This is a genomic window from Streptococcus sp. zg-86 (assembly GCF_017639855.1).
In the GTDB taxonomy this organism is placed as follows: Bacteria; Bacillota; Bacilli; order Lactobacillales; family Streptococcaceae; genus Streptococcus; species Streptococcus zhangguiae.
The window spans coordinates 1,973,187-2,030,721 of the sequence record NZ_CP072115.1 but is presented as its reverse complement, the minus strand read 5'-3'; the positions used below and the strand labels follow the sequence as shown (position 1 = coordinate 2,030,721).

55 protein-coding genes, 1 tRNA gene and 2 other RNA genes (2 of these 58 only partly in view) are annotated in these 57,535 nt (G+C 41.2%); 48 read left to right on the top strand and 10 right to left on the bottom strand.

What is annotated here, in order from left to right:
- A protein-coding gene (argS, locus tag J5M87_RS09500; RefSeq protein ID WP_154607613.1) for an arginine--tRNA ligase crosses the window boundary here: on the bottom strand, positions 1–1,559 show its 5' portion. 130 nt of this gene lie to the left of the window's left edge; the window shows 1,559 of its 1,689 coding nt (coding positions 1–1,559); it begins with the start codon at positions 1,557–1,559; the stop codon falls past the left edge of the window.
- 112 nt (positions 1,560–1,671) lie between these two features.
- On the opposite strand from argS, the gene argR reads away from it, so the two are divergent.
- Positions 1,672–2,112, top strand: coding sequence for an arginine repressor (gene argR / locus J5M87_RS09495; protein ID WP_160463116.1), 441 nt, complete (start codon positions 1,672–1,674; stop codon positions 2,110–2,112).
- 10 nt (positions 2,113–2,122) lie between these two features.
- Positions 2,123–4,654, top strand: coding sequence for a DNA mismatch repair protein MutS (gene mutS / locus J5M87_RS09490; protein WP_154607612.1), 2,532 nt, complete (start codon positions 2,123–2,125; stop codon positions 4,652–4,654).
- Between the two features lie 377 nt (positions 4,655–5,031).
- Here the strand turns inward: mutS and J5M87_RS09485 are convergent, their stop codons facing one another.
- On the bottom strand, positions 5,032–5,532 hold the full coding sequence (locus tag J5M87_RS09485; RefSeq protein ID WP_154607611.1) for a hypothetical protein: 501 nt from the start codon (positions 5,530–5,532) through the stop codon (positions 5,032–5,034).
- A 167-nt stretch (positions 5,533–5,699) separates the two neighbouring features.
- On the opposite strand from J5M87_RS09485, the gene J5M87_RS09480 reads away from it, so the two are divergent.
- The 24 genes from J5M87_RS09480 (at position 5,700) to glf (ending at position 26,854) form a co-directional block, all read left to right on the top strand.
- Positions 5,700–6,143: a LytTR family DNA-binding domain-containing protein gene (locus J5M87_RS09480; protein ID WP_154607610.1), complete on the top strand. Its 444-nt coding sequence runs from the start codon at positions 5,700–5,702 to the stop codon at positions 6,141–6,143.
- Complete coding sequence (locus J5M87_RS09475; RefSeq protein WP_154607609.1) at positions 6,140–6,586, top strand: DUF3021 domain-containing protein; 447 nt, start codon at positions 6,140–6,142, stop codon at positions 6,584–6,586. The genes J5M87_RS09480 and J5M87_RS09475 overlap by 4 nt, the downstream gene beginning before the upstream one ends.
- Positions 6,587–6,647: 61 nt before the next feature.
- A complete protein-coding gene (locus J5M87_RS09470) occupies positions 6,648–6,857 on the top strand; it encodes a hypothetical protein (RefSeq protein WP_154607608.1) in 210 nt (69 codons plus the stop codon).
- A gap of 529 nt (positions 6,858–7,386) precedes the next feature.
- Entirely contained in the window at positions 7,387–9,315 is a 1,929-nt protein-coding gene (mutL, locus tag J5M87_RS09465) for a DNA mismatch repair endonuclease MutL (protein WP_154607607.1), read from the top strand.
- A 13-nt stretch (positions 9,316–9,328) separates the two neighbouring features.
- Positions 9,329–9,919, top strand: a complete 591-nt coding sequence (ruvA, locus tag J5M87_RS09460; RefSeq protein WP_154607606.1) for a Holliday junction branch migration protein RuvA — start codon at positions 9,329–9,331, stop codon at positions 9,917–9,919.
- 11 nt (positions 9,920–9,930) lie between these two features.
- Positions 9,931–10,497: a DNA-3-methyladenine glycosylase I gene (locus tag J5M87_RS09455; RefSeq protein ID WP_154607605.1), complete on the top strand. Its 567-nt coding sequence runs from the start codon at positions 9,931–9,933 to the stop codon at positions 10,495–10,497.
- Positions 10,490–11,077 (top strand): GNAT family N-acetyltransferase, encoded by a 588-nt coding sequence (locus J5M87_RS09450; RefSeq protein WP_154607604.1) that lies wholly within the window; start codon positions 10,490–10,492, stop codon positions 11,075–11,077. The genes J5M87_RS09455 and J5M87_RS09450 overlap by 8 nt, the downstream gene beginning before the upstream one ends.
- An 86-nt stretch (positions 11,078–11,163) precedes the next feature.
- Positions 11,164–11,565, top strand: coding sequence for a helix-turn-helix transcriptional regulator (locus J5M87_RS09445; protein ID WP_202120285.1), 402 nt, complete (start codon positions 11,164–11,166; stop codon positions 11,563–11,565).
- Positions 11,538–12,209, top strand: a complete 672-nt coding sequence (locus J5M87_RS09440) for a CPBP family intramembrane glutamic endopeptidase (protein ID WP_154607603.1) — start codon at positions 11,538–11,540, stop codon at positions 12,207–12,209. Before J5M87_RS09445 ends, J5M87_RS09440 begins: the two co-directional genes overlap by 28 nt.
- Before the next feature lie 73 nt (positions 12,210–12,282).
- On the top strand, positions 12,283–13,485 hold the full coding sequence (locus tag J5M87_RS09435; RefSeq protein WP_154607602.1) for a competence/damage-inducible protein A: 1,203 nt from the start codon (positions 12,283–12,285) through the stop codon (positions 13,483–13,485).
- A gap of 34 nt (positions 13,486–13,519) precedes the next feature.
- On the top strand, positions 13,520–14,686 hold the full coding sequence (recA, locus tag J5M87_RS09430; protein ID WP_154607601.1) for a recombinase RecA: 1,167 nt from the start codon (positions 13,520–13,522) through the stop codon (positions 14,684–14,686).
- Between the two features lie 275 nt (positions 14,687–14,961).
- Positions 14,962–15,360 carry a transcriptional regulator Spx gene (spx, locus tag J5M87_RS09425; protein ID WP_154607600.1) on the top strand — a complete coding sequence of 133 codons (399 nt, stop codon included), beginning with the start codon at positions 14,962–14,964 and terminating at the stop codon, positions 15,358–15,360.
- 174 nt (positions 15,361–15,534) lie between these two features.
- Positions 15,535–15,801: an IreB family regulatory phosphoprotein gene (locus J5M87_RS09420; protein ID WP_075099514.1), complete on the top strand. Its 267-nt coding sequence runs from the start codon at positions 15,535–15,537 to the stop codon at positions 15,799–15,801.
- Positions 15,801–16,220: a Holliday junction resolvase RuvX gene (gene ruvX / locus J5M87_RS09415; RefSeq protein WP_154607599.1), complete on the top strand. Its 420-nt coding sequence runs from the start codon at positions 15,801–15,803 to the stop codon at positions 16,218–16,220. The genes J5M87_RS09420 and ruvX overlap by 1 nt, the downstream gene beginning before the upstream one ends.
- A gap of 10 nt (positions 16,221–16,230) precedes the next feature.
- The gene (locus J5M87_RS09410; protein ID WP_154607598.1) at positions 16,231–16,542 is read left to right on the top strand and encodes a DUF1292 domain-containing protein; all 312 of its coding nucleotides are present in this window, start codon (positions 16,231–16,233) and stop codon (positions 16,540–16,542) included.
- A gap of 383 nt (positions 16,543–16,925) precedes the next feature.
- Positions 16,926–17,855 carry a helix-turn-helix domain-containing protein gene (locus J5M87_RS09405; protein ID WP_154607597.1) on the top strand — a complete coding sequence of 310 codons (930 nt, stop codon included), beginning with the start codon at positions 16,926–16,928 and terminating at the stop codon, positions 17,853–17,855.
- A 502-nt stretch (positions 17,856–18,357) separates the two neighbouring features.
- A complete protein-coding gene (locus J5M87_RS09400) occupies positions 18,358–19,605 on the top strand; it encodes a bifunctional folylpolyglutamate synthase/dihydrofolate synthase (protein ID WP_154607596.1) in 1,248 nt (415 codons plus the stop codon).
- Between the two features lie 196 nt (positions 19,606–19,801).
- Positions 19,802–21,343 (top strand): quinol oxidase, encoded by a 1,542-nt coding sequence (locus tag J5M87_RS09395; protein ID WP_154607595.1) that lies wholly within the window; start codon positions 19,802–19,804, stop codon positions 21,341–21,343.
- Positions 21,344–21,622: 279 nt separating this feature from the next.
- Positions 21,623–23,833, top strand: a complete 2,211-nt coding sequence (gene nrdD, locus J5M87_RS09390) for an anaerobic ribonucleoside-triphosphate reductase (RefSeq protein ID WP_154607594.1) — start codon at positions 21,623–21,625, stop codon at positions 23,831–23,833.
- Positions 23,811–23,951, top strand: coding sequence for a hypothetical protein (locus J5M87_RS09385; RefSeq protein WP_181351436.1), 141 nt, complete (start codon positions 23,811–23,813; stop codon positions 23,949–23,951). The genes nrdD and J5M87_RS09385 overlap by 23 nt, the downstream gene beginning before the upstream one ends.
- A gap of 125 nt (positions 23,952–24,076) precedes the next feature.
- Entirely contained in the window at positions 24,077–24,580 is a 504-nt protein-coding gene (locus J5M87_RS09380; protein ID WP_154607593.1) for a GNAT family N-acetyltransferase, read from the top strand.
- A 3-nt stretch (positions 24,581–24,583) separates the two neighbouring features.
- Complete coding sequence (locus J5M87_RS09375) at positions 24,584–25,093, top strand: GNAT family N-acetyltransferase (protein WP_154607592.1); 510 nt, start codon at positions 24,584–24,586, stop codon at positions 25,091–25,093.
- Entirely contained in the window at positions 25,090–25,686 is a 597-nt protein-coding gene (gene nrdG, locus J5M87_RS09370) for an anaerobic ribonucleoside-triphosphate reductase activating protein (RefSeq protein WP_067087275.1), read from the top strand. Before J5M87_RS09375 ends, nrdG begins: the two co-directional genes overlap by 4 nt.
- A 61-nt stretch (positions 25,687–25,747) precedes the next feature.
- On the top strand, positions 25,748–26,854 hold the full coding sequence (gene glf / locus J5M87_RS09365) for a UDP-galactopyranose mutase (protein WP_154607591.1): 1,107 nt from the start codon (positions 25,748–25,750) through the stop codon (positions 26,852–26,854).
- A 253-nt stretch (positions 26,855–27,107) separates the two neighbouring features.
- Here the strand turns inward: glf and J5M87_RS09360 are convergent.
- The 3 genes from J5M87_RS09360 to J5M87_RS09350 all read right to left on the bottom strand — a co-directional run bounded on the left by J5M87_RS09360 (position 27,108) and on the right by J5M87_RS09350 (position 28,769).
- A tRNA-Lys gene (locus J5M87_RS09360) sits at positions 27,108–27,180 on the bottom strand.
- Positions 27,181–27,185: 5 nt separating this feature from the next.
- Positions 27,186–27,381, bottom strand: a non-coding RNA gene (ssrS, locus tag J5M87_RS09355) — 6S RNA.
- A gap of 101 nt (positions 27,382–27,482) precedes the next feature.
- Entirely contained in the window at positions 27,483–28,769 is a 1,287-nt protein-coding gene (locus J5M87_RS09350) for a replication-associated recombination protein A (RefSeq protein WP_154607590.1), read from the bottom strand.
- Positions 28,770–28,856: 87 nt separating this feature from the next.
- On the opposite strand from J5M87_RS09350, the gene J5M87_RS09345 reads away from it, so the two are divergent.
- From J5M87_RS09345 to dtd, 5 genes are all read left to right on the top strand, one after another.
- Complete coding sequence (locus J5M87_RS09345; protein ID WP_154607589.1) at positions 28,857–29,327, top strand: DUF3013 family protein; 471 nt, start codon at positions 28,857–28,859, stop codon at positions 29,325–29,327.
- A gap of 30 nt (positions 29,328–29,357) precedes the next feature.
- Complete coding sequence (prmA, locus tag J5M87_RS09340; protein WP_154607588.1) at positions 29,358–30,302, top strand: 50S ribosomal protein L11 methyltransferase; 945 nt, start codon at positions 29,358–29,360, stop codon at positions 30,300–30,302.
- Complete coding sequence (locus J5M87_RS09335; protein WP_154607587.1) at positions 30,303–31,046, top strand: 16S rRNA (uracil(1498)-N(3))-methyltransferase; 744 nt, start codon at positions 30,303–30,305, stop codon at positions 31,044–31,046.
- A gap of 153 nt (positions 31,047–31,199) precedes the next feature.
- Positions 31,200–33,401: a RelA/SpoT family protein gene (locus tag J5M87_RS09330; RefSeq protein WP_154607586.1), complete on the top strand. Its 2,202-nt coding sequence runs from the start codon at positions 31,200–31,202 to the stop codon at positions 33,399–33,401.
- An 8-nt stretch (positions 33,402–33,409) separates the two neighbouring features.
- A complete protein-coding gene (dtd, locus tag J5M87_RS09325; protein ID WP_154607585.1) occupies positions 33,410–33,853 on the top strand; it encodes a D-aminoacyl-tRNA deacylase in 444 nt (147 codons plus the stop codon).
- A gap of 609 nt (positions 33,854–34,462) precedes the next feature.
- Here the strand turns inward: dtd and J5M87_RS09320 are convergent.
- The 4 genes from J5M87_RS09320 to J5M87_RS09305 form a co-directional block, all read right to left on the bottom strand.
- Positions 34,463–35,110, bottom strand: a complete 648-nt coding sequence (locus J5M87_RS09320) for a metal-dependent transcriptional regulator (protein ID WP_154607584.1) — start codon at positions 35,108–35,110, stop codon at positions 34,463–34,465.
- Positions 35,111–35,600: 490 nt separating this feature from the next.
- Positions 35,601–36,530, bottom strand: coding sequence for a metal ABC transporter substrate-binding protein (locus J5M87_RS09315; protein WP_154607583.1), 930 nt, complete (start codon positions 36,528–36,530; stop codon positions 35,601–35,603).
- A gap of 10 nt (positions 36,531–36,540) precedes the next feature.
- On the bottom strand, positions 36,541–37,392 hold the full coding sequence (locus J5M87_RS09310; protein WP_154607582.1) for a metal ABC transporter permease: 852 nt from the start codon (positions 37,390–37,392) through the stop codon (positions 36,541–36,543).
- Positions 37,389–38,114: a metal ABC transporter ATP-binding protein gene (locus J5M87_RS09305; RefSeq protein WP_154607678.1), complete on the bottom strand. Its 726-nt coding sequence runs from the start codon at positions 38,112–38,114 to the stop codon at positions 37,389–37,391. The genes J5M87_RS09310 and J5M87_RS09305 overlap by 4 nt, the downstream gene beginning before the upstream one ends.
- 221 nt (positions 38,115–38,335) lie before the next feature.
- On the opposite strand from J5M87_RS09305, the gene J5M87_RS09300 reads away from it, so the two are divergent.
- Positions 38,336–40,228: a M13-type metalloendopeptidase gene (locus J5M87_RS09300; RefSeq protein ID WP_154607581.1), complete on the top strand. Its 1,893-nt coding sequence runs from the start codon at positions 38,336–38,338 to the stop codon at positions 40,226–40,228.
- 75 nt (positions 40,229–40,303) lie between these two features.
- Here the strand turns inward: J5M87_RS09300 and J5M87_RS09295 are convergent, their stop codons facing one another.
- Entirely contained in the window at positions 40,304–40,648 is a 345-nt protein-coding gene (locus J5M87_RS09295) for a hypothetical protein (RefSeq protein WP_154607580.1), read from the bottom strand.
- 268 nt (positions 40,649–40,916) lie between these two features.
- Between J5M87_RS09295 and leuS the strand changes: the two genes are divergently transcribed.
- From leuS to ulaG, 16 genes are all read left to right on the top strand, one after another.
- A complete protein-coding gene (gene leuS / locus J5M87_RS09290) occupies positions 40,917–43,418 on the top strand; it encodes a leucine--tRNA ligase (RefSeq protein WP_154607579.1) in 2,502 nt (833 codons plus the stop codon).
- A 424-nt stretch (positions 43,419–43,842) separates the two neighbouring features.
- Positions 43,843–44,982 carry a trans-sulfuration enzyme family protein gene (locus J5M87_RS09285; protein ID WP_154607578.1) on the top strand — a complete coding sequence of 380 codons (1,140 nt, stop codon included), beginning with the start codon at positions 43,843–43,845 and terminating at the stop codon, positions 44,980–44,982.
- A 12-nt stretch (positions 44,983–44,994) separates the two neighbouring features.
- Positions 44,995–45,801 carry an amino acid ABC transporter substrate-binding protein gene (locus J5M87_RS09280; RefSeq protein WP_154607577.1) on the top strand — a complete coding sequence of 269 codons (807 nt, stop codon included), beginning with the start codon at positions 44,995–44,997 and terminating at the stop codon, positions 45,799–45,801.
- 9 nt (positions 45,802–45,810) lie between these two features.
- Positions 45,811–46,470: an amino acid ABC transporter permease gene (locus tag J5M87_RS09275; protein ID WP_154607576.1), complete on the top strand. Its 660-nt coding sequence runs from the start codon at positions 45,811–45,813 to the stop codon at positions 46,468–46,470.
- 13 nt (positions 46,471–46,483) lie between these two features.
- Positions 46,484–47,215: an amino acid ABC transporter ATP-binding protein gene (locus J5M87_RS09270; protein ID WP_154607575.1), complete on the top strand. Its 732-nt coding sequence runs from the start codon at positions 46,484–46,486 to the stop codon at positions 47,213–47,215.
- 49 nt (positions 47,216–47,264) lie between these two features.
- The gene (tadA, locus tag J5M87_RS09265; RefSeq protein WP_154607574.1) at positions 47,265–47,792 is read left to right on the top strand and encodes a tRNA adenosine(34) deaminase TadA; all 528 of its coding nucleotides are present in this window, start codon (positions 47,265–47,267) and stop codon (positions 47,790–47,792) included.
- 31 nt (positions 47,793–47,823) lie between these two features.
- Positions 47,824–47,921: signal recognition particle sRNA small type (gene ffs, locus J5M87_RS09260), an RNA gene on the top strand.
- Between the two features lie 142 nt (positions 47,922–48,063).
- Positions 48,064–49,413 carry a glucose-6-phosphate isomerase gene (locus tag J5M87_RS09255; protein WP_154607573.1) on the top strand — a complete coding sequence of 450 codons (1,350 nt, stop codon included), beginning with the start codon at positions 48,064–48,066 and terminating at the stop codon, positions 49,411–49,413.
- Between the two features lie 362 nt (positions 49,414–49,775).
- On the top strand, positions 49,776–51,227 hold the full coding sequence (locus J5M87_RS09250; RefSeq protein ID WP_154607572.1) for a PTS ascorbate transporter subunit IIC: 1,452 nt from the start codon (positions 49,776–49,778) through the stop codon (positions 51,225–51,227).
- A gap of 124 nt (positions 51,228–51,351) precedes the next feature.
- On the top strand, positions 51,352–51,630 hold the full coding sequence (locus J5M87_RS09245; RefSeq protein ID WP_154607571.1) for a PTS sugar transporter subunit IIB: 279 nt from the start codon (positions 51,352–51,354) through the stop codon (positions 51,628–51,630).
- A gap of 84 nt (positions 51,631–51,714) precedes the next feature.
- Positions 51,715–52,200 carry a PTS sugar transporter subunit IIA gene (locus J5M87_RS09240; RefSeq protein ID WP_154607570.1) on the top strand — a complete coding sequence of 162 codons (486 nt, stop codon included), beginning with the start codon at positions 51,715–51,717 and terminating at the stop codon, positions 52,198–52,200.
- 120 nt (positions 52,201–52,320) lie between these two features.
- Entirely contained in the window at positions 52,321–52,986 is a 666-nt protein-coding gene (locus tag J5M87_RS09235) for a 3-keto-L-gulonate-6-phosphate decarboxylase UlaD (RefSeq protein ID WP_154607569.1), read from the top strand.
- Between the two features lie 3 nt (positions 52,987–52,989).
- A complete protein-coding gene (locus tag J5M87_RS09230; protein ID WP_154607568.1) occupies positions 52,990–53,853 on the top strand; it encodes an L-ribulose-5-phosphate 3-epimerase in 864 nt (287 codons plus the stop codon).
- A gap of 1 nt (position 53,854) precedes the next feature.
- On the top strand, positions 53,855–54,571 hold the full coding sequence (locus J5M87_RS09225; RefSeq protein WP_154607567.1) for an L-ribulose-5-phosphate 4-epimerase: 717 nt from the start codon (positions 53,855–53,857) through the stop codon (positions 54,569–54,571).
- A 161-nt stretch (positions 54,572–54,732) separates the two neighbouring features.
- Positions 54,733–56,424: a BglG family transcription antiterminator gene (locus J5M87_RS09220; RefSeq protein ID WP_154607566.1), complete on the top strand. Its 1,692-nt coding sequence runs from the start codon at positions 54,733–54,735 to the stop codon at positions 56,422–56,424.
- Positions 56,425–56,981: 557 nt separating this feature from the next.
- Positions 56,982–57,535: the 5' portion of an L-ascorbate 6-phosphate lactonase gene (gene ulaG, locus J5M87_RS09215; protein WP_154607565.1), read on the top strand. Its footprint extends 538 nt past the window's final position; the window shows 554 of its 1,092 coding nt (coding positions 1–554); the start codon lies at positions 56,982–56,984; its stop codon lies off the right edge, out of view.

Sequence of the window (57,535 nt, the reverse complement as noted above, 5' to 3'; positions counted from 1 at the left end):
TATTTGTTAAAGGCTTGGGCAAGGTTGATAGCATATTTGGCAATCAAGGATGGGTCGTACTTGTCAGCAGCTTTTTCGATGACGTTGGCGAAGTTTTGGAGATGTTTGATAATCTCCCAGCTTTCTGCATCAGTCAATTGGTAATGGTTATCGTTTGTAGGTGTGAAGTTACCTTTGCGGAGAATGGATTGAATCCGTGCGTAGGCATATTGGACGTAAGGACCAGTTTCCCCTTCAAAGGATACCATTGCTTCCAAATCAAAGTCATAACCATTTTCGCGGTCTGTTTTGAGGTCGAAGAATTTGACAGCTCCTACACCAACAGCTTCTGCGACAGCTTCCTTGTCTTCCAAATCAGGATTTTTCGCTTCGATTTGACAAAGGGCACGAGAAACGGCTTCATCAAGAGTTGGTTCTAAGAGGATGATATTTCCCTTACGAGTAGACAGTTTTTTCTTGTCTCTTGTCACCAAACCAAAGGCGATGTGAAGCATATCATCACTCCAGTCAAGTCCCATTTCTTTGAGAACAGCTTTTAACTGCTTGAAGTGGTTGGCTTGTTCTTGCCCCACGACGTAAATATTTTTGACGAAGTTGTACTGTTCTTTGCGGTAAAGGGCTGTTGCAATATCACGAGTGATGTAGAGGGTTGCGCCGTCTGATTTCATAATCAGGGCTGGTGGGAGATTATAGTTTTCCAAATCAACAATCATGGCACCTTTTGATTCTTGCAGGAGGTTTTTCTCTTTGAGAATGTCAATTCCCTTGTCCATCTTATCGTTGTAGAATGCCTCACCTTGAATATAATCAAAGGTAATATTGAGCTTGTCATAGATACGGTTAAACTCAACTAGACTTTCATCACGGAACCATTGCCAGAGTTCAAGAGCTTCTGCATCTCCGTCTTCTAATTTTTTAAACCACTTCCGTCCTTCTTCGTCTAGTTCAGGATTTTCATCAGCTTCAGCATTGATACGGACATAGAGTTTGAGCAATTCTGAAATCGGATTGGCTTCGACAGCAGCCTTATCGCCCCATAGCTTGTAGGCCACGATTAAGAGACCAAACTGTTTTCCCCAGTCCCCCAAATGGTTGATACGAAGCGCCTTGTAGCCCATTTTTTCATAGATATTGGCAAGGGCATCTCCGATAACCGTAGAACGTAAGTGACCAACAGAGAAGGGCTTTGCGATGTTTGGACTAGACATGTCAATCGTGATGTTTTGTCCTTCACCACGTTTTTGTTGTCCATATTTCTCTTTTTCTTCTATGACCTGGGTCAAGGTTGCGTGTGAAATGACTGCTTTGTCTAAGAAAAAGTTGACATAAGGACCAGTTGCAACAATTTTTTCAAATCCCTCTGTATCCAATTTTTCCGCGATGTCCGCTGCGATAGCTTGAGGCGCTTTGCGCTCAACCTTGGCTAATGAAAAAGCAGGAAAAGCGATGTCTCCCATTTCAGATGATTTTGGTTTTTCTAATAGTGCGTAAATAGCTTCTAGATCGAGACTAGAAATGGTAGTTGCTAGTTTTTCAGCAACAAGCATTTTTTGATTCATAATAAACCTCCAGAGTTATTCATTCTATTTTAACATATTTCTGATGTTACGCATGAGAAAACAGCTAAAATTTGTTATACTATTCATACAATATACAGTTTGAGGTAGACGAGTGAATAAAATACAAAGACAAGAATTGATTCAAACTATGATTCGTGAAGAAAAGATTCGGACACAGGCAGAGATACAACAGGGCCTTGCTCGACATGGCATTTCTGTGACCCAGACCACCTTATCCCGTGATTTGCGTGAATTGGGTCTTGTTAAAATGCATGAAAATGGCAGTTCCTATTATGCCTTACCAATCCAACAAGAGGAAATGACCTTTACTCAATTATTGGCTAAATATGCCTATAAGGTGGAGCGTGCGAGTTTTATTTTGGTTTTGCATTCAGAATTGGGTGAAGCAGCCTTGATGGCCAATATTATTGATATTGAAAAACCGACTACGATTTTAGGAACCTTAGCAGGAGCCGATACTCTGCTGGTTATTTGTCGTGATGAAGTAGCGGCTAAGCAGGTAGAAGCTGAGATAAAATCGTACTTGGATTGAGAGGGATGAGATGGCAAAAGAAAAAATTTCACCCGGCATGCAACAGTATCTGGATATAAAAGCAAACTATCCAGATGCTTTTTTGCTATTTCGCATGGGGGATTTCTATGAATTATTTTATGATGATGCTGTAGAGGCAGCGCAGATTTTGGAATTAACTTTGACCAGTCGCAACCGCAATGCGGAAAATCCTATTCCGATGGCGGGCGTTCCCTATCATGCAGCTCAGCAGTACATTGATACTCTGGTTGATTTGGGACATAAGGTCGCAATTGCTGAACAGGTGGAAGACCCTAAGACTGCTGTTGGTGTCGTGAAACGTGAAGTTGTTCAGATTATTACACCTGGGACGGTTGTGGACTCGTCAAAAATCGGCTCTGAAAGTAACTTTTTGGTGGCAATCGATCGCCAAGGTGTGACCTATGCCTTGTCTTATATGGATGTGGCAACAGGGCAGTTTTTTGTGACCAGCCTAGATGATTTTATGACCTTGTGCGGTGAAATTCGTAACCTTCGTGCGCGTGAATTGGTCATTGGCTATTCTTTGTCGGAGGAAGAGGAGCAGGTTCTGACATCTCAAATGAATCTTCTCTTATCTCATGAGGATACAGTAGCAGATGATACGCAGTTGCTTGATCCATCTTTAATTGCAATTGAAAAAAATGTAGCTGGCAAACTCCTGAGCTATGTCTTACGGACACAGTTACGGGATTTGGTCCATTTGCAAAAGGTACAGCATTATGAAATCAAGGATTATTTGCAGATGGATTATGCAACCAAATCGAGTCTTGATCTGTTGGAAAATGCGCGAACAGGGAAGAAACACGGCAGTCTTTACTGGCTTTTGGATGAAACCAAAACTGCCATGGGCTTGCGTTTGCTGCGCTCATGGATTGACCGCCCCCTAATTGACCGTACAAAAATCGAATCGCGTCAACGTGTGGTGCAGGTTTTCTTGGATTATTTCTTTGAACGAAGCGATTTGGTCGAGAGTTTAAAAGGGGTTTATGATATTGAGCGCTTGGCTAGTCGGGTTTCCTTTGGTAAAACTCTACCGAAGGACTTGCTACAACTTTCTCAGACTTTGTCGAATGTGCCTGCAATCCGGATGATTTTAGAGCAGATAGATGAGCCTACTCTTACTCCCTTGATTTCAAGTTTAGATGCCATTCCTGAGCTTCATGCCTTGATTAGTGAAGCGATTGCCCCCGATGCCCAAGGGGCGATTACAGATGGAAATATTATCAAGACAGGGTTTGATGCTACCTTGGATCAATACCGTCTTGTCATGCGTGAAGGGACTGGCTGGATTGCTGAAATAGAAGCCAAGGAGCGAGCCAATTCAGGTATTAACAATCTAAAAATTGATTACAATAAAAAAGATGGCTACTATTTCCACGTAACCAATTCAAATTTGAATCATGTCCCAGACCATTTCTTCCGTAAGGCAACCTTGAAAAATTCAGAGCGCTATGGGACAGAAGAGTTGGCTAAGATTGAAGGACAAATGCTCGAGGCACGTGATAAATCGGCTCATCTGGAGTATGAGATTTTCATGCGGATTCGACAAGAAGTGGAAAAATACATCAGCCGCCTGCAACGGCTAGCGCGGACTATTGCGACGATTGATGTACTGCAATCCTTTGCTGTTGTGGCAGAAAACCAGCGCTATGTATGCCCTCAGTTTACGGATACGCGTCAATTAACCATTGAACAAGGGCGTCATGCTGTTGTTGAAAAAGTGATGGGCAAGCAGACCTATATTCCTAACTCCATTGTCCTTGATGAAGCGACCAATATGCAGTTGATTACAGGTCCGAATATGAGTGGTAAATCAACCTATATGCGCCAGCTAGGCATGATTGTCATCATGGCGCAAATGGGCTCCTATGTGCCAGCAGAGGTTGTTACCTTACCGATTTTTGATGCAATTTTTACCCGAATCGGAGCGGCAGATGATTTGGTTAGTGGCCAGTCAACCTTTATGGTCGAAATGATGGAAGCCAATAAAGCCATTCGTTTAGCGAGTGAACAGTCCTTGATTCTCTTTGATGAATTAGGGCGTGGAACGGCAACCTATGATGGAATGGCCTTGGCTCAATCGATTATCGAATACATTCATGATCGCATCGGAGCAAAGACCTTGTTTGCTACCCATTACCATGAATTGACAGAGTTGAGTGAAACCTTGGCACATTTAGAAAATGTCCATGTATCTACCTTAGAACACAATGGTCAAGTGACCTTCTTGCACAAGATTGCTTCAGGACCTGCTGATAAGTCTTATGGAATTCATGTGGCTAAAATTGCGGGTATGCCAGACGCTCTCTTGCAGCGGGCAGACACTATTTTACAATCCCTAGAAAATCAAACCCAGCTACCGCAGAGAGCAGAAGAAGTGTCTTTTCAACCTCCTGTCGGTCAAATGGACCTCTTTTCCGCCCCACATCCAGCACTAGAACAATTAGAGAAGTTAGACGTCTACACCATGACTCCGCTTGAAGCTATGAATGCCTTAGCTGAATTGAAGAAATTGGTATAAGGAGGCTGTGACAACAGTTCAACCCTAAATATAAAAAGCGAACAAAACTAGTTTTCTGATACTCAGAATCCTATACTGTTCGCTTTTTATGTTTAATTAAAGAATTGATGATAAAGAATTTCAAAAATCAAACTCTCTTTGTCCCAAACCTAACGGAAATTTTGAGATCTTAGAATCAACATTTAGCAGGAGGTTGCTTGCGCCTACACCATCTGATAAAGTATCGAAATTTTGATAGTAATAGAGTATTAGTCAACGAGTATAAAATATCATGTTAGCGACATAATCGAGTCCGATTAGGATTGCTTGGCTAATCATAATAGCACCGATGATGATAGAAGCTCAGATAATCAACGTGTCTCTTAGTTTCATAAGGCTTAATAGAGCTTAAATCGTCCGTTTTGATTGATTGAGCGGCGGTAAAGTTGTCTCTCTATCTTATGGAAGTGAGCATCGTCTAATTCCTTTTGGAGTTTTTTATTTGGGGAAGTCAGTCTTGAAAAGAGTGTGGCATTGTAGGCATATAGGAGAGTAGTAGATGGGAAGTCAGTTGAGGACCATACGCTCACACAGGCATCATCGGGAATTTTTGCCCTGAGTTGAGGGGAGGAAGTAGAAAAAACTTCCAAATAGTGGTTATGAATGGCATTGATTTGACGGAAAGAACCATTCGTGTAAAGTTCTACATAGATGGTTAAGCGGACGGTGATGGGTCCAAACTGGTCATCTCTGGTTAATCGGTGAAGATGAGTATGGTTTGAATGAGCAATGGTTGAGTTAGAAAAGTCAGGCTCATCTGCTTTTATGGATGTTGTTGAGATGTCCCTTGTAGCAAACACGCAAGCAATCACTAGAACTAGGGAAGATAATTTTTTCATATGACATTCCTCCTAAACCATTTTTCTTTAGTATACCATCTATTTCTATACAAAATCAAATTATTATATAGATAACAACCGAATAGGTATCTAAAATAACCACATGAGCAAAGGCTATTGAAATCTACTCACGAATACGGTTTAATAAAGACAGGAAAGGAGTCTATATGAAAGTCAGAGTAACTATCGATTCAGCTTTTACAGAGGATCAGGTCAAGATTGAAGCACGTTTTATGACATCGGAAATATCTGATTTGATTGCCTATGCCAAAGACCTAGACAAAGGGCAGACGAATCTAACGGTGAAAAAAGGAGAGGCAATTTATCTTCTTGAATGGAGTGAGATTGATACAATTTATGTAGAAAATCGTGTGCTTCAAGTCACAGCAAGGGAAACTTGCTACCAATCTTCTCTTCGATTGTATCAGGTCAAGGAAATCGTACCTGAATATTTTCTGCAAATCTCACAATCGGAAATCATCAATCTGCGACAGATAGAACACCTGCAATTGACCCCAAATGGATTGGTGAAAATTGTTTTAAAAAATAAGACTGTTACCTATTCCTCACGCCGCTATCTAAAACGTATCAAGGAGGCATTGAACTTATGAAACCCTATCTTTATTCTGCAAGTATTGGCATTACCATTGGCCTAAGTATCTCGCTGTTGATGTCCGCTATTTTTGGACACGGTACCTATCTGCCGCTCAATCCTGCATCTACCTTGGGGCAGTATTATCTGCAACATTTTAATTTGGTAGAAGTCATGCTGATTTCAGCCCTTATCTGGGCGACTATTGGTCTATTATTTCAAATTGTGGATCGAATTTTCAAGCAAGATTGGAGCTTGGTCAAGATGACGGTGGTGCATTTTCTTCTAACCGCAGTCGGCTTTACATTGCTCGGCTTACTAGCAGGCTGGTTTCCTCTTAATCTCACTTGGCTGCTGTTTTTTGAAATAATTTTTGTTATCATCTATGTTATCATTTTTTTCATCAATTACCATAATATGAAAAAGCAGGTGAGAGCTATTAACCAAGGTTTGAGGAAATAGTAGTTTGCAATTCTATTAAATAGATGCTATCATAAACATACTTTCACAAAAGGAGACGAATATGGATCAGAAAATCATGCGCTCTTTTCAAAAGTTATTTTATGTTTTGATTGCTGCGGGCTTAATCAGCGTTCTTGCCTTAGTAGTAGAGCTCATGAGAGCAGGGGTTGGCTATCGTTTGCTATTTCCTATTGTAGGGCTACTATTAGTAGGAATTTCCTTTGTATTTTGGCATCGTATCTACCAAAAAATCAAGGGAATACCGTGGTGAAAAAACGAATATATAAATGAGTCAAGGTTGGAATACAAATCCAGCCTTTTTTATCGGAATAATAGTGAATTGAATAAAGGTTAAGACATCGTTAAGTCGCTTTGATGAACGCTAGTTCTATCTGTAGCTCCTTGCCTTGTCTTATTCCTTCATAAGATACAAAGGACGTCAAGAGCAAAGTATACCCTTAGGGCATCCGTATCTGTAGAACGAGCAAGCTCGTAACAGCTACGGTAAGATAGGAGATTGACGATGTGTTCGATGAACACAAGGAAATCTATCTTTTTTACACAGCTCTTAGTCCGTGTTCAGTTCTCAATCCACTATAGTAGTAATAGGAGCTTGATGTAGTGATGGATACCCGATTCTGGCAAGTCTAGTCAGAAAAGTGGTGTTGATACCGGAACCCATAAACTAGAAGAGCGAAGTTTCTTTTTGCATGATTCGAGCTCTGTATCACGCCTCTCCATTCTCTCAAACGCTCGGTCTTTATGGTATAATAGGGACATTAGAAAGACGAGAAGATATTATGGCAACTATTATTGAATTACCAGAAGTCCTAGCCAATCAGATTGCAGCAGGAGAGGTCATTGAACGCCCAGCTAGCGTTGTCAAAGAATTGGTGGAAAATGCGATTGATGCAGGAGCTAGCCAGATTAGCGTCTGTATCGAAGAATCGGGACTGAAAAAAATTGAAATCAGTGACAATGGAGAGGGAATTGCACCAGATGAAGTATCCTTAGCTCTTCGCCGTCATGCAACTAGTAAAATCAAAAGCCAGTCTGATTTATTCCGTATTCGGACACTTGGTTTTCGTGGCGAGGCCTTACCTTCCATTGCTTCTGTCAGTCGGATTCGGATTGAAACAGCAACAGAAACGGCCCCTCATGGTCTGTTACTGGAAGCTGAAGCAGGTCAAATTACTAAAGAAGAAGTCCTTAGTCGTCCTATCGGTACACGGATTACGGTAGAAGATCTCTTCTACAATACGCCCGCTCGTCTCAAATATATCAAAAGTCAGCAAGCGGAATTGTCTCATATTGTGGATGTGATTAATCGCTTGAGCTTGGCTCATCCGGAAATTGCTTTTAGCTTAACGAACGAAGGGCGAGAATTGATTCAGACAGCTGGAACAGGAAATCTCCGCCAGGCTATTTCGGGTGTTTATGGCATTGCAACAGCAAAAAAAATGGTTAAAATCGCAGCAGAAGATTTGGATTTTGAGGTGACAGGCTATGTCTCATTACCAGAATTGACCCGAGCTAATCGCAATTATATCAGCATCTTTATCAATGGGCGCTATATCAAAAATTTCCTCCTCAATCGTGCTATTTTAGACGGTTATGGTAGTAAACTGATGGTAGGTCGTTTTCCACTTGCTGTGATTGCTATTCAGATTGATCCGTATCTAGCAGATGTCAATGTTCATCCGACCAAGCAGGAAGTGAGGATTTCAAAAGAAAAGGAATTGATGGCCCTCATTCGTGAAGCCATTGCAGCAGCACTCAAAGAGCAAGATTTGATTCCGGATGCCTTAGAAAATCTTGCCAAGTCTAGCACTAGGAAAGCGGTAAAAACAGAGCAAGTCACACTTCCCTTAAAAGAAAGCAACCTTTACTACGATACTGTTCGGCAAGATTTCTTTCTAAAACCAGAAACTGTTGCAGAAGAAATCAAAAAATTTGGGCCTGTCAAAAAAATTGACAGTGAACTTGACAAGTCTGTCAATATTAAATTTGCTCAGAGAGAGGAAGTTACTTCAGCTAATCCAGAGCATCCAAGTTTCGAAAGAAAAGAATTAGCCAAATTGGCTGATCGTTTGGAAAACGAAGAAACATCGACCTTTCCAGAGTTGGAATACTTTGGTCAAATGCACGGTACCTATCTCTTTGGACAGGGAAAATCAGGACTCTACATCATTGACCAGCACGCAGCTCAAGAGCGTGTTAAGTATGAAGAATACCGCGAGAGCATTGCTGATGTAGATGCTTCTTCTCAGCAACTATTAGTGCCCTACATATTTGATTTTCCAGCAAATGATGCCTTATCGCTCAAGCAAAAAACAGACTCTTTGCGTCAAGTTGGTGTCAATTTAGAGGAATATGGTGTCAACCAATTCATTTTACGTGAACATCCCATTTGGATGAAAGAAGACGAGATTGAGTCTGCTGTCTATGAGATGTGCGACATGCTCTTGCTCACGGATGAGGTATCTATCAAGCGGTATCGAGCAGAACTAGCGATTATGATGTCCTGTAAGCGATCAATCAAGGCTAATCATGCCTTAGATGACTATTCAGCTCGGCACTTATTGCGCCAATTAGCGACCTGTAAAAATCCCTATAATTGTCCGCATGGGCGACCTGTCTTGGTTCATTTTACAACGTCCGATATGGAAAAAATGTTCCGTCGCATTCAGGAAAATCATACCAGTCTTCGTGAACTAGGTAAATATTAGAGAGAAAGAGATTATGTACGATTATATCAAAGGAATTTTAACTAAAATAACAGCTAAATATATTGTGGTCGAAGTAGGTGGCATCGGTTTTATTCTTCAAGTTGCCAATCCCTATGCCTACTCAGGTGACATGAATCAGCAGGTGACGATTTACACTCATCAGGTTATTCGTGAGGATGCCCACCTCTTGTATGGTTTTCGGACAGAGGCTGAAAAATCAGTCTTTCTAAACCTAATTTCTGTATCAGGAATTGGCCCCACAACAGCTCTTGCGATTGTTGCAGTAGATGACAACGACGGTTTGGTGCGGGCGATTGAGCAGAAAAACATTACCTACTTGACTAAGTTTCCAAAGATTGGGAAAAAAACAGCCCAGCAAATGGTGCTTGATTTGGAAGGCAAGTTTGTCTTGTCAGAACAAGCTGAAGTGCCAAGTCTAGCTGTTGAGGAATCCGCCAATACTGCTCTTAATGAAGCCATGGAAGCAATGGAGGCCTTGGGTTACCGTCCAGCTGAATTGAAGAAAATCAAGAAATTCTTTGAAGGAACGACGGATACGGCTGAAAATTACATCAAGTCAGCCCTCAAAATGCTAATGAAGTAGGAGTAAAAACCATGAAACGATGCGGTTGGGTCAAGGAGAACAATCCGCTCTATATAGCCTATCACGATAACGAATGGGGACGACCTGTCAAAAATGAGCAATCCCTTTTTGAACTCTTATGTCTCGAAAGCTATCAAGCTGGTCTGTCATGGGAAACCATTCTCAATAAACGCTCAGCTTTTCAAAAAGCTTTTCATGGGTATGATGTGCAAGTCGTTGCGCAGATGTCAGACAGCGAATTGGAAAGTCTACTGCACAATCCAGCTATTATCCGCCACAGAGCCAAGATTTTTGCGACACGACAAAATGCGCGAGCCTTTCTCAAGGTTCAGGAGGAGTATGGTACTTTTGCAGACTATCTCTGGTCTTGGGTTAAGTTTACACCAATTGACAATCATGTAAAGGACTACCGAGAAGTACCGAATAAAACAAGTTTATCAGAGAAATTATCTAAGGACTTGAAAAAACGAGGTTTTACCTTTGTTGGTCCAGTCTGTGTCTATTCCTATCTTCAGGCAGCAGGTCTTGTCAATGATCATGAGCTGGATTGCTTTTGTAAAGGAAATTCTCATGAATGAAATAATTGTAAAACCCTTGGTAGCTTTTGCCCAGAACACCCACATTGAAACCGAGCGCTTGAAACTTCGTCCAATGGTAGTGACAGACTTGGAGGATTATCATGCTTTTACATCTGATGATGAACTTTTGAAGTATAATTACCATGCTCATAAGGATAAGCGGGAAAGTTTGGAAGGCCTTGTCATGTACAATATGGCAAGGCCCCTTGGTCGTTATGCAGTAGAGTTAAAAGAAAATCAACGGATGATTGGAAATATTTTCCTATATTTGAATGAGGAGCAAGATGTAGCAAGCATTGGCTATACCTTTCATGCAAATTATCCCCATCAAGGTTATGCTATCGAAGCTGCCCTAGCTTTGAAGGAATTATTCTGGCAAATTGCCGATTTGAAAACTTTAACCGCATCTTGCGATTCTCGAAATAGTGCCAGTGAAAAGGTAATGAAAAAATTAGGCATGCAGCTGGCTAGACGCCGTGAGGGAGCAAAGAATTTACGCGGAGAAATCGTGACCATGTTGGACTACGAGATTCAAAAGCCTGTAAATGAAGTGGAGATGTATTCCGATGGGGTCAGATAATACCGTTGTAAAAGCATTTTGACCTATCTTGTCAAAGGATTTGGTCTCGACAGTGTTCATGTGCTACTGTAAACTGAGGAGGAAATATGACAATAGGACAAGTGATAAAAGACAATCGTCTAAAACCAGGTCATTCACAGGAGTATCTCGCTACAAAACTAGGTGTCAGCCGCCAAACCATTTCCAATTGGGAAAATGAGCGAACCATTCCAGTAGCTGATTACTTGAAAGAATTGAGTCAACTTTACGGTTTCTCCTTTGATGCCGTGATAGGACTTGAAACGCCGAGCTACAATAAGAAAAAGTTAGTTTTAAAATATGGATTGCTAATCCTAATTCTTACTTTGTTGCTCTTAACAAGCGAGGATAGTACGGTCTTCTATGCCTATTTGACAGTCGGCGTCATTTTTATCCTTTTTCTAGTGGATATTTCAAAATTCATCAGGAAGAAGGTGGCTTTGTGGAAAGGCAAAGAAAATCAGCTGTAGTTTTTGCAATCTTGTATAGTGTGATGTTTTGGGGACGTTTGGGAGATTGGCTCTTGCCTGCAACGCTCAAAGCTCCTATTAAATTTGTGTTTTATACTGCTTTATGTATCCTAGGCATCTATGCTTATTGGGATAAATTAACCGAAAAATATAGCTGGCTGAAAAAGCATCCCTTAAAAGCGTTGGGTATCCTTCTTTTAGGCTATTTATTGATGGTGATAGTTCATCATCTCTTTGATTTTATCGAGGGTGGGGTACGTCAGCTATTTCATATACAGCAAGAACTGACCAATGATACAGGGATATATGCAGTAGTAAAACAGTATCCAGCTTATCTGATTCTCAGTGTGATGGGAGTTTTTGGTCCTCTTGTTGAAGAGCTGTTCTATCGTCAGTTCTTGCTTGATACTCTTTTAAATTATCTGCCAAAAAGTTTAGCTATTATTATTTCATCAGTTTTATTTGCAGTTCTACATGTACATCAATTTCAGCTGTCAGAATTTGTTGGCGTTTTAGGGCATTTTGGATTTGGCTTGGTATTTGCTCTTGTTTATTTGAAAACAGATAAGAATATTGCTTTTCCAATCTCGCTTCATGTACTCAATAATGTTATGGGACTGTTGACTCTCCTACAAAATCTCTAAAAAGAACCGAAATGGTTCTTTTTGTGTTATAATCAAGGAAATATTTACGAATAATAAGATGAAGGAGGTTTAGATGAAAGCAGAGTTGATTGCGGTAGGTACCGAGATTCTGACTGGGCAAATCGTCAATACAAATGCGCAATTTTTATCAGAAAAATGTGCAGAATTAGGTATTGATGTCTTTTTTCATACAGCAGTTGGTGATAATGAAAAACGGCTCTTATCTGTTCTAGATGTGGCGAGTAGGAGAAGCGAGTTAGTCGTTCTTTGTGGCGGACTAGGGCCTACTGAAGATGACTTGACCAAGCAGACATTGGCTAAATTTTTAGGTCGAAATCTAGTCTCTGATAAAACTGCTTTGGCAAAGTTAGACCGTTTTTTTGCAAGTAGAAAAGGTCGTGTTCGGACAGCGAATAACGAGCGGCAAGCTCAGTTGGTAGAAGGTAGTATTGCACTTCAAAATCCAGCAGGTTTAGCGGTTGGCGGCTTAATAGAACAGGGTGGCGTGACCTATGCTGTATTGCCTGGCCCCCCAAGTGAGTTAAAGGCCATGTTTACAGAAAGTTTACAGCCTTTATTGATGCATTCCAATGAAAAGCTATACTCTCGTGTATTGCGCTTTTTTGGTATCGGTGAAAGTCAGCTAGTGACTATTTTAGAGGATTTGATTGCTTCTCAGTCTGATCCGACCCTAGCTCCATACGCCAAGACAGGAGAGGTTACCCTACGCCTATCTACGAAAGCAGACAACATTATTCTAGCCAATGAAAAACTAGATCAATTGGAAAAAGAGATTCTTGCACGAGAAAATCTTGCATCTTGCCTTTATGGGTACGGAGACGACAACAGTCTAGATAGGATTGTAGCTGATGAATTGGAAAAACAACAAATTACCTTCGCCATTGCTGAAAATGTAACAGCAGGCTTGCTTCAGTCTGACTTGACAATTGCTTTACAGGGTCGTCAACTGTTTAAAGGTGGTGTTGTGGTATCAGATTCAACCTGTAATGGTGCAAAAGCAGAAGAGTTGGCAAAAAGCATCTGTAAAAACTCAGGAGCTATTCTAGGCATGGCGCTACTTGGCACTATAAATCCTGAATCGCAAATTGATAATGTTCTAGCACGCTTTTACATTGCAATTTGTTTCGATAATCGTGTGATAGTGTCAGAGGTTGAACTAGGTGGCTATACTGAAAAACATATGCGACAAATTGCTTGTTTGCATGCTTTGAGTGCTATGCGTAAGATTTTGTTAAAGCATAAAAATTTGCTATAATGGGCTGAGAATTAGAATATAGAGGAGAAAGAAATTGGCGAAAAAACCAAGTAAAAAATTAGAAGATATTACCAAAAAATTTGGTGATGAACGCAAAAAAGCCTTAGATGATGCCCTTAAGACCATTGAAAAAGACTTTGGTAAGGGTGCTATCATGCGATTGGGAGAGCGCGCTGAACAAAAAGTTCAAGTCATGAGTTCAGGAAGTCTATCGATTGATATTGCTTTGGGGGCTGGTGGTTATCCGAAAGGACGGATTATTGAAATTTATGGTCCTGAAAGCTCTGGTAAGACGACGGTAGCCCTTCATGCAGTTGCTCAAGCGCAAAAAGAAGGTGGTATTGCAGCCTTTATCGATGCTGAGCATGCCCTTGATCCAGCCTATGCCCAAGCACTAGGCGTTAACATCGATGAGTTGCTCTTATCACAACCAGACTCTGGTGAACAGGGACTTGAAATTGCAGGGAAGTTGATTGATTCAGGTGCAGTTGACCTAGTGGTAGTCGATTCGGTTGCAGCCCTTGTTCCTCGTGCTGAGATTGACGGTGAAATTGGAGATAGCCACGTTGGTTTGCAAGCTCGAATGATGAGTCAGGCGATGCGGAAACTATCTGCTTCAATTAACAAGACCAAAACTATTGCCATTTTTATCAACCAATTGCGTGAAAAAGTTGGTGTGATGTTTGGAAATCCTGAAACAACGCCTGGTGGACGTGCGCTGAAATTCTACGCATCTGTCCGTATGGATGTTCGTGGAAATACCCAGATTAAGGGTAGTGGTGACCAAAAAGATACCAATGTCGGAAAAGAGACCAAGGTTAAAATCGTTAAAAACAAGGTTGCTCCTCCTTTCAAGGAAGCAGTTGTTGAAATCATGTATGGTCACGGTATCTCACAGACTGGTGAATTAATTGAAATCGGAAGTAATCTTGGTATTATCAAAAAAGCAGGTGCTTGGTATTCGTATAATGATGAGAAAATCGGACAAGGTTCAGAAAATGCCAAGAAATATTTGGAAGAGAATCCAGAAATTTTTGCAGAAATCGACCGAAAAATTCGTGTACACTATGGCTTGATTGAAGATTCAGGAGAAACAGAAGTAGTAGAGGCTACAGCAAAAGTCGGAGAGAAAAAAGATGCTGTCGCAGAAGTCCAAGATGTCGTTCTTGATTTAGATGGTGGCATTGAATTGGAAGATTAAGCATGAAAGACTGTTTGATTCAAATTTCATCTTGCTAGTGTGAAGAATACAAATAGTGAATAATTTTAGCTAACTTCGATAAATAAGGGAGTGAGGACAGTCTTGTTGACTAGATCTCACTCCTTTTTTGTAAAAATCGTCTTTTTATGAATAATTTTGGTATATTTTACCAAATAATGAATTGAAAAAGTGAAAAATAGGTCTTTAGACTGAAGCCTTTCTATGGTATAATGGAGTATAATGTGTTTAAGAAAATGTAGCAAAGGAGAGACTACATGATTAAAATTTATACAGTGTCAAGCTGTACAAGCTGTAAAAAGGCTAAAAACTGGTTGAATGCTCACCAATTATCATACAATGAGCACAATTTAGGAAAAGAATCGATTAGCAAAGAAGAGATTTTAGATATTCTGACAAAGACAGAGAATGGTATCGCAAGTATTGTATCTTCTAAAAATCGATATGCTAAAAATCTTAACTGTGATATTGAAGAGTTGAGTGTCAATGAAGTGATTGAGTTAATTACAGAAAATCCTCGTATTTTGAAAAGTCCAATCTTGATTGATGAAAAACGTCTGCAAGTAGGTTACAAAGAGGACGATATTCGTGCCTTCTTACCACGTTCTGTACGGAATGTAGAAAATGCACAGGCCCGTTTACGAGCTGCTTTGTAAAAAGAGAAAGTTTGAGTTTCAAGCTCAGACTTTTTTTGCAAGTAAAGGGCGAAGATAGGAAGCCAAAACATGTCTTTATACGGTTGAAATCGGGATAATATCAGGTAGAATCATTGATAATAAAGAGAAAATATGGTATAATGAACTAATAGAATAAAGAAAGAAGGTGTAAGTATGGGATTCACAGAAGAAACTGTTCGTTTTCGTTTGGATGATGTTAATAAGCAAGAAATCAGCGAAACATTGACAAACGTGTATCGGTCTCTTGATGAGAAAGGGTATAATCCAATTAACCAAATTGTGGGTTATGTATTGAGTGGAGATCCAGCTTATATCCCTCGTTACAATGATGCACGTAATCGAATTCGTAAGTATGAACGTGATGAAATTGTCGAAGAATTAGTACGTTTTTACTTGAAGGGAAATGGGATTGACCTCTGATGAGAATAATGGGATTGGACGTCGGTTCCAAAACAGTCGGAGTAGCTATTTCAGACCCACTTGGTTTTACAGCGCAAGGGTTGGAAATTATCCCGATTGACGAGGAAAAGGGCGAATTTGGATTTGAGCGTCTGACAGAGCTAGTCAATCAATATAAGGTTGATGAGTTTGTCGTTGGCTTACCTAAAAACATGAATAATACGAGTGGTCCTCGTGTTGAAGCGAGTCAAGCCTATGGGGATCAATTAGTGGCATTATTTGGCTTACCAGTCAAGTATCAAGACGAACGCTTAACAACAGTGGCTGCAGAGCGGATGTTAATCGAACAAGCTGATATCAGCAGAGGAAAGCGCAAAAAAGTCATTGATAAGTTAGCTGCACAGCTTATTTTACAAAATTATTTAGATAGAACATTTTAAGGAGTAACACATGGCACATAACCACGAACACGATCATAACCACGAAGAACGTGAGTTTATCACCCTAGTAGATGATAATGGGAACGAAACCTTATTTGAAATTCTTTTGACAATTGATGGTCAAGAAGAATTTGGTAAAAATTACGTCCTCTTGATTCCTGCAAGTGCAGAAGAAGATGAAAATGGCGAAGTTGAAATCCAAGCCTACTCATTTGTTGAGAATGAAAACGGTACGGAAGGTGACCTCCAACCAATCCCAGAAGACGCAGCAGCAGAATGGGATATGATTGAAGAAGTCTTTAACAGCTTTATGGAGGAGTAAAAACGTCCAGTGGACGTTTTTAGCTTTGCTCTTAAAAATAAGAAAGAGCGAATAGTCTAGTGGACGTTTTTAGCTTTGCTCCTAAAAACAAGAAAGAGCGAATAGTCCAGTGGACGTTTTTAGCTTCACTCCTAAAAACTAGACAGAGTGAATAGCCCAGTGGGCTATTTTAATCCTGTTCTTAGAAGAACCAAAAAAATTTATCGAGACAAATAGTTACAAGAGATACGAGAGTGGATAGCACATCTCGTATTTTTATTTTTATTTAATTCACTATAAAAGTATCGAAAAATGCTACTGTTGATAGTAATAGAGTATTAACTAGAAATTGTCATACTTTATTATTTTTGGTATAATATTTAGATATTTTAGGGGGTGTTGTGATGTCTGAGGAAGGATTTGGAGATAAAGTCAGAAGACTGAGGGAAGCAAAGAAGTTAACAAGAGAGCAATTCTGTGAAGATGAGACGGAGTTAACTGTCAGACAGTTAACACGGATTGAACAGGGAGAATCGAAGCCGACCCTGACGAAAATCTTCTTTATTGCACATCGGTTGGGTTTGTCTTTATTTGAATTGATGCCAGATTATGTTTATTTGCCAGATCAGTATATCAAATTAAAATATGACCTTTTGCGGACTCCTACTTATAATCGAGTAGACTTAGTGGAAAAACGAAATGTTAAATTGCGCAAGATATATGATGAATTCTATGACGATTTACCAGATTCAGAACAGCTTGCCATTGATGCTTTTCAATCAACGGTTGATGTGTTAGAGTCAAAATCGACTACATTTGGAAGAGAAATTGTCCGTTGCCATGTCCCTTACTTACAATGCAAGCAGAAGTATAGCGTTAATGACTTATTAGTCCTTCGTCTGTTTATTGAACATATGTATTTAGAGGAGATAGAAATAGATTCTGGTGAAGGGGATGTATTTTTGAGTTTGGTGATGACTTTACCGAAACAAATTGGACTAATGGAGCCGGATGATCTTTTTGTTTTGCGAAATGTCATGCTGGCTGCGATTCGGGTATTGGGTTCAAAGGCTATGTATCTATTCTTGCCTGATTTATTTGAAGGGTTGGATAGGATTATGCGCATTACGCAAGATTTTCAAAAATACCCAATCCTGAGTATGGTTCGTTGGAAATATGAATTAATGGTTCATCGTGATGTTAAGCGAGCCTATGCCTATTGCAGAGAAGCTATCGTCTTTGCTCAATTAATGGGAGATAGGCACTTGATGAATCAGTTGTCTGCTCAATGGCAGACGGACAGGAGTGATTTTTTGACATTTTTGTCCTGTTAATGCTTTTGACAGTCTAGTATACTAACCCTATCTTAAGTAAAGGAGGTAGGACAAATGCTAATGATGAATCGGGTTGCGGCAGTTGCTGGTGACTGGTCTGACTGGTGGGTAAACTAATACTCTATAAAAATCAAAATCTGACTAGCTTCCACAATTGAGAATTGTGGAAGGCTGGAAATAGAACGAGCGTAGCTCACCCCTTGCAATTGAGAATTGTGGAAGGCTGGAAATAGAACGAGTGCAGCTCGCCCCTTGCAATTGAGAATTGTGGAAAGCTGGAAATAGAACGAGTGCAGCTTGCCCCTTTGAACCACTAGTTCGGACTAATGGTAGCTGAGGATTATTGCATAATCCTTATTTCCAACCTTCAACAGTCCCTCGGACTGTTGAAGCAAGGTGAGTTAACGACGTCAGACTTTGATTTTTGACGAGTATAACCCACCGTTTTTTTGATTTTTCAATCCAAAGTTGATAAGATAAAGACAGGATGGTGGAGGTAAAGATGGTAGAATTAGATCAGTGGTTAGAGAGTAAGCAGGGGAAGATATATCGGTACAAAATGGAGAAGATTCAGTATGCGCTCGATTTACTGGGACATCCTGAAAGAGAGTTACCGGTTGTTCATGTTGCGGGAACAAATGGCAAGGGTTCAACGATAGCATTCTTAAATAGTTTATTAGTAGCCCAAGGCTTTCGTGTCGGGACATTTGTTTCTCCTCATATGATAACGGTCCATGATCGTATTTGTATTAATGGGCAGCCCATTCCAGATACGATTTTTCAGGCATTATTGGAAAAGCTCTTTATTCTTGAGCAAGAGGTAGAAAAGGTCTACGAACCCTTTCGGTATTTTGAAGTCTTAACCTTAGTCATGCTGCTCTATTTCAAGGAAGAAGATTTGGATTTTGCCTTGGTTGAAGTGGGGATTGGTGGGTTATTAGATACAACAAATGTTGTAGAGCCCTTAATCACAATCATTACCTCTGTTGGATTGGATCATCAAGATTTGTTAGGGGACAGTTTGGTGGAAATTGCTGAACAGAAGGCGGGGATTATAAAGGAAAATGCCCCCATAATCGTAGGTCCTGTCGAATCTATAGTGGCAGATATTTGTCAGGAAAAAGCAAGAAATCAACAAGCTCCTATCTATTTTCAGGGACAAGACTTTCTATTGGAAAGGGGGATATTTAGGAGTCAAACACAAGAATTTTGTGATTTAAAACTTGGTTTGATTGGTCAGCACCAAGAGGAAAATGCCTCCCTAGCTATACAGGCTTTTAGTTTGCTGATGGCTGAGCAGAATCGCTTGATTGAAAATCAGACTGTTCAAGTGGCACTAGAAAAAACACAGTGGGCAGGTCGTTTAGAAAGAGTGGGGCAGCAAGGACGGATTTATTTAGACGGGGCACATAACCTTCCTGCCATTGAACGCTTGGTTGACTTTATCCAATCAGAGCCAACAGTCCAATCTACGATTCTCTTTTCTGCTTTGAAGCGGAAAGATTTTGGAGAAATGTTGGACTATATTGAAAAGGTAGCACCTCAAGTAAGAGTGATAGTAACAAGTTTTGCATATGACGGCGGAATTGAAGAAATAGATTGTCCAGAAGGTTTGCTTTATGAAGCAGATTATGAACGCTTCATAAAAGAGTGGGAATCAAATGCTGCATCGGATGAACGATTATTTATCACAGGATCACTCTATTTTATTTCAGAAATTCGAAAATATTTTCAAAGTAGAATAGGATAATTTGTTCTCTTTTTGTGAATAAATAGGTATGGAGAATGTTCAAGAAGTAAAGCTTTTTTTAGCGAATTTTCATCAGAAACGATACCACACCTTTCGGGAGTTAGAGCAGTATGTTCGAGTCTTGCACAAGCAAAATAAGAAATGACAGGTGGGATTCTTTTTGTTATAATAAAATGAATTGTTTAAGGAGGAGCTCATGACAGAAACAGCAGTAGCATACAGTCGTTCCGAAAATTATTCTCGAAATGTACGAGGGGGTCGTCGTAGACGACCAGCTCGTGTGGACTACAATGAAGAGTTTGGAAATAACTTGTTACCAACGAAGGTTTGGCCTGCTTTTTTATGGAGCATGTTCGTCAGTTTCTTGAGTGTGGCCAATCCTTTTTTAATCCAGTTAGCAACGGGTGCACAGTCTCGGGACCTTTATGCGGGAATGGCGATGCAAGCTGGGCAAAGTCCCTATGGTCAATTTTTTGGAACTGGTGGTGTTCTCTATTACATCTTAACCTATGTTGGTTCTTTCTTTGACACAAGTATTGGCTTAGCTATTCTACAATTTATCGTTTTATTGATAGCTGGAATTTACTTTTATAAGATAGCGGCTTACTTTAGTCGTTCGGCTCAGATAGCAACAAATTTACAACATTGGTTTTATGTATTTATTTTAGCTCTTAATTTTGGCGGTATTCAAGCAAGTTTGTTTGTATTACCTGTTTTGATGACGAGCTTGTGGTTACTCATTCGATATTTTGAAAATGCAGTTCGAGATGAGCTATTCATTTTATACGGAATCGATGCAGCGATTGCAGTGATGATCTATCCTAAGAGTATTCTATTTTGGTTGGTAGCTACTCTTGTTCTCCTCGTCTATAATGCGACACATCGTCAGATGGCAAGAGGAGTATATCAAGCTCTAGCAACAATATTTGGTTTCTTGTTGATTAGCTATTCAGTTGGGTATTATACATTTGTAGAACAAATCCTAGGAGCTGCTATTCAACAGACCTTACGCTATGAGCTTGGAGTAAATGTTAGCTATGATGGTATGTGGTGGACAGTTGCTCAAGTTGGGCTATTCTGCCTGTTGTCAGGATTCTTAAAACATTTATTGCAGTCAGTAATGTCGTTTGGAGAAGGTCAGCATACCTATAGCAAAGTTATTGCGATTCTGACTTTCTTGGGACAATCAGCTTTTTTGATTACAAGTAGTCATTTTGTGATGAGTCAACTGGTGTTATTGTTACCGTATGGTTTTGTTCTAGCTTTATTACACCATGCACCAAATGAACAGATTGACTTGGAGCTTGAGGTTACTACAGATTATTCGTATCCAAAGACGGCATTCTATTTGCCAATTGTTTTGTGTTTACTCGTTTTCTTACAACCTGCTATGACTTATTTTGTTGAAGGAGATTTGACCAAGGAACGTGGGACTATTGCACAATATATTCAGGAGCATTCACGGGATTCGGAACTTGTTTATGCTTGGGATGATAGTGCTCAGATTTATCTACGGAGCAAGCGGTTATCAGCCGCAACAATTATAACACCGACACCGTACTTGGATACTCAATCAAATCAAGAGAGTCTTAGCTTTGATTTAAAGAAAAACAAGGCGCGCTATATAGCGGTCAATCGTAACGTTTCTATGCCAGATAGTATTCAGTCAAATGTAGACGATCAATACGAAAAAGTGGATTTAGGAACAGAACAACTAACCTTATATGAGAAGAAATAATGAGAGGAGCAGGAGAAGTCGTGAGTTCATAGCAAGCGACTTTCTCGCTCCTTTTTTAATGGATTCTCTATAATATCTCCTGTCTAAGAATAGTAGGTATTTGGCTGATTAAATGGGAATAGCTGATACAGTTGGGTGTGTTGCCCAGCTTTTTTATCGTCTGAAAACTTCTATATATTGTGTTTTTTGTAAAAAAATAATAAATATACTACTAGATATTGAATTTATTTTTGTGAAGTGATACACTATAGAAAGACAGAGAAGAGGGGAGCATACGAAATGGTAGTACAAGTAGAACGAATGATTGTGCCAGAAATTCTTGTTCTAAAGCGTGATGGGCGGACAGTAGTCTTTGATGCGGGAAAGATTTTTTCAGCTCTTAGTCGTGCTAATGCTGAGCTAGAGCAACCTTGTTCACAGGCGGTTCTTGAGCACATTGTACAAGCTGTACTCGAAGAAATTGGCCGCCGTTTTCATCAGGATATTCAGATTTATGAAATTCAGACCATTGTTGAACAAGAATTGCTAAAGGCACACTTGTATGAATTGGCAGAAGTTTATATTCAGTATCGGACCAGACGTGATTTTGAGCGTCATCAGGCGATGGACATTAATTTTTCCATTGAAAAACTCTTGAAAAAAGACCAAACGGTAGTCAACGAAAATGCCAATAAGGATAGCGAGGTTTTTAATACCCAACGTGATTTGACAGCAGGAATTGTGGGAAAATCGATTGGGCTCAAGCTCTTGCCAGCTCATGTGGCAAATGCCCACCAAAAAGGGGATATTCATTTCCACGATTTAGATTACAGTCCCTATACACCAATGACCAACTGCTGTTTGATTGATTTTAAGGGGATGTTGGCTAAGGGATTTAAAATTGGAAATGCAGAAGTGGAAAGTCCCAAGTCTATTCAGACAGCGACAGCTCAAATTTCGCAAATTATCGCGAATGTCGCCTCAAGTCAGTATGGTGGTTGTACAGCAGATCGTGTAGATGAGTTGTTAGCGCCGTATGCAGAATTGAATTATCAGAAGCATTTAAAGGATGCAAGAGAGTGGGTATTACCTGAAAAGCAGGAAGAATATGCGCGTGAAAAGACTAAAAAAGACATCTACGATGCCATGCAGTCCTTGGAATATGAGATTAACACCCTCTTTACCTCAAATGGGCAGACACCGTTTACTTCTCTAGGATTTGGCTTAGGAACTTCTTGGTTTGAACGAGAAATTCAACGGGCGATTTTACGGATTCGGATGAAAGGCTTAGGGAGCGAAGAGCGGACGGCTATTTTTCCAAAGTTGATTTTTACTTTGAAACGTGGTTTGAACCTAGAAGAAGGAAGTCCAAACTATGACATCAAGCTCTTAGCCTTAGAGTGTGCAACCAAGCGCATGTATCCTGATGTTTTATCGTATGATAAGATTAAGGAATTGACGGGTTCTTTCAAAGCGCCGATGGGCTGTCGCTCGTTCTTGCAGGGCTGGTTGGATGAAAATGGGGAAGAAGTCAATTCTGGTCGCATGAATCTTGGCGTGGTCACGCTCAATCTACCGCGGATTGCGATGGAGTCTGGTGGTGATATGGACACGTTTTGGGCTATTTTTGAGGAACGAATGGCGATTGCTAAGGATGCCTTAGTTTATCGCTTACACCGTGTCATGGAGGCACGGCCAGCCAATGCTCCTATTCTGTACCAATATGGAGCATTTGGGCAACGTTTGGGTAAAGACGATGAAGTCGGGCAACTGTTTATCAAACGTAGAGCGACCATTTCCTTGGGCTATATCGGTCTTTATGAAGTTGCTACGGTCTTCTATGGCAGTGAATGGGAAGGAAATCCAGCTGCGAAAGAGTTCACGCTTGACATTATTCGTGTCATGAAAGAGTGTGTCGGTACTTGGTCGGATGAATACGATGTTCATTTTTCAATCTATTCAACGCCGTCTGAGAGTTTGACTGATCGTTTTTGTCGCTTGGATCGGGAAAAATTTGGTTTGGTCAAGGATATTACGGATAAGGAATATTACACCAATTCTTTCCATTATGATGTTCGAAAAAATCCAACACCGTTTGAAAAATTAGAATTTGAAAAGGCCTATCCAGAGGCAGGTGCGACAGGTGGATTTATCCACTATTGTGAATATCCTGTCTTGCAACAAAATCCTAAGGCCTTAGAAGCTGTGTGGGACTTTGCCTATGATCGTGTGGGTTATTTGGGGACCAATACACCGATTGATCGCTGCTATGAATGCCATTTTGAGGGAGATTTCACACCGACGGAGCGAGGCTTTGAGTGCCCGAATTGTGGCAACAGGGATCCTAAAACAGTTGATGTGGTTAAGAGAACCTGTGGTTATTTAGGAAATCCGCAGGCAAGACCAATGGTAAATGGACGGCACAAGGAAATTGCTGCGCGTGTGAAACATATGAATGGCTCAACAATCAATAGAGAAGGAGAAAAAGATGGGGAAATACCAGCTAGATGACAAGGGAAAGGCTCTTGTTGAACGTTACCACGAAAAACATTCGAAAGGTGGCACGACTAAAAAAGACAAGGTTGCTGCCTTGCGAGAGAAATTTTTAAAGCAAAAAGGTTCTAAATAGACTAGGACAATGATGGGCAGTAGGACGGAGAGAGTGTGGAAATTATGATGCCTTAGTAATCTCTCTCTTTTTTGCTTACCAATTCGTGTCACACTAGTTTATTTCCTTTGAACGAAGGGAGAGCGATGGAATTAAGACGGCCGACGTTAGTAGATCAAGTGACGATTTTAGAGATGATTGAGGAGTTTTGTCAGAGTAATAGTTCTACGGATGGCTTTTTGGGCAGGGAGAATGTTGTCTATGAAGAGTGGCTAGAAGCCAATACCAATGCGGAAATGGGACTCGGACTTCCAGAAGGATTTGTGCCTTTTATCCAGTATGTTTCCTTTGATGAGAATGGTCGAGCACTCGGCTTTTTAAACCTTCGCTTACGGCTAAACGACAAACTCCTGCAACATGGTGGCCATATTGGCTATTGCATTCGTCCTAGCGAATGCGGGAAAGGCTATGCCAAGGAGCAGCTACGTTTGGGCTTGATAGAAGCTCGTTCTAAGGCTATTTCCCGTGTACTTCTGACTTGCCATGTGGACAATGAAGCAAGCCGGCGTACCATTCTTTCACAAGGTGGTCAGTTGGAAAATCAAGTAGATGGGACGGAACGGTACTGGATTGACCTAGAAAGGGAGTAGGCCATGGAGTTAAGACGACCAATTTTACAAGACAAGCAAGATTTTTTAGATATGCAAGCAGAATTTGAGCGATTTGGCTCACGGGCGAGTGGTAATATTTACGCTTGGCAGAAGGCAGATGGTAATTTTGAAAGGTGGCTTGACTTGCTGCACCAACAAGAAACGAGGGATGTATTAGAAAGTGGGCTTGGTCCATTTGTCCTTTATTTATCCTACGAGGGTAATCGTCTGCTTGGCTTGTTAGCTCTTAGGACAACGAATACCCCTACGGTACTGAGTGAATATGGTCATATTGGTTATTGCATTCGTCCCAGCGAACGCGGAAAAGGCTATGCCAAGGAGCAGCTGCGCTTGGGTTTGATAGAAGCGAAGGCTAAGGCTATTTCCCGTGTACTTCTGACCTGCCATGTGGACAATGAAGCGAGTCGCCGTACCATTCTTTCACAAGGTGGTCAGTTGGAAAATCAAGTAGATGGGACGGAACGGTATTGGATTGAGTTGGAGGAAGCATGAATCATCCAAAACCACAAGAGTGGAAAAGTGAAGAATTGAGTCAGGGACGAATTATCGACTACAAGGCCTTTAATTTTGTGGATGGAGAGGGGGTACGCAATTCCCTCTATGTCGCTGGCTGTATGTTTCATTGCGAGGGTTGCTACAATGTGGCAACTTGGTCTTTTAAGGCAGGAATTCCTTATACACAGGAATTGGAGGAGCAGATTATGCAGGACCTTGCTCAGCCTTACGTACAGGGCTTGACCTTGCTAGGTGGTGAGCCCTTTCTCAATACGGGGATTCTTCTTCCCTTGGTCAAGCGGATTCGCAAAGAATTACCTGAAAAGGATATTTGGTCTTGGACGGGCTATACTTGGGAAGAAATGATGCTAGAAACGCCAGATAAGCTAGAATTACTCAGCTATATCGACATTTTAGTCGATGGCCGGTATGATCGGACCAAGCGCAATCTCATGCTGCAATTTCGGGGTTCGTCTAATCAACGGATTATTGATGTCCAAAAATCCCTAAGAGAGCAGCAAGTGGTGATTTGGGAAAAATTGCAAGACGGGACCAACCACTATGAACAGGTAGTGAGAGAGGAAAAATAGACCAATTTTCTTCATAATTGTGATATAATGGTAGGGTTATTTTAGGGAAGAGAGTCAGGAAATGTACGATTATATTATTGTTGGAGCTGGACTATCAGGTGCTGTATTTGCTTACGAGGCGACCAAGCGTGGTAAAACCGTCAAGGTGATTGATAAACGAAACCATATCGGAGGCAATATCTATTGCGAGTCGATTGAAGGTATCAATGTTCATAAATATGGGGCGCACATTTTCCATACATCTAATAAGCGTATTTGGGATTATGTTAATCAATTTGCAACATTTAACCACTATATCAATTCTCCCGTTGCCAATTATCAAGGGAAATTGTATAATCTGCCTTTTAACATGAATACCTTCTATGCCATGTGGGGAACCAAGACTCCGCAAGAAGTGAGGGAAAAAATTGCTGAGCAGACTCAGCATTTGCAAGGTATAGAGCCAAAAAACTTGGAAGAGCAAGCCTTGAAATTGATTGGAAAAGATGTCTATGAACTATTGATCAAGGGCTATACAGAAAAGCAGTGGGGACGATCTGCGACGGATTTACCCCCCTTTATCATCAAGCGTTTGCCAGTTCGTTTTACATTTGATAATAATTACTTTAATGACCGCTACCAAGGAATTCCAGAGGGGGGTTACAATGTTATTATTGAAAAAATGTTAGAAGGCATTGAGGTTGAGCTTGGTGTAGATTTCTTCGAAAAAAAATCAAAATGGGAGAATCAGGCTAAAAAAGTAGTCTTTACAGGCATGATTGACCAGTATTTTGATTACAAGCATGGGGAGTTGGACTATCGTGGACTACACTTTGAGCATGAAGTGTTGGATATAGATAATTTCCAAGGTAATGCTGTGGTCAATTATACCGAGCGAGAAGTCCCTTATACACGGATTATTGAACATAAGCACTTTGAATTCGGAAGGCAGGAAAAAACCGTTATTACCAGAGAATACCCAGCCGATTGGCAAAAAGGTGAGGAGCCATACTATCCAATCAATGATGCGGAAAACAATGCTATTTTTGCCAAGTATGCAAAAGAGGCAGAAGCTATTCAAGACAGGGTCATTTTCTGTGGTCGTTTAGCGGATTACAAGTATTATGATATGCACTTGGTCATCGAACGGGCACTTGCAGTAGTTGAAGCAGAGTTTACAAAATCGTAATAAAATACCAGATTGGAAATGCCCAGTCTGGTGTTTTTGTATTCTACTCATCAAAAATTAGATGTTAGGTTTGTTGTTTTCATTGCCTACAGTTTAGAGGAGGTTCGTTTTGCTCATCTGATTTCCTGCTTTGTATAATGCTTGATTGTGAAAGCTCATGAGGTGTTGATTTTCACAGAGTGTAAACAGTAGTATGATGCATTGATTGTAGCAAAAAAGCCCTGCAATGCAAGGCTTTCGGAGATATGCGAAATCCTCCCTGTAGGGATCGAACCTACGACCCACGGATTAAGAGTCCGCTGCTCTGCCAGCTGAGCTAAGGAAGGAAAAGAAAAACGCTGTATTGGTACCGGTGATTCATGAATTGTATTGATCCCGCACAGTAAGTAGCAGGTGGGTAACTCGTTTCTAACTTCAGTCGCTTCCGTGTGAGACGGCCTGCATACTGTTAGAAAACTCTTGTTTCCCTAGTAATACAAAAATAGTCGGTCAACACATAGGTATGAATTCGTATACCACAGCAGTTCTTATCTATGTATTTATCTTATCATATTTTTGAAAAAAATCAAGAGAAAATTTGTAAAAAAAGAAAGCGTTGCCATAAAGAAAGCGTGTTTTCCTTACTCTCTCAAGGTCTTTTGGCTTTTCGTTTTTTTAGTTCTTGAATTTTCTCCTGGGTTAGTTTGAGTGCTCGCTCGTATTTCCCAGTGTCATTAGCTGAAAAATATTGGCTATCGCGTAATTTATCTGGTAGATATTGCTGGTCGACCCATTTTTCAGGAAAGTTATGGGGATAGAGATAATCTTGCGCATTGCCTAATTCCTTGCTTCCCTTGTAATGACCATCCCGGAGATGACGTGGAATGGGAAGATGCCCTGTTTTTTTGAGGTCAGCAATTGCTTGATCTATCGCTAGATAAGCGGAGTTTGATTTTGGTGACAGGGCAAGATCAATAACAATATTGGCAATGGGAATGCGAGCTTCTGGAAAACCAATTTTTTGAGCGGCTTCAAGGGCTGCTACCGTGTGGATTTGGGCTTCGGGATTGGCAAGTCCGATGTCTTCGTAGGCAATCACCATGAGTCGCCTTGCAAGGCTTGGTAAATCACCTGCTTCAATCAGACGAGCAGCATAGTGGAGACTGGCATTGACATCACTACCTCGAATGGATTTTTGAAGAGCTGAGAGGACATCGTAGTGGCCGTCGCCATTCTTATCCATGGTGATATAGCTTTTTTGTAGGCTATTTTCCATGGTGTCAAGCGTGATATGGCGGATGCCCTCATCATTCTCAGGGGTGGATAGAACGGCTAATTCTAAGGAGTTGAAAGCAGAGCGTAAATCTCCGTTGGTACTGGTTGCAATGAAATCGAGCGCCTCATCATCGAGGATAACAGGAAAATCAAACCCACGCTCAGTATCAGTAATGGCAATCTGAACAGCTGTTTTGATATCATCGTTGGAAAGTGGTTCTAATTCAAAAATTTGAACACGACTGCGAATAGCTGGTGTCACGGAGAAGAATGGATTTTCTGTGGTAGCCCCAATCATGATGAGATTGCCGTTTTCAAGGAGAGGCAAGAGAAAATCTTGTTTGGTCTTATCCAAGCGATGAATTTCATCGAGAAGTAGAATCAGACCGCCTGAAAACTTGGCTTCTTCTGCAATTTCTTGGAGTCGCTTTTTGGAGTCGACTGTTGCATTGAAAGTACGAAAAGCGTATTTTGAGGTTCCTGCTATGGCACTTGCGATACTGGTCTTTCCAATGCCTGGTGGTCCATATAAAATCATGGATGACAGACGTTTTGCCTCGACCATCCGGCGGATAATTTTTCCTTCTCCGACTAAGTGGTCTTGTCCAATAATTTGGTCAATGGTTTTGGGACGCATGTTAAGAGCGAGGTTGTTGATCATGAGGCTCCTTTCTGTCCTATCTTTTTACTTGGTTTTGTGTTACACTTATCTATATATTCTATCATAAATACAGCAAAGTGAGGCAAGATGAGTAAGTACGGATTTTTAGATGTGTTGGACCAGAAAATGGAGAAGGATTTTCCATACGATTTTGAAATCAATTGGGATAAGAAAAATCATGCGGTGGAGGTTGCTTTTCTGTTGGAAGTGGAAAATCAGGCAGGTATTGAAACAGTTGATGATGAGGGAAATCGGACAACAGAAGATATTTTCTTTGAAGAGGCAGTCTTATTTTATAATCCTTTAAAATCAACCGTTCAGGAAGAGGAGTATTTAGCGACTATTCCCTATGAGCAGAAAAAAGGGTTGTCTAGTGAGTTTTTGGCTTATTTTGTCGAATTTTTGGCAGAAACAGCGGAAAAAGGACTGGATGATTTAATGGACTTTTTGGCAGATGAGGAAGCAGAAGAATTTGCGATTGTCTGGGATAAAGAGGCTTTTGAAAATGGCAGAGCAGCTTTGCAAGAAAAGGATTTTCACCCTTATCCGAGGTATTAAAACAAGAAATCAGCAAGTAAAGGAGAGACTATGTGGCAGGAATTGCGGGTGCAGTTAGAGCGCCAAGGTGAGGAGATTGTATCGAATCTCTTAATTGAATTGGGAGCGCAAGGGGTTGCGATTGAAGACACAGCAGATTATCTGGACAAGGAGGACTTGTTCGGAGAAATTGTGCCCGAAAAGGAGCAGTCAGATTGGATTACCATTAGTGCCTATTACCCAGAAAATCGAGCGATTGACCAGATTAAAGCGCTTCTGCTCGAACGGTTAGCTGAAGTCAGCGATTTTGTCGATCCAACCAGTGTTCGTTTAGAAGAGCAGGAGTTGGAAGAGGAAGACTGGGCTGATAACTGGAAGAAATATTATGAGCCGGCTCGAATTACCCACAATTTGACGATTGTGCCGTCTTGGACGGAATATGGGGCGACAGCTGAGGAGAAGGTCATTCGGCTCGATCCTGGTATGGCCTTTGGGACTGGAACGCATCCGACGACCAAGATGAGCTTATTTGCCTTAGAGCAAGTGTTACGAGGTGGCGAGCGTGTTCTTGATGTTGGAACAGGAAGTGGGGTGCTATCGATTGCGAGTTCCCTTCTTGGTGCGAGTGAGATTCATGCCTATGACCTTGATGAGGTTGCAGTACGGGTTGCACAGGAAAATATTGATTTGAATGCTGATACAGAGAATATTACCGTACAAACAGGGGATTTACTCCGTGGCGTAGAGCTTGAGGCGGATGTCATTGTAGCCAATATTTTGGCGGATATTCTGGTGCATTTGACAGATGATGCCTATCGTTTGCTGAAAGACGAAGGCTATCTGATTATGAGTGGGATTATTGCGGATAAGTTGGATATGGTCTTAGAAGCAGCTTATCGTGCAGGTTTCTTCCTTGAAACCCAGATGATTCAAGGGGAATGGAATGCTCTTGTGTTGAAAAAAACTCAGGATATTTCAGGTGTCATAGGAGGATAGATGCAGCAGTATTTTGTAAAGGGTGAAGCAATTTCACCTGTGACGATTGAAGATAAGGACACAATTAAGCACATGTTTCAGGTCATGCGCTTGGCAAAAGGTGATCAAGTGGTCTTGGTCTTTGACGATGGAGTGAAGCGCTTGGCGTGCGTGGTCAATGAAACAGAATACCGATTTGAACTCCTTGAGGACTTGCCTGATCAAGTGGAATTACCGGTCGAGGTAACGATTGCCTGTGGTTTTCCAAAAGGGGACAAATTAGAATTTCTTGCCCAGAAAACGACAGAGTTAGGTGCAAGTCAGCTCTGGGCCTTTCCGGCAGATTGGTCCGTGGTCAAGTGGGACAGTAAGAAACTTATCAAAAAGGTCGAAAAGTTGCAGAAAATTGCCCTAGGAGCAGCAGAGCAAAGCAAACGTAATCGGGTGCCTAGAGTCACCTTGTTTACTCATCAAGCAGATTTTCTTGCGACGCTAGATTCGTTTGACTGCATTTTGATTGCCTATGAAGAATCAGCTAAGGAAGGGGAGCGGGCGACCTTGGTGCAAGTTCTTTCTAGCCTTTCTGGTGGCGAAAAAATTCTCCTTATCTTTGGTCCTGAAGGTGGTTTATCTCCAGAAGAAGTGGCACGCTTTGAAAGCAAGGGCGGGCGTAGGATTGGTCTTGGTCCGCGGATTATGAGGGCAGAAACCGCTCCGCTTTATGCGCTGACCAGTGTTAGTATCTTGAGAGAATTGATGGAATAGCTTTAAAACATAATAGTCTACTAAAATAAATATTGGACGAGAGAATGTTAGGGGTAAAACAGTCTGTTTTGCTGTTTGTTCTTCTCTTGTCTTTTTCTTTTGACTTGAAAGTGGTAAAATAGTAGGAAACAGTTTGTTAATGAGGAAGATAGAATGAAAGAAATCAATCTAACAGGAGAAGATGTCATTGCTCTGACGGCCCAGTATATGCCTGAAGAAGATGTGGCTTTTGTTCGAAAAGCATTGCATTATGCTGTTGAGGCACATAGTCAGCAATTTCGCAAATCAGGTGAGCCCTACATTATCCACCCCATTCAAGTTGCTGGAATCTTGGCGGGGTTACAGCTCGATGCGGTGACGGTTGCTTGTGGCTTTTTGCATGATGTGGTCGAAGATACTGATATTACGCTGGATGAAATGGAAGCAGAGTTTGGTCCGGATGTACGGATGATTGTAGACGGAGTAACTAAGCTCGGTAAGGTTGAATATAAGTCACACGAAGAGCAACTGGCTGAAAATCACCGGAAAATGTTGATTGCCATGTCAAAGGATATGCGGGTCATCTTGGTGAAATTGGCAGACCGGTTGCATAATATGCGAACCTTGAAGCATCTGCGTAAGGAAAAGCAAGAGCGTATTTCACGTGAAACAATGGAAATCTATGCACCGCTTGCCCATCGTTTGGGGATTTCTTCTATCAAGTGGGAACTAGAAGATATGGCCTTTCGCTATCTGAATGAGACCGAATTCTATAAAATTACGCATCTCATGACGGAAAAGCGTAGGGAACGCGAGGCCTTGGTCAATGAGGTGGTCGATAAAATTCGTGATTATGCTAATGAGCATCATCTATTTGGTCATATTTACGGTCGTCCCAAGCATATTTATTCGATTTATCGGAAAATGCACGATAAGAAGAAGCGGTTTGATCAGCTCTATGACTTGATTGCTATTCGCTGTATCATGGAAACGCCAAGTGATGTGTATGCGATGTTGGGGTATATTCATGAGTTGTGGCGTCCGATGCCGGGGCGATTTAAGGATTACATTGCCAATCCCAAGGCAAATGGCTACCAGTCGATTCATACGACAGTTTATGGTCCTAAGGGACCGATTGAATTTCAAATTCGCACGGCAGAGATGCACCAAGTGGCAGAATACGGGGTTGCAGCGCACTGGGCCTATAAGCGTGGTGGAAAGGCTACTGCTAGTCAACAAGAACTCAAATGGATTAACAATTTGATTGAATTGCAGGCAGATGCAGGAGATGCGCAGACATTTGTTGATTCTGTCAAAGATGATATTTTCACCGAACGAATCTATGTCTTTACACCAGACGGATCGGTGAGAGAACTTCCAAAAGATTCGGTGCCAATTGACTTTGCCTATGAAATTCATACCAAGATTGGAGAGAAGGCGACAGGAGCTAAGGTTAACGGCCGTATGGTGCCTCTGACAACCAAGCTAAAAACAGGGGATCAGGTCGAGATTATTACCAGTAGCAATTCCTTTGGTCCTAGTCGTGACTGGGTTAATTTGGTCAAAACCCATAAGGCACGAAATAAGATTCGTCAATTTTTCAAAAACCAAGACAAGGAATTATCCATTAACAAAGGTCGTGAAATGGTACAAACGCTCTTGCAAGAGCACGGTTATGTGGCCAATCAATACCTCGACCGCAAGCACCTAGATGATGTCCTACAAAAAACAAGTTATAAGACAGATGAAGCTCTTTTTGCAGCTGTTGGTTTTGGCGAAATTTCTGCCATGGCTGTCTTTAACCGTTTAACAGAAAAAGAGCGCAGAGAAGCAGAACGGGCCAAGGCAAAAGCGGTAGCAGATGAACTGGTGAATGGTGGAGAAGTCAAACAAGACAATAAGGATAGCCTAAAGATTCGCCATGAAGGTGGTGTTGTGATTGAGGGAGCTTCTGGTCTTTTGATTCGTCTTGCCAAATGTTGTAATCCAGTACCTGGTGATGAAATTACAGGCTATATTACCAAAGGTCGTGGTGTGGCTGTTCACCGAGCGGATTGTATGAATCTGAAAAGTCAGGATAATTACGAAGTACGTCTGATTGATGTATCGTGGGAAGATGAGCCATCCAGTAAGGAATATATGGCCAATATCGATATATATGGTCTCAATCGTTCAGGTCTTCTCAACGATGTCTTAAAAGTCTTGACCAATTCGAGCAAGAATATTTCTTCTGTCAATGCGCAACCGACAAAGGACATGAAATTTGCAACGATTCACGTATCTTTTGGTATTCCAAATCTGGCAACCTTGACTAGCGTTGTGGATAAGATTAAATCTGTGCCAGAAGTGTATTCGGTCAAACGGACAAATGGGTAGGTGGGAATATGAAAATAGTCATCCAGCGAGTGAGTGAGGCTTCTGTGGCGATTGACGGAAAAGTTCACGGTCACATTCAGCAAGGGCTCCTCTTACTAGTCGGTGTTGGACCTGATGATAGCAAAGAAGATGTAGATTATGCGGTCAGAAAGATTGTCAATATGCGGATTTTTTCTGATGAAGAAGGAAAAATGAACCGCTCTGTACAAGATATTGACGGGCAAATCTTATCCATTTCGCAGTTTACCTTATTTGCGAATACGAAAAAAGGAAATCGTCCAGCCTTTGTTGGAGCTGCTGCGCCAGATCTTGCAAAGTCCCTCTATGAGACCTTGAATCAAGCACTAGATCAATTTGTTCCTGTCCAGACCGGGATATTTGCGTCGGATATGCAGGTTTCGCTTGTCAATGACGGCCCAGTTACGATTTTACTGGACACTAAGGATAGATAATACGGATTGATACTCTCTAAAAATCAAAATCTGATTAGCTTCCACAATTGAGAATTGTGGAAGGCTGGAAATAGAACGAGCTAAGCTCGTCTCCACTGAACCACTAGTTCGGACTGATGTTACTGAGGATTATTACATAATCCTTCAGAATGTAGACAAACCTCACAATTCAGAAAAACATTACAATAATATTTAAATTTCTGTAGTTTTAAGGTTAGAAAATTTGCGAGTGTAGCGAGCACAATACTGCCACCACCGCCGTGCTAAAAGTGGGAGTGAGACAGAAGTCGTGATTTCGTTGAAATCGATTATCCTCGCTCCGTTGTTTCTGGGCTCGGGCTAAAATAATCCACTGGATTATTTTACTCCGAAGGAAGTCGCTGATGTCCGAAAGCACATAAGGATGGTGGCAATAAAAAGACCTTTTCTTCAAGCTGAGGATTATTACATAATCCTTATTTCCAACCTTCAATAGTCCTTCGGACTGTTGAAGCAAGGCGAGTTAACGACATCAGAGTTTGATTTTTGACGAGTATGATTATCCAAATTGTTATAAATGAAAAAGAAAAGACCTAGACGAGCGTTTTAAAGAACGGGATTCTAGGTCTTTTACTGTGCTTCGATGTATAATTCTTTTGCGATGGCAAAGGGAATGGCAATCTTTTGGTTCTTGCATTCAATCAGAATGCTTTGGGTGAAGGTATCGATTTGTTGTACGGTGAAGGTATCATTTATGGCTAAATCAACCTGCTCTAGGTACTGAAGGAGTGGGAAAGAGTCGTGGATACGCATCAATTGATACTTTCCAGATTGTGTGACTTCTTCTAAGGTTTGTTGGTATTGCTCGGTTAAAAGCTGATCTTTTTGGGGAATTGTGCCACCGTGTGGACAAGTTTGAGGGTAGCCCAGAAAGGTATCTAGTTGCTCGATAAAGTAATCAGACACCGTATGTTCTAATACCTCAGCTTCTTCGTGAAGCTGATTGGTGGTATACCCAAGGTGTTCAAGGAGAAAGACCTCAATTAGGCGATGCTTGCGGTAAAGGCGTGCAATTGTCTGATGGCCTAGTGGAGTAAGGAGATAGCCAGCCTGTTTATCTTTTTGAATCAGCTTTTCATCAATCATCCGCTTGGCCATTTCAGTCACAGCAGGTGGGGAAACCTGCATCTTTTCAGCGATTTCTTTATTGGTAATTTTGGGGGTACGTGTACTAATTTCGTAGATACACTTTAAATAATCTTCTTTATTAGGAGTCATTTGTTATCCTCTCTATCATTATATCTAGTATAACAAAAATTAAGCCGAAAGGTAAGAACTCTGACTGCATATCAGAATGAGCAAAAAATCAAACTCCTTTTTCACTAGGAGACAAGGCTCTAGCAAAAGAGGGGTTTGATTAATTGAATACTCTCTGAATAAGGCCTTTCGATAGGATTATTCGTGACAGATATTTGGAATAGTCTAATAGTCTGCCGAGCAATTATCGTTAGATGTTCAAAGAGTATAAGGGATGTTCCAAGGAGTGAAACAGCTCTATCAAGGTGAGAAGCTATAAAGGTATGTTCGGCTGATGATGCCAACTAGGATCGAATGAATGATGCTATAGTAAATTGAATAAAGGTTAAGACATCGTTAAGTCGCTTTGATGAACACCAGTTCTATCTGCAGTTCCTTTCCTTGTCCTATTCCTTTCTCAATCCACTATATAACCTTGCTAGGCTCATCACTCGAGGAACAGGCCAATAAACTATTTTGCTAAGCCTTCTGCGATTTTGTCCAAATTCCATTTCATCATGGCGTAGTAGCTGTCTCCTTCTTCCCCTTCCTCAGCGACAGAGTCTGTGAAGATTTTTTCATAAATCGGGATATTGGTATCTTTTGAGACAGTTTTCATTGGACGATCGTCAACACTGCTTTCAACAAAGAGGGAAGCAACCTTGGTTTGGCGTAGTTTTTCTACTAAACTCTTGATTTGGTCAGGAGTTCCTTCTTCTTCTGTATTGATTTCCCAAATGTAAGCAGATGGGACTCGGTAGGCTTTAGAGAAGTATTTGAAACAACCTTCACTAGTCACAATCATTTTCTTTTCAGCAGGAATGTTGTTGAATTTTTCTTTGGCTTCCTTGTCGAGAGTGCTGAGTTTTTCAAGATAGGCAGCTAAGTTTTTCTCGTAAGTTTCCTTGTTATCAGGGTCTTTGGCAATCAATTGTTTGGCAATATTTTGGGCATAAATCATCCCGTTTTCTAGGTTCAGCCAAGCATGCGGGTCTTCCTTGCCTTTTTCGTTTTGTCCTTCAAGGTAGATGACTTCAACGCCATCGCTCACAGCAAAATAATCTTTGTTTTCTGTTTTCTTAGCATTCTGGACTAATTTTGTGAACCAAGCATTTCCACCGGTCTCAAGGTTAATACCGTTATAGAAAATAAGATCTGCTTGTGATGTCTTTTTCACATCTTCAGGTAAGGGTTCGTATTCGTGAGGATCTTGCCCAACGGGTACGATACTGTGCAAATCAATTTTATCTCCGGCGATATTTTTAGTCATATCGGCAATGATGGAATTGGTTGCGACAACCTTTAATTTGCCGTGTTCGGTTGTTTTGTTGCTACTGCTTGAGCAAGCTACAAGCCCAAAAATTGCAAAGACTGCAAGGGCTAAGATAGAGAGTTTTTTCATCAAGTTCTCCTTATGAATGAGACGACTTTTTGATATAGCGCATCAAGATTCCCTGTTTTGGGGCAAAGAGAAAGCTTATCAAAAAGAAAGTGGCTGAAGTCAGCACGATACTGGAACCTGCGGCAATATTAAAACTATATCCGATAAAGAGTCCAACAATAGAAGCAAGAGCTCCCAAGGTCGAGGATAGGAAAATCATGGTTTTAAGACTGTTTGCATAGAGATAGGCAGTAGCGGCTGGTGTAATCAGCATGGCAACAATGAGAATGGTTCCGACACTTTGCATGGCTGTGACTGAAACCAAGGTCAGCAAAATCATGAGTAGATAATGGTATGCATTAACTGGCATGCCCATAGATTTTGCAAGCAAGGGATCAAAGGAAGTTATCAAGAGTGGCTTAAAGAAGATGAGAATGGCCAGAAGAACGAAAATGGCGACGCCAATTGTAATCCATTTATCCACATCTTGTACGGCCAAGATATTCCCAAATAAAATATGAAATAAATCAGTCGAGCTGTTGGCGACACCGATTAGAATAACCCCTAGGGCCAAAAAGGCTGAGAAGGTAATTCCGATAGCGGTATCGCTCTTGATAATACTATTTCCCTTGATATACGTAATCATGACCGATGCGAGAAGGCCAAAGGCAATCGCACCGATGAAAAAGTTAATGCCTAAGATATAAGAAAGGGCAACGCCTGGTAAAACGGCATGAGAAATCGCATCTCCCATGAGCGACAAGCCCCGTAAGATAATAAAACAACCAACAGCTCCAGCGACAATACCAATGACAATCGCAGTCACCACAGCATTTTGCAGAAAGTGAAAGCTATGCAAGCCCTCGATAAATTCTTGAATCATTTTGCTTCATCCTCCATTAGTATCACATGGTTGCCGTAGGCTACTTGGAGATTCTTCTTGGTAAAGGTAGTCTCTGTTTCTCCAAAGGCAATGAGTTTACGGTTTAGAAGAAGCACGTGGTCAAAATAGTATTTGACCTTGTCCAAGTCATGGTGGACGATTAGAATCGCTTTTCCTTCTGCCTTGAGTCGTTGAAGCGTTTTCATAATAATTTCTTCGCTGATAGAATCAATTCCTACAAAGGGTTCATCTAGAAAGATGTAATCTGCCTCTTGCACCAAGCAACGTGCGATGAGAACGCGTTGGAATTGTCCCCCAGAAAGCTCACTAATTTGACGGTCAGCGTACTCTTTTAAGCCAACTAAATCAAGAGCTGTTTCAACCTTTTTCCAGTGGCTTGCTTTCAGGCGTTCAAAAAATGTAATTTTAGGATAAAGACCTAGTGATACACATTCTTTGACGGTAATCGGAAAGGTAAAGTCAATCGCAGCTTTTTGCTCAACATAGGCAATTTTGCCACGTTGCTTACGAATATCCTTGCCGTCTAGAATTGTTTTTCCGTCATGGTCAATAATATGGAGCATGGCCTTCAATAAAGTTGATTTCCCCGCTCCATTTGGGCCTAAAATTCCTGTAATAGTCGGACCTTGAATCCGTAAATTGATTGTGTCCAGCGCTAATACCTGATGGTAGCGGGCACTAAGTTGTTCTATTTCGATCATCATTCATACCTCGTATATTTTTTAATATACCTTAATTTAAAAATTAAGTCAAGTTAATTTTTGAGAAAAATAACATTTTTTTCAATTTCAAAAGGTAGAAAGTGAGGCATGTAAGCATTTTCTGCTTTTTTAGTGCAAATCAGGTAAAATGTGAGGAAATATCTGCAAATTTTCCTGCTTTCTGCTATCATAATAGATAGAAAAAAGAAAAGAGGTAACATATGGTACGGTTACAAGATGATTTTTATGAAGCAATCAATGGTAGTTGGGCAGAAACAGCTGTTATTCCGAATGACAAGCCTGTAACAGGTGGTTTTACCGATTTACGTGATGAGATTGAGGACTTGATGCTGTCCACAACAGCCAAGTGGTTAAAAGGTGAAGAAGTACCTGAAGACAGCGTTCTTCAAAACTTTATCAAATACCACCGCTTAGCAGCAGACCATGAAAAAAGAGAAGCGCTTGGGATTACTCCAGCCCTTCCCTTAATTGAAGAGTACAAAAACCTCCAGTCTTTTGCCGATTTTGCGGAAAAAATGGCTGCATTTGAATTGGCTGGAAAACCAAATGGTCTGCCGTTTGGTATTGCACCTGACTTTATGGATGCTAAGACCAATGTCCTTTGGGCAGGTGAGCCAAGCACGATCTTGCCAGATACGACCTACTATGCAGAAGATCACCCACAAAAAGCGGAGTTATTGGCTCTTTGGCGTCAGTCAGAGACAGATGTGCTTCGCAAATTTGACTTTTCAGATGAAGAAATTACGGATTTATTAGATAAAGTGGAAGAGTTGGATGCACGTGTGGCAAAAGTTGTTCTGTCAAACGAAGAGCAATCGGAGTATTTCAAACTCTATCATCCCTATGCATTTGCCGATTTTGTAGCACTTGTTCCAACCTTACCTTTGGAGGATTTCTTTACGCAACTTATCGGACAAGTACCTGATCAGATTATCGTTAGCAATCCTCGTTTCTGGGAAGTTGCCAAGGACTTTTACTGCGAAGAGAATTGGGAGTATTTAAAAGCGAGCTTACTTGTCAATGCAGTTGGTTCGGTGACAGCTTACGTAACAGATGAAATCAGGGTCTTGTCAGGAGCTTATGGGCGCGCCTTATCAGGTACGCCAGAAGCGCAAAATAAGGAAAAAGCAGCTTTTTATTTGGCTCAAGCTCCATTTGACCAAGCCTTGGGCTTATGGTATGCGGGCGAAAAATTCTCACCAGCAGCCAAAGCTGATGTGGAGCACAAGGTTGCTACCATGATTGAGGTTTATAAAGAGCGCTTGGCAGCAAATGATTGGTTAACAGAAGAAACCAAGCGACAAGCCATTGTCAAACTTGGGGTCATCAAACCCTATATCGGTTATCCTGAGAAATTGCCAGAGCGATATTATGACAAGGTCATTGATGAGAATCTTTCTCTCCTTGAAAATGCCCAGTTCTTGAAAGAGTTATCTATCAAGTATTCATGGAGCAAATGGAATCGGCCTGTGGACGATAGTGAATGGGGCATGCCAGCCCATATGGTTAATGCCTACTACAGTCCACAGCAAAACAAAATCGTCTTTCCAGCAGCCATTTTACAAGCACCTTTCTATTCATTGGAGCAAACGTCCTCTGAAAACTATGGCGGAATTGGTGCAGTGATTGCCCACGAAATTTCGCATGCTTTTGATACCAATGGGGCTTCCTTTGATGAAAATGGTAGCTTGAAAAACTGGTGGACTGAGGAAGATTATGCAGCCTTCAAAGAAAAAACGCAAAAAGTCGTCGATCTTTTTGAAGGACAAGATTCTTATGGGGCTAAGGTGAATGGGAAATTGACAGTATCTGAAAATGTGGCAGACCTGGGCGGACTTGCCGCAGCACTCGAGGCTACAAAACGTGATGAGGATTTCTCAGCAGAAGAATTCTTCACTAACTGGGGGCGTATCTGGCGCATGAAGGCACGGACAGAGTATATGCAGTTGCTAGCAAGTGTTGACGTTCACGGACCTGCTAAATTGCGTGTCAATCTCCAAGTACCAAACTTCGCAGAATTCTTTGAAACCTTTGAAGTAACAGAAGAAGACGGCATGTGGCGCAAACCAGAAGACCGTGTGGTGATTTGGTAAAAACATCTTTAAATAGCAAAAATGCATACAATCAAGTTCTAGAAGACACTGATTGTATGCATTTTTACTATTTGCCTAGCTTCGTTTTAGATAGAGATAATTTCCCAGAGCAAGTAAGCTCAATACGAGACTGGACAGGAAATAAATGAGTGGGGTTGGCTGAATGGGTTCTGTTGAGATGAGGTTCCAAATTGGCTCTAAAATGAAAATCAGGCTGATAGCGATGAAGAAACGATAGCGGAGCTTGGTTTTCATTTTGCGGTTGAGAACTAGCGGAAAAGTAAAGAAATTAACGAAAGATGAGAAATGCAAGGTTGGCTGTATATGTGGAAAGATGAGCATGGTCAGGGCAAGAGCTCCACATAACAAGGCGTTTAATAGGCAGAAATGTTCCCAATAGTAAAATAGTTCTTTTTTCATGGTGATACCTTCATTTTTTTCTTATAGAAATCATTTGTCATGGATAAAATCGTAAAAAACAGTCCGCTGGCTCGCTGTTAGGGAAATGGAATCTGGTTAGAAAATGACAGAAAAATGTCCAATCAGCAAACAAACCTTTTTTTCTTTAGTATATCGCTTTCAATATGAGAAATCAAGAAAATCCTGAATTTTCTATCTCGTCTTCTATCGCAAATGTCTTACAAAATGGTATAATAGGAATATCATACAAAATTGGAGAGAAATAGCTATGAGTTTTTACAATCATGGAGCGATTGAGCCGAAGTGGCAAAAATACTGGGCAGAACACCATACCTTTAAGACAGGTACAGATAAAGAAAAACCAAATTTCTATGCCCTTGATATGTTTCCGTATCCTAGTGGGGCTGGTCTTCACGTTGGTCACCCAGAAGGCTATACAGCAACAGATATTTTAAGCCGCTATAAGCGTGCCCAAGGCTACAATGTCCTTCACCCAATGGGGTGGGATGCTTTCGGTCTACCTGCTGAGCAATATGCTATGGATACAGGAAATGACCCAGCAGAATTTACGGCACAAAATATTGCCAATTTCAAACGCCAAATCAATGCGCTTGGCTTTTCCTACGATTGGAATCGTGAGGTCAATACGACAGATCCAAATTATTACAAGTGGACCCAGTGGATTTTCACGAAATTGTACGAAAAAGGCTTGGCTTACGAGGCTGAAGTGCCTGTTAACTGGGTTGAAGAGTTGGGAACGGCTATTGCCAATGAAGAAGTCTTGCCTGATGGGACTTCTGAGCGTGGAGGATATCCTGTCGTTCGAAAACCCATGCGCCAATGGATGCTAAAAATTACAGCCTATGCAGAGCGCCTTTTGACCGACTTGGAAGATTTGGACTGGCCAGAGTCCATTAAAGATATGCAGCGCAACTGGATTGGAAAATCAACAGGAGCAAATGTCACCTTTACTATTAAAGGTACGGATCAGACTTTTACTGTCTTTACCACACGTCCGGATACCCTTTTTGGTGCAACCTTTGCAGTTCTTGCACCTGAGCATGAATTGGTAGACTTGATTACGACAGCTGAACAGGCTCCAGTCGTTGCAGACTACAAACACCAAGCAAGTCTCAAATCAGACCTTGCTCGGACGGATCTTGCCAAAGAAAAAACAGGTGTCTGGACAGGTGCCTATGCGATCAATCCAGTCAATGGTCAAGAAATTCCAATCTGGATTGCGGACTATGTGCTAGCGAGCTATGGGACAGGTGCGGTGATGGCAGTACCTGCGCATGATAGTCGTGACTGGGAATTTGCCAAAACCTTTGGCTTGCCAATTGTAGCGGTTATCGAAGGTGGTGATGTCACAGAAGCTGCCTATACAGAAGACGGTCTACACATCAATTCTGATTTTCTGAATGGATTGAACAAGGCAGAAGCGATTGAAAAAATCGTTTCTTGGCTAGAAGAAGCAGGTGTTGGTGAGGAAAAAGTGACCTATCGCCTGCGGGACTGGCTCTTTAGCCGTCAACGGTATTGGGGAGAGCCAATTCCAATTATTCATTGGGAAGATGGAACGTCAACAGCTATTCCAGAAAGTGACTTGCCACTTGTCTTGCCAAAAACGAGCGACATTAAGCCGTCTGGTACAGGAGAAAGTCCACTTGCTAACTTGACAGATTGGCTTGAAGTAGTACGTGAAGATGGTGTTAAAGGCCGTCGTGAGACCAATACCATGCCACAATGGGCAGGTTCAAGCTGGTATTACCTCCGCTACATTGATCCGCACAATACAGAAAAACTGGCAGATGAAGACTTGCTGAAGGCTTGGTTGCCAGTGGATATCTACATTGGTGGTGCAGAGCATGCAGTGCTTCACCTCCTCTACGCACGTTTCTGGCACAAATTCCTCTACGACCTTGGTGTCGTACCAACCAAGGAGCCGTTCCAAAAGCTCTTTAACCAAGGGATGATTTTGGGGACAAGCTATCGGGATGGTCGTGGAGCTCTTGTGGCGACTGATAAGGTGGAAAAACGGGACGGTTCATTCTTCAACATCGAAACAGGAGAAGAGTTAGAACAAGCACCTGCCAAGATGTCTAAATCCCTCAAAAACGTTGTCAATCCAGATGATGTAGTGGCACAATATGGTGCCGATACCCTTCGTGTCTATGAAATGTTTATGGGACCGCTTGACGCTTCGATTGCTTGGAGTGAAGAAGGTTTAGAAGGTAGTCGGAAATTCCTTGACCGTGTCTACCGCCTGCTAACTTCAAAAGATATTGTAGCAGAAAATAATGGCAACTTGGACAAGGTTTACCATGAAACGGTGAAAGCTGTAACAGAGCAGATTGAGACTCTCAAGTTTAATACGGCGATTGCTCAACTCATGATTTTTGTCAATAGTGCCAACAAAGAAGAAACACTCTATGTGGACTATGCAAAAGGCTTTGTTCAATTAATCGCTCCATTTGCACCGCATTTGGCAGAGGAACTGTGGCACATCTTAACTGGCTCCAATGAGGGCATTTCCTACGTACCATGGCCAGTTTATGACGAGTCTTTCCTAGTGGAAGATGAGATTGAAATCGTTGTCCAAATTAAAGGCAAGGTTCGTGCCAAATTAGTTGTTGCTAAAGACCTCTCTCGTGAGGAATTAGAAGCAGCAGCCTTAGCAGATGAAAAAATCCAAGCAGAAATTGCTGGCAAAGATATTGTGAAAGTCATTGCCGTACCAAATAAATTAGTCAATATCGTTGTCAAATAATTGGTTAACTAATAAAAAACAGCTTCTTGTGAAACTAAGGAGGCTGTTTTTTGTGAGATAAAGTCAAACTAGAAGCCGAGTGGGCAACTTTTTCATGAGAAAAAGCCAAACTAAAGACCAAGTAAGCAATTTTTCGTGAGATAAAGCAAAACTAGAAGCTGAGTGATTACAGTTTTCATGAAAGAACCCTAGCCTAGAAGTCAAGTTAGCACATTTTTCAGCAACACACTACAGACTTAAAGCCTAGGAGGCAATTTTCTATGAAATACTCCTAGACTATGAAACATCGAAACCAATTTTGCTTGTGTCTATCCTAGGTGAGAAAGTATCATAAAATTCTCTAATCACGGTGATAGAAAATATGTATTGGTCAAGAAAGAAAGCGCATGGTATGATAAACAGTACTACAAGGAAGGAGGGTGTAATGGAATATAGTACAAAAGCGATTCATGGCCAAGTTGATGATACAGGAAAAGGTGCAGTGACCTATCCAGTTTATCTTACCTCTACCTTCCTACAAGAAGATGTTGAACAATTTGGGGAATTTATCTATAGCAGAAGTGCTAACCCGACACGTGCTACCCTAGAACGACAGGTGGCTGATTTGGAGGGAGCGAAGTATGCACTAGCGACTTCTACTGGTATGGCTGCAACTGCGATTGCCTTTGAGTTGCTAAATAGCGGAGATAGCATTCTCCTATCCGACAATGTCTATGGTGGAACTTGGCAGTTTGTCAATGAATTATTTGAAAGTCGCAATCTTTCCTATGAATTAGTTGCGGATTTTAACCAATATGATTTTTCACAAGTGTCTGAGAATGTCAAAGCCATTTTTCTTGAAACACCGACCAATCCGCTTCTTCATGTGACGGATTTGAAACAGGTGATTCAACGAGCCAAGGCACAAGGCTTACTCGTGATTGTGGATAATACCTTTATGACCTCCTATCTGCAACGACCGCTTGACTTTGGAGCAGATATTGTCGTCTACTCAGCGACCAAGTATTATGCAGGTCATTCAGATATTTTGGCGGGCTTGGTGGTCACCAATCGAGAGGATCTCTATCCACGATTGAAAGTTGCCCACAAACTATTAGGTGCTATTCTCAGCCCTTTTGATGCCTTCTTATTATCAAGAGGAATAAAGACCTTGCCCCTACGCTTAGAGAAACACCAAGAGAATGCCCAATTAGTGGCAGAATACCTCAATCAACAGGAGGGGGTTCAGGTGTTTTACACAGGACTTCCAGATCATCCGGGACATGCCATTCAGGAAGGTCAGGCAAGTGGTCATGGTGGAGTTCTCTCTTTCCTATTGGATGAGGAAGTGTATGAGTTGGATATTTTTGTTCAGTCGTTGACCTTGTTTGGGTTTGCGGTTAGCTTAGGTGGTGTCGAATCGTTGATTTGTCGTCCAGCAACCATGACCCATGAATCCTATAGTGTAGCCTTACAAGAAAGCATTGGGATTCGGACCAATCTCTTGCGCTTAGCGGTTGGGATTGAAGCGAGTAAGGATTTGATTGATGATATAAAACAAGCCTTTGAAAAGGCTAAAAGATAAAGGAGAAGAAAGATGAAAAAAGTCGTTGTATGGATCGCAAGTGTTGTCGCTAGTGTCTTATTGGTAGCGTGTGGTGCTACGCCTCAAAAACAGGCAGATGCGAACAGCACCTTGTTGGAACAAATCAAGGAAAGAGGTGTTCTGAAAGTTGGAACAGAAGGCACCTATTCTCCCTATACCTACCATGATAAAAGTGGTAAATTAGTCGGTTACGATGTTGAAGTTGCGGAAAAAGTTGCAGAAAAACTCGGTGTAAAAGCTGAATTTGTGGAAACAGAATGGGATTCGATTATTGCAGGACTAGATGCGGGGCGCTTTGATATTATTGCCAATCAAGTCGGAATCACAGATGAACGGAAGGAGAAATACGATTTTTCAACTCCTTATACCTACATCTATGGGGCCCTTATTACCTCTAAGGACAATACCGATATTCAGGCATTTGGTGATGTAAAAGGGAAAAAATCTGCTAATAGTTTGACCAGTAACTGGGCAAAAGTGGCGCAAAGTAACGGTGCTGAAATTGTTGGTGTAGACGGTTTCCAACAGGCGGTTGAATTGCTAGTATCAAAACGTGTTGATTTGACGATTAATGACAACGTTGCTTACTTGGATTATGTGAAACAGCATCCAGATGCACCGATTAAGGTAGCTGCTCTCTCAGAAGATGCACAGGAAACAGCCATTCCAGTTGTAAAAGGAAACGATGATTTAGTGAAAGCCATTGACCAAGCCTTAAAAGAATTAGCAGAAGAAGGTATCTTGACAGAACTCGCTAAAAAATACTTTGGTGAAGATGTTTCACAAGCAAACAAATAGAGGATAGATATGACAGATAGATTATGGCAAATTTTAATCGATTCATTTAGCCAGATACTCATACCAGGATTGTTAGTGACGATTCCACTAACAATCCTCTCTTTCGTCTTTGGCTTAGTGATTGCAGTCTTGACAGCTTTGGTGCAAATTGCGAAAATTCCAGTTTTAAAGAGTGTGGCTCGTTTTTATATTTGGTTAATCCGTGGGACTCCTCTTTTGGTCCAGTTGTATGTCATTTTCTATGGTTTACCGAGCCTAGGTCTTGTCCTAGATGCCTTTCCATCGGCTGTTTTCGTTTTCTCGGTTAATACAGGAGCCTATGCGGCTGAAACCATTCGAGCTTCAATTGAGTCTGTTCCCAAAGGGCAGTTGGAAGCAGGTTACTGTGTGGGGATGACTTTCTCGCAGACCATGCGTAGGATTGTATTACCACAGGCCTTTCGAGTTGCCTTTCCCCCTTTGTCCAACTCCTTGATTAGTCTGGTAAAAGATACTTCCTTAGCGGCCAATATCACCGTCTTAGAGATGTTTATGGCGACCCAACAAATTGCAGCAAGGACCTATGAACCATTTGCGCTGTATTGTGAAGTAGGCTTGATTTACCTCTTATTTTCAACGGTATTGACCAAATTGCAAGCCTATGGTGAAAAGAAATTAAAAGTCTACTAAGGGAAGGGACACTATGATAGAAGTACAGAAAATTAGTATGTCCTTTGGTTCTACCAAGGTCTTACAGGATGTAGATTTGCAGGTAGAGCAAGGAACGGTAACGGTTATTTTAGGCCCATCAGGTTCTGGAAAGACAACCTTGTTGCGCTGTATGAATTTTTTGGAGCGAGCAGATAGTGGTCAACTTATTTTTGGAGAAGAAGTCTACGATTTGTCGCATATCAAGCAGAAAGAAATAGCAGCCATTCGCAAACAAACTGGTTTTGTTTTTCAAAATTATAATCTCTTTGCCAATAAGACGGCTTTGGAAAATGTGACAGAAGGCTTGATTATTGCACATGGATATAAGAAGGACGAGGCGGAGAAGATTGGGAAGAAGGCGCTGGATAAGGTAGGGCTTGCAGACAAGTATCGCTCTTATCCAAGTGAATTGTCAGGAGGTCAGCAGCAACGGGTAGGAATTGCGCGTGCTATAGCGACTAATCCAGCAGTTATCTACTTTGATGAGCCGACTTCTGCCCTTGACCCAGAACTGATTGGGGGTGTCTTAGACGTCATGGTTGAGTTAGCCAAAGAAGGCATGACTATGGTTGTCGTGACTCATGAGATGAGCTTTGCTCGAGAAGTGGCTGATAGAGTTGTTTTTATGGAAAATGGTCAGATTATCGAGCAAGGAAGACCCGAAGAAATATTTGATTCTCCTAAGGAAGAGCGAACTAAACAATTTTTATCTCGGATTAGTTAATAATTCATCTCTAGTTGGAGCTTCCTTGTCTTTTTGGTATAATACGGACATGAAAACAAAAAACAGCTATAGTCAAGAAGAAAAAGAGTATTTCATGCGGGAGGCTTTAAAAGAAGCAGAGCGTTCTTTAGTAAAAGATGAGATTCCGATTGGATGTGTCATTGTCAAAGACGGGATCATTATCGGCAGAGGGCATAATGCGCGTGAGGAGCAAAATCAGGCCATTTTACATGCAGAAATCATGGCCATTCAAGAAGCTAATCAGCAAGAAAAAAATTGGCGCTTGCTTGATACAACGCTCTTTGTGACCATTGAACCCTGCGTTATGTGTAGTGGTGCGATTGGTCTAGCACGGATTCCGCAGGTTATCTATGGTGCGCCGAATCAGAAATTCGGTGCCGCAGGCAGTCTCTATGATATTTTGCAAGATGAGCGCCTGAATCATCGTGTTGCCGTCGAAACAGGTGTTTTGGAAGATGAGTGCGCTAGGATAATGCAGACTTTTTTCCGTCAAGGGCGTGAGAAAAAGAAAGCTCTCAAGCAGATTCCGCAGTCTCAAGAACATGAGGACGACTGAAAATGGTTGCACAATCTGAGATTTATGGTATAATGATAAATGGAGCAACACTTGTGCGTGAAGCGGGTCAGGGGAGGAATCCAGCAGCCCTAAGCGAGGTCGAGTGTGTGCTCTTTTATTTTTGATAATAAATAAGGGAAGAATGCAAGTTTTCATATTTTTAGAAAATACAGACCACATTTTATGAAAATGAATGAAAAACAAGAAATTCCTTGAAAAAATACTGATAAAGCGTTATCATTAGGTATGTAGAAAAAATGGAGGATTTATAATGGCACATATCCAATTTGATTATTCAAAAGTTTTAGGGCAGTTCGTTGCTCCAACGGAAGTTGACTTTTTACAAAGCCAAGTAACTGCACTTGATGCAGACTTGCGTAATGGTACTGGAGCAGGAGCTGAGATGCTCGGATGGCTTGATTTACCAGAAAACTATGACAAGGAAGAATTTGCGCGTATTAAAGAAGCTGCTGCAAAAATCCAATCAGACAGTGATGTTTTGGTCGTAATCGGAATCGGTGGTTCTTACCTCGGTGCAAAAGCTGCGATTGATTTCTTGAACACTTCTTTTGTCAACTTGCAAACAAAAGATGAGCGCAAAGCGCCTCAAATCTTGTACGCAGGAAATTCAATTTCATCTAGCTACTTGGCTGATTTGGTAGACTATGTGGCAGATAAAGATTTCTCAGTAAACGTGATTTCAAAATCAGGTACGACTACTGAGCCAGCGATTGCCTTCCGTGTCTTCAAAGAATTGCTCGTGAAAAAATACGGTCAAGAAGAAGCAAACAAGCGGATTTATGCAACTACTGACCGCGAACGTGGAGCGGTTAAGGTCGAAGCTAACGCAAATGGTTGGGAAACTTTCGTGGTTCCAGATAATGTTGGTGGACGTTTCTCAGTTCTTACAGCAGTAGGATTGCTCCCAATTGCTGCATCAGGTGCAGATATTACAGCTCTTATGGAAGGTGCAAATGCAGCTCGTAAGGACTACGCTTCTGATAAGATTGCAGAAAATGAAGCTTACCAATATGCAGTGGTTCGTAACATCCTTTACAGAAAAGGCTATGTGACTGAAATCTTGGCCAACTATGAACCTTCTCTTCAATACTTTAGCGAATGGTGGAAACAATTGGCTGGTGAATCAGAAGGGAAAGACCAAAAAGGGATTTATCCAACGTCAGCTAACTTCTCAACAGACTTGCACTCGCTCGGTCAATTTATTCAAGAAGGTTACCGCAATCTCTTTGAAACAGTAATTCGTGTTGATAAACCAAGAAAAAATATCTTGATTCCAGAAATGGCAGAAGATTTGGACGGTCTTGGCTACCTTCAAGGAAAAGACGTTGACTTTGTCAACAAAAAAGCAACAGACGGTGTACTTCTTGCCCATACAGACGGCGGTGTACCAAATATGTTTGTCACTCTTCCACAACAAGATGCGTTTACACTTGGCTACACAATCTATTTCTTCGAATTGGCTATTGCTTTATCTGGCTACCTAAATGGTGTTAACCCATTTGACCAACCAGGGGTAGAAGCCTACAAGAAAAACATGTTTGCCCTTCTTGGAAAACCAGGATTTGAAGAACTCGGCGCAGAATTGAATGCTCGTTTGTAACTAAAATTGTTTAAAAAATAGGCTGGGCTCAAGTCCAGCCTTTCTTATCAGAGTGGGTGAAAATAGGGTGATGCAGTGACTGATTGATAAATATTGTCTTTTAAATTCCGATGATTGTTTCATCAATTGTGTGTCAATACCTGGGTCTGGAGACAAATGAGATCGGAAGCGGAGATAGAAGTCTCTTTTTGACAGATTTGAGTTCTTTTCTAACATCCTTTTTACTCATTAGTTGATTTAATAAAAGAATACAGTCCAAATGTGAACACAAGCCTGTGTTTTATTTGGTCTTTTTGTATGCGTTTACAAGTTCTATAATGAAACTAGGAAAACAAAAAACAAAAAGAAATGGGGTAAATAGAATGGAGATTTTGAAAGACATTCTCAATTGGTTCTCGCAAAATATTTTGCAGAATCCAGCCTTCTTTGTCGGACTTTTAGTCCTTTTAGGATATGCTCTCTTGAAAAAGCCGGGGCATGAAGTGTTCTCAGGTTTTGTGAAAGCAACCGTAGGGTACATGATTTTGAACGTAGCAGCAGGTGGTTTGGTGACAACCTTCCGACCAATCCTTGCGGCGCTTAATTTCAAATTCAATATTGGTGCGGCCGTTATTGATCCTTACTTTGGCTTAGCAGCAGCTAATACAAAAATTCAGGAGATGTTCCCAGAATTTGTGAAGGCTGCAACGACAGCCCTCTTGATTGGTTTCGGAGTGAACATCTTGCTTGTCGCTTTCCGTAAGATCACGAAGGTTCGGACCTTGTTTATCACTGGTCACATCATGGTGCAACAGGCAGCGACTATCTCGCTTATGGTGCTTTTCCTTATTCCTCAGTTAAGAAATGGGTATGGCATTACCGCAATCGGGGTCATCTGTGGTCTTTACTGGGCAGTCAGCTCAAATATGACGGTTGAAGCAACGCAACGCTTGACAGGTGGTGGAGGATTTGCCATCGGCCACCAACAACAATTTGCTATCTGGTTTGTGGATAAAGTTGCTGGAAAACTGGGTAAAAAAGAAGAAAACTTGGATAACTTGAAATTGCCAAAATTCTTATCTATCTTCCACGATACAGTTGTTGCTTCTGCAACTTTGATGCTCGTCTTCTTTGGGGGGATTCTCTTGGTCTTGGGTCCAGAAGTTATGGCAAATAAAGAAGTCATTACTTCAGGCACACCGTTTAATCCAGCTAAACAAGATTTCTACATGTATATTATCCAAACAGCCTTTACATTCTCTGTTTATCTCTTTATCTTGATGCAAGGGGTGCGGATGTTCGTAACAGAATTGACCAATGCCTTCCAAGGGATTTCAAGCAAGCTCCTTCCAGGGTCATTCCCAGCGGTGGATGTTGCAGCCTCTTACGGTTTTGGTTCTCCAAATGCGGTGCTTTCAGGTTTTGCTTGTGGTTTGATTGGTCAATTGATTACCATTGTTCTCTTGATTGTCTTTAAAAATCCGGTTTTGATTATCACTGGTTTCGTTCCAGTATTCTTTGACAATGCAGCAATCGCCGTTTATGCAGATAAGCGTGGAGGCTGGAAAGCAGCAGTTATCCTATCCTTTATCTCAGGTGTGCTTCAAGTAGCTCTTGGTGCTGCCTGTGTTGCCCTACTTGATTTGGCAGCTTATGGTGGTTACCATGGTAATATCGACTTTGAATTCCCGTGGCTAGGATTTGGCTATCTCTTCAAATATCTTGGTATTATTGGCTATGTCTTAGTATGCTTGTTCTTCCTTGCTATTCCACAAATTCAATTTGCTAAAGCAAAAGATAAAGAGGCTTACTATCGTGGGGAAGCTCAAGAATAAGGATACTGGTCAAAAATCATCTTCTGATGTTGGTGGCTAAGTAGAAAATAAATCTAAAATAGAATGATAGAAAGGATTTATACAGGTGGGAGTTTCCCATTGGTATAAATAAAAGGAAAAGAATATGGTGAAAGTACTAACAGCCTGTGGAAATGGCATGGGTTCATCTATGGTGATTAAGATGAAAGTAGAAAATGCTCTGCGCAATCTTGGTCAAAGTGATTTTACGGTCAATTCATGTAGTGTTGGTGAAGCAAAAGGTCTTGCAGCTGGTTATGATATTGTGATTGCCTCTGTTCACTTGATTAATGAATTGGAAGGCCGTACTAATGGCAAATTAGTCGGACTGGACAATCTCATGGATGACAATGAGATTAAAACAAAATTACAGGAAGTTCTATAATCCTATTGGAGTAGACGATTGCGTTTTAAAGAGGCTGGGAGGATGATTCCAGCTTCTTTCATAGAAAAAGAAGAGGAAGATCAAATGAATTTGAAAAAAGCCTTTACAGAAAATAATTCTATCCGTCTAGGCTTGACAGCAGAAACTTGGGAAGAAGCAGTACGCTTGGCTGTTGAACCATTGATTGAAAGTGGAGCAGTTAACGAGGAATATTACCATGCAATCATTGATTCGACAAAGGAATACGGTCCTTACTATATCTTGATGCCAGGCATGGCTATGCCCCATGCTCGTCCAGAAGCAGGTGTCTTACGTGATGCTTTTGCCTTTATCACCTTGACAAAACCAGTTGTTTTTCCGGATGGAAAAGAAGTGAGTGTGCTGTTGACACTCGCAGCGACAAGCTCTGCTATTCATACTTCTGTTGCCATTCCGCAAATTATCGCTCTCTTTGAGTTAGAAAATTCAATCGAGCGTTTGGTTTCTTGCCAGTCAGAAGCAGAAGTTCTTGCTATGGTGGAAGAGTCTAAGAATAGTCCATATCTTGAAGGACTTGACCTTGAATCATAAACTGAAATCTTAAATCGAATTCAAATGAAAACGTAATTAAGTATTCAATGAAAGAGGTCGGGACAAACCATTTTAGAAAACGATTAAAAACTAAAATAAAAATATAGAAAAGAGATTCGTATGACAAAACATATTCCAAATTTACAAGTTGCTCTAGATCATTCAGATTTGCAGGGGGCGATTAAGGCAGCGGTATCTGTTGGCCATGAGGTAGATGTGATTGAGGCAGGGACAGTTTGTTTACTGCAAGTAGGTAGTGAACTGGTTGAAGTGCTTCGGAGCCTTTTCCCTGATAAAATCATTGTGGCAGATACAAAATGTGCGGATGCAGGTGGTACCGTTGCAAAAAACAATGCCGTGCGCGGTGCAGATTGGATGACTTGTATTTGCTCAGCGACCATTCCAACCATGAAAGCAGCCTTGAAAGCTATTCAAGAAGTTCGTGGTGATAAAGGTGAAATCCAAGTAGAACTATATGGTGATTGGACTTATGATCAGGCTCAAATGTGGCTTGATGCGGGGATTTCTCAAGCTATTTACCACCAATCTCGTGATGCCCTTCTTGCAGGGGAAACATGGGGTGAAAAGGACTTGACCAAGGTGAAAAAATTGATTGATATGGGCTTTCGTGTGTCCGTTACAGGAGGACTTGACGTTGATACCTTGAAACTCTTTGAAGGAGTGGATGTCTTCACCTTTATTGCTGGTCGAGGGATTACAGAGGCGGAGAACCCAGCCGCTGCAGCACGTGCCTTTAAAGATGAAATCTGCCGTATTTGGGGGTAGGATATGGCTAGACCAATTGGAATTTATGAAAAGGCAACGCCTAAACACTTTAGTTGGCTAGAGCGTTTAGCGTTCGCAAAAGACCTCGGATTTGACTTTGTGGAGATGTCAGTAGATGAAAGTGATCATCGTTTGGCTCGTCTTGATTGGACTAAGAAAGAACGCTTAGAGCTTGTTCAGGCGATTTACCAAACAGGAGTCCGCATTCCGACGATTTGTTTTTCAGGTCATCGCCGTTATCCGCTGGGATCAAACAATCCCGTCCTTGAAGCCAAGTCACTTGAAACTATGCAGAAATGTATTGAATTAGCCCAGGATTTGGGGGTACGGGTCATTCAACTGGCAGGCTATGATGTGTATTATGAAGAAAAATCACCAGAAACCCGCGAGCGTTTCTTGAAAAATCTACGTCAGGCTTGTGATTGGGCAGAACAGGCTCAGGTCATGCTAGCGATTGAAATCATGGATGATCCATTTATCAATAGCATTGAAAAATACTTGGCAATTGCAAAGGAAATCGGCTCCCCATATCTTTTTGTCTATCCAGATACGGGAAATCTTTCTGCTTGGCATAATGACCTATATAGTGAATTTGTCATTGGGCACCAAGCTATAGCTGCACTTCATTTGAAGGACACTTATGCGGTTACTGAGACTTCTAAGGGACAGTTTCGTGATGTGCCATTTGGTCGAGGCTGCGTTGATTGGGAAAATACCTTTGCTGTTTTAAAGAAAACCAATTACCAAGGGCCATTTTTAATCGAAATGTGGTCTGAAAATTGTGCAACGGTGGAAGAAACGCGTGCAGCTATTAAAGAAGCACAAGATTTTCTTTACCCATTGATGGAGAAAGCGGGGTTACGTTAATATGCCAAAATCATTAGAAAAAATGCGTCAGCGGGTTTATGAGGCAAATTTAGCCTTGCCCAAGCATGGTTTGGTTAAGTTTACATGGGGAAATGTTTCAGAGGTCTGCCGTGAATTGGAACGGATTGTCATTAAACCATCAGGTGTGGATTATGACAAGTTAAGCCCTGAGAACATGGTAGTGACAGATTTGGAAGGAAATGTTGTTGAGGGAACTCTTAACCCTTCTTCTGACCTTGCAACCCATGTAGCACTCTATAAGGCTTGGCCTGAAATCGGTGCGGTTGTCCACACTCATTCAACAGAAGCAGTTGGTTGGGCGCAGGCTGGCCGTGATATTCCTTTTTATGGGACAACGCATGCGGATTATTTTTATGGTCCTATTCCTTGCGCTCGCTCATTAACCGCTGATGAAGTGAATACAGCCTATGAGAAGGAGACTGGAAGTGTCATCATTGAAACCTTTGCGACACGCGGCATTGATCCAGTAGCCGTACCTGGGATTGTTGTGCGCAATCATGGTCCTTTTACGTGGGGAAAAGATCCAGCGCAGGCTGTTTACCATTCGGTCGTATTAGAAGAAGTGGCGAAAATGGATCGGTTCACCGAGCAGATTAATCCTCGCGTGGAAGCAGCACCCGCCTATGTTATGGATAAGCATTACCTCAGAAAGCATGGTCCAAATGCATACTATGGTCAAAAGGAAGTGGCGCATTAACATCTAGTTGAAGGTGATAAACAAAGGGAAGAGCAAACAGTTGAACTGTCTTCCCTTCTTCCTTTTTAAAAGAGGAGTATTGTCAGCAGACCTTATAAAAAATGGTTTTCACAAGTAAAACATGTTAAAATAGTCATACTACTTAAAGGAGATAGAGGCAGATGTTGCTAGATAAAAGCAGTTTGGAATTGCTAACTTATTTAATGGGATTGACCAACTCGCAAACGGTCATGAGCATTTCACGTACCATGGGTCAGTCTAGGCGTAAAATCTATTACCATCTGGAAAAAATTAACGCCGCACTCCCTAGACATATCGATCCGATTGTGAGTTTACCACGGATTGGGATTTTGCTGACGGATGAGCAAAAAGTTGTTTGTCAGGTCTTATTAGATAATATGGATTCGTACCATTATGTCATGAGTATGGAAGAACGGATTCAATTGATGACCATCTATATTGCCATCACCTCAGAGCGTGTGACGATTGAGAAACTCATGGCCTTGACCGATGTCTCTCGCAATACTGTTTTAAATGATTTAAGTGAAATTCGTGCCCAATTAACGACAGAGCAATTCAAGGTGTATCTCTATGCAACCAAGTCTGAAGGTTATTTTTTCAAATGTCACCCGCTTAATAAAATCCAGTATATCCACTCTCTTCTCTATGAAGTTTTTTCCAATCCAAATGAAGGCTTCCTAACGATTCTAAATGAGAAAGTTCCCTATTTTGAAGGCTGTGAATTACTCTTTGCTCCAGAAATTGTCGCTTTTTTAGCAGAACAGGTGAATCAATTAGAAATTGATTTGGGTAAGAAAATCAATCATTATGAAATTGAGTTTATGCTAAAGGTTTTGCCCTACTTGCTTTTGGGATACCGTAATATGGTCTTAAAAACGAGCGAACAACATGAAATTGAACGTGAATTTGCTCTCATTCGCAAGCGTATTGAATATAAAGCTGCCCAACATTTAGCTTCTTCCTTAGCAGAGAAGTTTGCGGTTGGCTTAGATGAAATTGAGATTTCTTTGATAGCCATGCTTCTTTTATCTTATCGAAAGGATAAGGATATTCATACCAATAGTCAAGACTTTGCTGATATCAAAGCGACTTTGGAGCGATTTGTTGATGAATTTTTACGCTGTTCTGCCTTTGAAATTGACAATCGAGAGCTACTTATGCGTAATCTGGTCATGCATGCAAAAGCCTTTCTCTTTCGTAAGACCTATGGCATTTTGTCACGCAATCCTCTTACTAGACAAATCAAACAAAAGTATAAAGATTTGTTTGTAACAGTGAAAGTGGCTGCTTCCTACACTTTGGAAGAAGAATGGCTCGTTCAAATGAATGATGATGATATTGCTTATTTTACCATTCATATTGGTGGCGCCTTAAAAAATAAGCATATTCAAAGTGCAGCTGTGCGGGAAATTTATCTTGTTTGTGACGAAGGTGTTGGTGTTCAAAAATTATTTTACAAGCAATGTCAATCCTATCTTCCGGTGGATAGTATCAAGGCTGTTTTTACAACCGAGCAGTTCCACAGTGTGGAGGATATTTTAGAAATGGATTTGCTGATTTCAACGAGTGACAATTTACGTGCTTCTTTTCCAGTCTTACAGGTAGAGCCTGTTTTGACTTATGAGGATGTCATGAAAATCAATCACTTTTTGACCTATCATACAATGAAGGAGACAAGCCGGCAGTTTCAACCACACTTAGAGCAACTTCTTTCCCGTTATATTACCAAGAAATGCGATGTACAAGAAGCCTTGGTCAAAATTCAAGAACTGATTCAAGATGACCTTTTCTTAGCCACTGTAGAAGATCATTCATTGAAAGATTTATATTGATGTTACTGGGGAGAGGCCCCAGTTTTTTAAGTTACCAAATTTTTTGATTGGTACCGATATTCCTATTTTCAAGAGATTTGGTTTCAAGTTCAGCCTTCCTTATCAGAATTAGTAAAAACAGATTGTTGCGGTGGTTGATTGACATGATATTGGCTTTTTAAGCTCCAAAGATAGCCGAATCAACGGTTGATCCCTGAGCCTAGAAACCAGAGAAGCGAGTTCACTTTAGATACTTCGGGTTTTTTCCTTCTTACGATTTTGTTGCCGAATTAGCTATTGATTTTATAGGGGGCAATTAAAATCAAAGCTAGTATTGCTTGATCCTTTCTTAAAGCGTTCGGGTGTACACAATCTTTTTTGTCGTGCGTTCTTTCACTTACTGGCGAGAGGTAGTAGTATTCGGTTGAGGTGTAGTGAGTTTTCGAGGCTTTTTCGATGTTTTGAAAGCGGGTTGACAGTCCAAAACTGAACACTGGTCTGTGTTTTATTTGGTCTTTTTTTGGAGAGATGAAAGCGTTATACTGAACCTATAAAGAAGCCTATTAGGAGGAATTATTATGGCGAAAGTCAATGACATTACAAGAGAATCATGGATTTTAAGCACATTCCCAGAATGGGGGACATGGCTCAATGAGGAGATTGAAGAAGAAATTGTTCCAGAAGGAAATTTCGCGATGTGGTGGCTAGGAAATTGTGGGATTTGGCTCAAAACACCAGGAGGAGCGAATATTGTTATGGATCTCTGGTCAGCGCGTGGAAAATCCACCAAAAAAGTGAAAGATATGGTACGTGGACACCAAATGGCCAATATGGCAGGAGTTCGCAAACTTCAACCAAATCTTCGCGTGCAACCAATGGTCATTGATCCATTTGCAATCAATGAGCTAGATTATTATCTTGTTTCTCATTTTCATAGCGATCATATCGATATCAATACAGCCGCAGCGATTGTGAATAATCCTAAATTGGACCATGTGAAATTTGTTGGACCGTATGAATGTGGTGAAATTTGGAAGAAATGGGGAGTACCGGAAGAGCGTATTATCATCGTAAAACCAGGTGATAGTTTTGAAATTAAAGACATGAAGGTACATGCAGTTGAGTCGTTTGA

What these genes read in the sequence shown, in the direction of transcription:
- mutS (WP_154607612.1), top strand. Translation starts at nt 2,123, where the DNA reads ATGGCAAAAGAAAAAATTTCACCCGGCATGCAACAGTATCTGGATATA.
- J5M87_RS09485 (WP_154607611.1), bottom strand. Translation starts at nt 5,532, where the DNA reads ATGAAAAAATTATCTTCCCTAGTTCTAGTGATTGCTTGCGTGTTTGCT.
- J5M87_RS09480 (WP_154607610.1), top strand. Translation starts at nt 5,700, where the DNA reads ATGAAAGTCAGAGTAACTATCGATTCAGCTTTTACAGAGGATCAGGTC.
- J5M87_RS09475 (WP_154607609.1), top strand. Translation starts at nt 6,140, where the DNA reads ATGAAACCCTATCTTTATTCTGCAAGTATTGGCATTACCATTGGCCTA.
- J5M87_RS09470 (WP_154607608.1), top strand. Translation starts at nt 6,648, where the DNA reads ATGGATCAGAAAATCATGCGCTCTTTTCAAAAGTTATTTTATGTTTTG.
- mutL (WP_154607607.1), top strand. Translation starts at nt 7,387, where the DNA reads ATGGCAACTATTATTGAATTACCAGAAGTCCTAGCCAATCAGATTGCA.
- ruvA (WP_154607606.1), top strand. Translation starts at nt 9,329, where the DNA reads ATGTACGATTATATCAAAGGAATTTTAACTAAAATAACAGCTAAATAT.
- J5M87_RS09455 (WP_154607605.1), top strand. Translation starts at nt 9,931, where the DNA reads ATGAAACGATGCGGTTGGGTCAAGGAGAACAATCCGCTCTATATAGCC.
- J5M87_RS09450 (WP_154607604.1), top strand. Translation starts at nt 10,490, where the DNA reads ATGAATGAAATAATTGTAAAACCCTTGGTAGCTTTTGCCCAGAACACC.
- J5M87_RS09445 (WP_202120285.1), top strand. Translation starts at nt 11,164, where the DNA reads ATGACAATAGGACAAGTGATAAAAGACAATCGTCTAAAACCAGGTCAT.
- J5M87_RS09435 (WP_154607602.1), top strand. Translation starts at nt 12,283, where the DNA reads ATGAAAGCAGAGTTGATTGCGGTAGGTACCGAGATTCTGACTGGGCAA.
- spx (WP_154607600.1), top strand. Translation starts at nt 14,962, where the DNA reads ATGATTAAAATTTATACAGTGTCAAGCTGTACAAGCTGTAAAAAGGCT.
- J5M87_RS09420 (WP_075099514.1), top strand. Translation starts at nt 15,535, where the DNA reads ATGGGATTCACAGAAGAAACTGTTCGTTTTCGTTTGGATGATGTTAAT.
- ruvX (WP_154607599.1), top strand. Translation starts at nt 15,801, where the DNA reads ATGAGAATAATGGGATTGGACGTCGGTTCCAAAACAGTCGGAGTAGCT.
- J5M87_RS09410 (WP_154607598.1), top strand. Translation starts at nt 16,231, where the DNA reads ATGGCACATAACCACGAACACGATCATAACCACGAAGAACGTGAGTTT.
- J5M87_RS09405 (WP_154607597.1), top strand. Translation starts at nt 16,926, where the DNA reads ATGTCTGAGGAAGGATTTGGAGATAAAGTCAGAAGACTGAGGGAAGCA.
- J5M87_RS09400 (WP_154607596.1), top strand. Translation starts at nt 18,358, where the DNA reads ATGGTAGAATTAGATCAGTGGTTAGAGAGTAAGCAGGGGAAGATATAT.
- J5M87_RS09395 (WP_154607595.1), top strand. Translation starts at nt 19,802, where the DNA reads ATGACAGAAACAGCAGTAGCATACAGTCGTTCCGAAAATTATTCTCGA.
- nrdD (WP_154607594.1), top strand. Translation starts at nt 21,623, where the DNA reads ATGGTAGTACAAGTAGAACGAATGATTGTGCCAGAAATTCTTGTTCTA.
- J5M87_RS09385 (WP_181351436.1), top strand. Translation starts at nt 23,811, where the DNA reads ATGGGGAAATACCAGCTAGATGACAAGGGAAAGGCTCTTGTTGAACGT.
- J5M87_RS09380 (WP_154607593.1), top strand. Translation starts at nt 24,077, where the DNA reads ATGGAATTAAGACGGCCGACGTTAGTAGATCAAGTGACGATTTTAGAG.
- J5M87_RS09375 (WP_154607592.1), top strand. Translation starts at nt 24,584, where the DNA reads ATGGAGTTAAGACGACCAATTTTACAAGACAAGCAAGATTTTTTAGAT.
- nrdG (WP_067087275.1), top strand. Translation starts at nt 25,090, where the DNA reads ATGAATCATCCAAAACCACAAGAGTGGAAAAGTGAAGAATTGAGTCAG.
- glf (WP_154607591.1), top strand. Translation starts at nt 25,748, where the DNA reads ATGTACGATTATATTATTGTTGGAGCTGGACTATCAGGTGCTGTATTT.
- J5M87_RS09350 (WP_154607590.1), bottom strand. Translation starts at nt 28,769, where the DNA reads ATGATCAACAACCTCGCTCTTAACATGCGTCCCAAAACCATTGACCAA.
- J5M87_RS09345 (WP_154607589.1), top strand. Translation starts at nt 28,857, where the DNA reads ATGAGTAAGTACGGATTTTTAGATGTGTTGGACCAGAAAATGGAGAAG.
- prmA (WP_154607588.1), top strand. Translation starts at nt 29,358, where the DNA reads ATGTGGCAGGAATTGCGGGTGCAGTTAGAGCGCCAAGGTGAGGAGATT.
- J5M87_RS09335 (WP_154607587.1), top strand. Translation starts at nt 30,303, where the DNA reads ATGCAGCAGTATTTTGTAAAGGGTGAAGCAATTTCACCTGTGACGATT.
- J5M87_RS09330 (WP_154607586.1), top strand. Translation starts at nt 31,200, where the DNA reads ATGAAAGAAATCAATCTAACAGGAGAAGATGTCATTGCTCTGACGGCC.
- dtd (WP_154607585.1), top strand. Translation starts at nt 33,410, where the DNA reads ATGAAAATAGTCATCCAGCGAGTGAGTGAGGCTTCTGTGGCGATTGAC.
- J5M87_RS09320 (WP_154607584.1), bottom strand. Translation starts at nt 35,110, where the DNA reads ATGACTCCTAATAAAGAAGATTATTTAAAGTGTATCTACGAAATTAGT.
- J5M87_RS09315 (WP_154607583.1), bottom strand. Translation starts at nt 36,530, where the DNA reads ATGAAAAAACTCTCTATCTTAGCCCTTGCAGTCTTTGCAATTTTTGGG.
- J5M87_RS09310 (WP_154607582.1), bottom strand. Translation starts at nt 37,392, where the DNA reads ATGATTCAAGAATTTATCGAGGGCTTGCATAGCTTTCACTTTCTGCAA.
- J5M87_RS09305 (WP_154607678.1), bottom strand. Translation starts at nt 38,114, where the DNA reads ATGATCGAAATAGAACAACTTAGTGCCCGCTACCATCAGGTATTAGCG.
- J5M87_RS09300 (WP_154607581.1), top strand. Translation starts at nt 38,336, where the DNA reads ATGGTACGGTTACAAGATGATTTTTATGAAGCAATCAATGGTAGTTGG.
- J5M87_RS09295 (WP_154607580.1), bottom strand. Translation starts at nt 40,648, where the DNA reads ATGAAAAAAGAACTATTTTACTATTGGGAACATTTCTGCCTATTAAAC.
- leuS (WP_154607579.1), top strand. Translation starts at nt 40,917, where the DNA reads ATGAGTTTTTACAATCATGGAGCGATTGAGCCGAAGTGGCAAAAATAC.
- J5M87_RS09285 (WP_154607578.1), top strand. Translation starts at nt 43,843, where the DNA reads ATGGAATATAGTACAAAAGCGATTCATGGCCAAGTTGATGATACAGGA.
- J5M87_RS09280 (WP_154607577.1), top strand. Translation starts at nt 44,995, where the DNA reads ATGAAAAAAGTCGTTGTATGGATCGCAAGTGTTGTCGCTAGTGTCTTA.
- J5M87_RS09275 (WP_154607576.1), top strand. Translation starts at nt 45,811, where the DNA reads ATGACAGATAGATTATGGCAAATTTTAATCGATTCATTTAGCCAGATA.
- J5M87_RS09270 (WP_154607575.1), top strand. Translation starts at nt 46,484, where the DNA reads ATGATAGAAGTACAGAAAATTAGTATGTCCTTTGGTTCTACCAAGGTC.
- tadA (WP_154607574.1), top strand. Translation starts at nt 47,265, where the DNA reads ATGAAAACAAAAAACAGCTATAGTCAAGAAGAAAAAGAGTATTTCATG.
- J5M87_RS09255 (WP_154607573.1), top strand. Translation starts at nt 48,064, where the DNA reads ATGGCACATATCCAATTTGATTATTCAAAAGTTTTAGGGCAGTTCGTT.
- J5M87_RS09250 (WP_154607572.1), top strand. Translation starts at nt 49,776, where the DNA reads ATGGAGATTTTGAAAGACATTCTCAATTGGTTCTCGCAAAATATTTTG.
- J5M87_RS09245 (WP_154607571.1), top strand. Translation starts at nt 51,352, where the DNA reads ATGGTGAAAGTACTAACAGCCTGTGGAAATGGCATGGGTTCATCTATG.
- J5M87_RS09240 (WP_154607570.1), top strand. Translation starts at nt 51,715, where the DNA reads ATGAATTTGAAAAAAGCCTTTACAGAAAATAATTCTATCCGTCTAGGC.
- J5M87_RS09235 (WP_154607569.1), top strand. Translation starts at nt 52,321, where the DNA reads ATGACAAAACATATTCCAAATTTACAAGTTGCTCTAGATCATTCAGAT.
- J5M87_RS09230 (WP_154607568.1), top strand. Translation starts at nt 52,990, where the DNA reads ATGGCTAGACCAATTGGAATTTATGAAAAGGCAACGCCTAAACACTTT.
- J5M87_RS09225 (WP_154607567.1), top strand. Translation starts at nt 53,855, where the DNA reads ATGCCAAAATCATTAGAAAAAATGCGTCAGCGGGTTTATGAGGCAAAT.
- J5M87_RS09220 (WP_154607566.1), top strand. Translation starts at nt 54,733, where the DNA reads ATGTTGCTAGATAAAAGCAGTTTGGAATTGCTAACTTATTTAATGGGA.